This is a genomic window from Elusimicrobium sp. An273 (assembly GCF_002159705.1).
GTDB classification, from domain to species: Bacteria; Elusimicrobiota; Elusimicrobia; order Elusimicrobiales; family Elusimicrobiaceae; genus Avelusimicrobium; species Avelusimicrobium gallicola.
This window is the reverse complement of the sequence record NZ_NFJD01000001.1, coordinates 1-57,065: the sequence shown is the minus strand read 5'-3', so window position 1 is coordinate 57,065 and position 57,065 is coordinate 1. Positions and strand designations below refer to the sequence as shown.

General features: G+C 52.4%; 55 protein-coding genes, 2 tRNA genes and 1 pseudogene (1 of these 58 running past the window's edge). 40 read left to right on the top strand and 18 right to left on the bottom strand.

Annotated elements, in window-relative coordinates; translation table 11 throughout:
• From B5F75_RS00295 to B5F75_RS00235, 13 genes and pseudogenes are all read right to left on the bottom strand, one after another.
• A protein-coding gene (locus B5F75_RS00295; protein ID WP_087286219.1) for a hypothetical protein crosses the window boundary here: on the bottom strand, positions 1-992 show its 5' portion. The gene continues 271 nt to the left of window position 1, outside the view; the window shows 992 of its 1,263 coding nt (coding positions 1-992); its start codon is at positions 990-992; the stop codon falls past the left edge of the window.
• A 278-nt stretch (positions 993-1,270) separates the two neighbouring features.
• A pseudogene (gene rplS, locus B5F75_RS00290) lies at positions 1,271-1,606 on the bottom strand (50S ribosomal protein L19); the annotation flags it as partial.
• Positions 1,607-1,611: 5 nt separating this feature from the next.
• Positions 1,612-2,328 carry a tRNA (guanosine(37)-N1)-methyltransferase TrmD gene (gene trmD / locus B5F75_RS00285; protein WP_087286211.1) on the bottom strand — a complete coding sequence of 239 codons (717 nt, stop codon included), beginning with the start codon at positions 2,326-2,328 and terminating at the stop codon, positions 1,612-1,614.
• Entirely contained in the window at positions 2,328-2,558 is a 231-nt protein-coding gene (locus B5F75_RS00280) for a KH domain-containing protein (RefSeq protein WP_087286208.1), read from the bottom strand. Before B5F75_RS00280 ends, trmD begins: the two co-directional genes overlap by 1 nt.
• 15 nt (positions 2,559-2,573) lie before the next feature.
• Positions 2,574-2,822 carry a 30S ribosomal protein S16 gene (gene rpsP, locus B5F75_RS00275; RefSeq protein ID WP_087286205.1) on the bottom strand — a complete coding sequence of 83 codons (249 nt, stop codon included), beginning with the start codon at positions 2,820-2,822 and terminating at the stop codon, positions 2,574-2,576.
• A 48-nt stretch (positions 2,823-2,870) separates the two neighbouring features.
• Complete coding sequence (gene rpe, locus B5F75_RS00270) at positions 2,871-3,566, bottom strand: ribulose-phosphate 3-epimerase (RefSeq protein ID WP_204201183.1); 696 nt, start codon at positions 3,564-3,566, stop codon at positions 2,871-2,873.
• On the bottom strand, positions 3,563-4,564 hold the full coding sequence (locus B5F75_RS00265) for a PASTA domain-containing protein (protein ID WP_087286203.1): 1,002 nt from the start codon (positions 4,562-4,564) through the stop codon (positions 3,563-3,565). The genes rpe and B5F75_RS00265 overlap by 4 nt, the downstream gene beginning before the upstream one ends.
• Entirely contained in the window at positions 4,564-5,520 is a 957-nt protein-coding gene (gene fmt / locus B5F75_RS00260) for a methionyl-tRNA formyltransferase (protein ID WP_087286201.1), read from the bottom strand. The genes B5F75_RS00265 and fmt overlap by 1 nt, the downstream gene beginning before the upstream one ends.
• A 240-nt stretch (positions 5,521-5,760) precedes the next feature.
• Positions 5,761-6,174 (bottom strand): ester cyclase, encoded by a 414-nt coding sequence (locus tag B5F75_RS00255; RefSeq protein WP_087286198.1) that lies wholly within the window; start codon positions 6,172-6,174, stop codon positions 5,761-5,763.
• 104 nt (positions 6,175-6,278) lie between these two features.
• The gene (locus B5F75_RS00250; RefSeq protein WP_087286197.1) at positions 6,279-6,776 is read right to left on the bottom strand and encodes a MarR family winged helix-turn-helix transcriptional regulator; all 498 of its coding nucleotides are present in this window, start codon (positions 6,774-6,776) and stop codon (positions 6,279-6,281) included.
• 106 nt (positions 6,777-6,882) lie between these two features.
• A tRNA-Ser gene (locus B5F75_RS00245) sits at positions 6,883-6,967 on the bottom strand.
• Positions 6,968-7,065: 98 nt separating this feature from the next.
• The gene (locus B5F75_RS00240) at positions 7,066-7,920 is read right to left on the bottom strand and encodes an alpha/beta hydrolase (protein ID WP_087286195.1); all 855 of its coding nucleotides are present in this window, start codon (positions 7,918-7,920) and stop codon (positions 7,066-7,068) included.
• A gap of 44 nt (positions 7,921-7,964) precedes the next feature.
• Positions 7,965-8,786, bottom strand: a complete 822-nt coding sequence (locus B5F75_RS00235; RefSeq protein ID WP_158093725.1) for an alpha/beta hydrolase — start codon at positions 8,784-8,786, stop codon at positions 7,965-7,967.
• A gap of 52 nt (positions 8,787-8,838) precedes the next feature.
• Between B5F75_RS00235 and B5F75_RS00230 the strand changes: the two genes are divergently transcribed.
• The 10 genes from B5F75_RS00230 (at position 8,839) to B5F75_RS00185 (ending at position 20,219) form a co-directional block, all read left to right on the top strand.
• The gene (locus B5F75_RS00230; protein WP_087286191.1) at positions 8,839-9,696 is read left to right on the top strand and encodes a DUF2157 domain-containing protein; all 858 of its coding nucleotides are present in this window, start codon (positions 8,839-8,841) and stop codon (positions 9,694-9,696) included.
• The gene (locus B5F75_RS00225; RefSeq protein ID WP_158093724.1) at positions 9,689-10,600 is read left to right on the top strand and encodes a DUF4401 domain-containing protein; all 912 of its coding nucleotides are present in this window, start codon (positions 9,689-9,691) and stop codon (positions 10,598-10,600) included. The genes B5F75_RS00230 and B5F75_RS00225 overlap by 8 nt, the downstream gene beginning before the upstream one ends.
• Positions 10,590-11,027 carry a GDYXXLXY domain-containing protein gene (locus B5F75_RS00220; RefSeq protein WP_087286187.1) on the top strand — a complete coding sequence of 146 codons (438 nt, stop codon included), beginning with the start codon at positions 10,590-10,592 and terminating at the stop codon, positions 11,025-11,027. The genes B5F75_RS00225 and B5F75_RS00220 overlap by 11 nt, the downstream gene beginning before the upstream one ends.
• Positions 11,028-11,035: 8 nt before the next feature.
• Positions 11,036-11,863, top strand: coding sequence for an Mrp/NBP35 family ATP-binding protein (locus B5F75_RS00215; protein WP_087286186.1), 828 nt, complete (start codon positions 11,036-11,038; stop codon positions 11,861-11,863).
• A gap of 113 nt (positions 11,864-11,976) precedes the next feature.
• Entirely contained in the window at positions 11,977-14,820 is a 2,844-nt protein-coding gene (locus B5F75_RS00210; RefSeq protein WP_087286184.1) for a hypothetical protein, read from the top strand.
• Between the two features lie 98 nt (positions 14,821-14,918).
• Positions 14,919-16,130: a pyridoxal phosphate-dependent aminotransferase gene (locus B5F75_RS00205; protein WP_087286182.1), complete on the top strand. Its 1,212-nt coding sequence runs from the start codon at positions 14,919-14,921 to the stop codon at positions 16,128-16,130.
• A 1-nt stretch (position 16,131) separates the two neighbouring features.
• Complete coding sequence (gene pckA / locus B5F75_RS00200; RefSeq protein WP_087286180.1) at positions 16,132-17,748, top strand: phosphoenolpyruvate carboxykinase (ATP); 1,617 nt, start codon at positions 16,132-16,134, stop codon at positions 17,746-17,748.
• Positions 17,749-17,862: 114 nt separating this feature from the next.
• Positions 17,863-18,120 carry an SWIB/MDM2 domain-containing protein gene (locus B5F75_RS00195; RefSeq protein ID WP_087286178.1) on the top strand — a complete coding sequence of 86 codons (258 nt, stop codon included), beginning with the start codon at positions 17,863-17,865 and terminating at the stop codon, positions 18,118-18,120.
• Positions 18,121-18,212: 92 nt separating this feature from the next.
• On the top strand, positions 18,213-18,818 hold the full coding sequence (locus B5F75_RS00190; RefSeq protein ID WP_158093723.1) for a carbonic anhydrase: 606 nt from the start codon (positions 18,213-18,215) through the stop codon (positions 18,816-18,818).
• Positions 18,819-20,219, top strand: coding sequence for a PTS transporter subunit EIIC (locus B5F75_RS00185; RefSeq protein WP_204201181.1), 1,401 nt, complete (start codon positions 18,819-18,821; stop codon positions 20,217-20,219).
• A 43-nt stretch (positions 20,220-20,262) separates the two neighbouring features.
• On the opposite strand, the gene B5F75_RS00180 is transcribed toward B5F75_RS00185, so the two are convergent.
• On the bottom strand, positions 20,263-21,069 hold the full coding sequence (locus tag B5F75_RS00180; RefSeq protein WP_087286174.1) for a radical SAM protein: 807 nt from the start codon (positions 21,067-21,069) through the stop codon (positions 20,263-20,265).
• 65 nt (positions 21,070-21,134) lie between these two features.
• Between B5F75_RS00180 and B5F75_RS00175 the strand changes: the two genes are divergently transcribed.
• The 3 genes from B5F75_RS00175 (at position 21,135) to B5F75_RS00160 (ending at position 23,312) form a co-directional block, all read left to right on the top strand.
• A complete protein-coding gene (locus tag B5F75_RS00175; protein WP_087286172.1) occupies positions 21,135-21,560 on the top strand; it encodes an SEL1-like repeat protein in 426 nt (141 codons plus the stop codon).
• Positions 21,561-21,702: 142 nt separating this feature from the next.
• Entirely contained in the window at positions 21,703-22,494 is a 792-nt protein-coding gene (locus B5F75_RS00165) for a cupin domain-containing protein (RefSeq protein ID WP_143351211.1), read from the top strand.
• A gap of 68 nt (positions 22,495-22,562) precedes the next feature.
• On the top strand, positions 22,563-23,312 hold the full coding sequence (locus B5F75_RS00160) for a hypothetical protein (RefSeq protein ID WP_143351210.1): 750 nt from the start codon (positions 22,563-22,565) through the stop codon (positions 23,310-23,312).
• 40 nt (positions 23,313-23,352) lie between these two features.
• On the opposite strand, the gene B5F75_RS00155 is transcribed toward B5F75_RS00160, so the two are convergent.
• The 3 genes from B5F75_RS00155 to B5F75_RS00145 all read right to left on the bottom strand — a co-directional run bounded on the left by B5F75_RS00155 (position 23,353) and on the right by B5F75_RS00145 (position 26,090).
• A tRNA-Arg gene (locus B5F75_RS00155) sits at positions 23,353-23,427 on the bottom strand.
• 49 nt (positions 23,428-23,476) lie between these two features.
• Positions 23,477-24,793, bottom strand: a complete 1,317-nt coding sequence (locus B5F75_RS00150; protein WP_087286164.1) for a Na+/H+ antiporter NhaC family protein — start codon at positions 24,791-24,793, stop codon at positions 23,477-23,479.
• A 112-nt stretch (positions 24,794-24,905) separates the two neighbouring features.
• Entirely contained in the window at positions 24,906-26,090 is a 1,185-nt protein-coding gene (locus B5F75_RS00145; protein WP_204201179.1) for an iron-containing alcohol dehydrogenase, read from the bottom strand.
• Positions 26,091-26,214: 124 nt separating this feature from the next.
• On the opposite strand from B5F75_RS00145, the gene B5F75_RS00140 reads away from it, so the two are divergent.
• Positions 26,215-27,453, top strand: coding sequence for a CinA family nicotinamide mononucleotide deamidase-related protein (locus tag B5F75_RS00140; protein ID WP_087286161.1), 1,239 nt, complete (start codon positions 26,215-26,217; stop codon positions 27,451-27,453).
• A 28-nt stretch (positions 27,454-27,481) separates the two neighbouring features.
• Here the strand turns inward: B5F75_RS00140 and B5F75_RS00135 are convergent, their stop codons facing one another.
• On the bottom strand, positions 27,482-27,808 hold the full coding sequence (locus B5F75_RS00135; protein WP_087286159.1) for a thioredoxin family protein: 327 nt from the start codon (positions 27,806-27,808) through the stop codon (positions 27,482-27,484).
• Between the two features lie 234 nt (positions 27,809-28,042).
• Between B5F75_RS00135 and rfbF the strand changes: the two genes are divergently transcribed.
• From rfbF to B5F75_RS00005, 26 genes are all read left to right on the top strand, one after another.
• The gene (gene rfbF, locus B5F75_RS00130) at positions 28,043-28,822 is read left to right on the top strand and encodes a glucose-1-phosphate cytidylyltransferase (protein WP_087286157.1); all 780 of its coding nucleotides are present in this window, start codon (positions 28,043-28,045) and stop codon (positions 28,820-28,822) included.
• Positions 28,823-29,722, top strand: a complete 900-nt coding sequence (locus B5F75_RS00125; protein ID WP_087286155.1) for an NAD-dependent epimerase/dehydratase family protein — start codon at positions 28,823-28,825, stop codon at positions 29,720-29,722.
• Positions 29,719-30,801, top strand: a complete 1,083-nt coding sequence (rfbG, locus tag B5F75_RS00120; protein ID WP_087286153.1) for a CDP-glucose 4,6-dehydratase — start codon at positions 29,719-29,721, stop codon at positions 30,799-30,801. The genes B5F75_RS00125 and rfbG overlap by 4 nt, the downstream gene beginning before the upstream one ends.
• Before the next feature lie 3 nt (positions 30,802-30,804).
• Positions 30,805-32,094 (top strand): protoporphyrinogen/coproporphyrinogen oxidase, encoded by a 1,290-nt coding sequence (locus B5F75_RS00115; RefSeq protein WP_087286151.1) that lies wholly within the window; start codon positions 30,805-30,807, stop codon positions 32,092-32,094.
• Positions 32,081-33,997: a DUF4422 domain-containing protein gene (locus B5F75_RS00110; protein ID WP_087286148.1), complete on the top strand. Its 1,917-nt coding sequence runs from the start codon at positions 32,081-32,083 to the stop codon at positions 33,995-33,997. Before B5F75_RS00115 ends, B5F75_RS00110 begins: the two co-directional genes overlap by 14 nt.
• A gap of 63 nt (positions 33,998-34,060) precedes the next feature.
• Positions 34,061-35,089, top strand: coding sequence for a glycosyltransferase family 8 protein (locus tag B5F75_RS00105; protein WP_087286146.1), 1,029 nt, complete (start codon positions 34,061-34,063; stop codon positions 35,087-35,089).
• Between the two features lie 133 nt (positions 35,090-35,222).
• A complete protein-coding gene (locus B5F75_RS00100; RefSeq protein ID WP_087286144.1) occupies positions 35,223-35,855 on the top strand; it encodes a TetR/AcrR family transcriptional regulator in 633 nt (210 codons plus the stop codon).
• On the top strand, positions 35,852-37,183 hold the full coding sequence (locus B5F75_RS00095) for a TolC family protein (RefSeq protein WP_087286142.1): 1,332 nt from the start codon (positions 35,852-35,854) through the stop codon (positions 37,181-37,183). The genes B5F75_RS00100 and B5F75_RS00095 overlap by 4 nt, the downstream gene beginning before the upstream one ends.
• Before the next feature lie 7 nt (positions 37,184-37,190).
• Positions 37,191-37,922, top strand: a complete 732-nt coding sequence (locus tag B5F75_RS00090) for an HlyD family secretion protein (RefSeq protein ID WP_087286140.1) — start codon at positions 37,191-37,193, stop codon at positions 37,920-37,922.
• 1 nt (position 37,923) lies between these two features.
• Positions 37,924-38,649, top strand: a complete 726-nt coding sequence (locus B5F75_RS00085; RefSeq protein ID WP_087286138.1) for an ABC transporter ATP-binding protein — start codon at positions 37,924-37,926, stop codon at positions 38,647-38,649.
• The gene (locus B5F75_RS00080) at positions 38,636-39,562 is read left to right on the top strand and encodes an ABC transporter ATP-binding protein (protein WP_087286136.1); all 927 of its coding nucleotides are present in this window, start codon (positions 38,636-38,638) and stop codon (positions 39,560-39,562) included. Before B5F75_RS00085 ends, B5F75_RS00080 begins: the two co-directional genes overlap by 14 nt.
• A complete protein-coding gene (locus B5F75_RS00075; protein ID WP_087286134.1) occupies positions 39,559-40,701 on the top strand; it encodes an ABC transporter permease in 1,143 nt (380 codons plus the stop codon). The genes B5F75_RS00080 and B5F75_RS00075 overlap by 4 nt, the downstream gene beginning before the upstream one ends.
• Positions 40,698-41,813, top strand: coding sequence for an ABC transporter permease (locus B5F75_RS00070; protein WP_087286132.1), 1,116 nt, complete (start codon positions 40,698-40,700; stop codon positions 41,811-41,813). Before B5F75_RS00075 ends, B5F75_RS00070 begins: the two co-directional genes overlap by 4 nt.
• Positions 41,814-41,897: 84 nt before the next feature.
• Positions 41,898-42,533: a site-2 protease family protein gene (locus B5F75_RS00065; protein ID WP_087286130.1), complete on the top strand. Its 636-nt coding sequence runs from the start codon at positions 41,898-41,900 to the stop codon at positions 42,531-42,533.
• A 13-nt stretch (positions 42,534-42,546) separates the two neighbouring features.
• On the top strand, positions 42,547-43,602 hold the full coding sequence (trpS, locus tag B5F75_RS00060; protein WP_087286128.1) for a tryptophan--tRNA ligase: 1,056 nt from the start codon (positions 42,547-42,549) through the stop codon (positions 43,600-43,602).
• A gap of 2 nt (positions 43,603-43,604) precedes the next feature.
• Entirely contained in the window at positions 43,605-44,366 is a 762-nt protein-coding gene (locus B5F75_RS00055; RefSeq protein ID WP_087286126.1) for a segregation and condensation protein A, read from the top strand.
• Positions 44,367-44,386: 20 nt separating this feature from the next.
• Positions 44,387-45,523 (top strand): SMC-Scp complex subunit ScpB, encoded by a 1,137-nt coding sequence (scpB, locus tag B5F75_RS00050; protein ID WP_087286124.1) that lies wholly within the window; start codon positions 44,387-44,389, stop codon positions 45,521-45,523.
• On the top strand, positions 45,520-46,968 hold the full coding sequence (glgA, locus tag B5F75_RS00045) for a glycogen synthase GlgA (RefSeq protein ID WP_087286121.1): 1,449 nt from the start codon (positions 45,520-45,522) through the stop codon (positions 46,966-46,968). Before scpB ends, glgA begins: the two co-directional genes overlap by 4 nt.
• An 8-nt stretch (positions 46,969-46,976) precedes the next feature.
• The gene (locus B5F75_RS00040; protein ID WP_087286117.1) at positions 46,977-48,356 is read left to right on the top strand and encodes an alkaline phosphatase; all 1,380 of its coding nucleotides are present in this window, start codon (positions 46,977-46,979) and stop codon (positions 48,354-48,356) included.
• Positions 48,353-49,159, top strand: a complete 807-nt coding sequence (locus B5F75_RS00035) for a cell division FtsX domain-containing protein (RefSeq protein ID WP_087286115.1) — start codon at positions 48,353-48,355, stop codon at positions 49,157-49,159. Before B5F75_RS00040 ends, B5F75_RS00035 begins: the two co-directional genes overlap by 4 nt.
• On the top strand, positions 49,144-50,310 hold the full coding sequence (locus B5F75_RS00030) for a murein hydrolase activator EnvC family protein (protein ID WP_087286114.1): 1,167 nt from the start codon (positions 49,144-49,146) through the stop codon (positions 50,308-50,310). Before B5F75_RS00035 ends, B5F75_RS00030 begins: the two co-directional genes overlap by 16 nt.
• A gap of 13 nt (positions 50,311-50,323) precedes the next feature.
• Complete coding sequence (locus B5F75_RS00025; protein ID WP_087286112.1) at positions 50,324-51,724, top strand: S41 family peptidase; 1,401 nt, start codon at positions 50,324-50,326, stop codon at positions 51,722-51,724.
• Between the two features lie 2 nt (positions 51,725-51,726).
• Positions 51,727-52,746, top strand: a complete 1,020-nt coding sequence (gene tsaD, locus B5F75_RS00020; RefSeq protein WP_087286109.1) for a tRNA (adenosine(37)-N6)-threonylcarbamoyltransferase complex transferase subunit TsaD — start codon at positions 51,727-51,729, stop codon at positions 52,744-52,746.
• A gap of 13 nt (positions 52,747-52,759) precedes the next feature.
• Positions 52,760-53,965, top strand: a complete 1,206-nt coding sequence (locus tag B5F75_RS00015; RefSeq protein ID WP_087286107.1) for an extracellular solute-binding protein — start codon at positions 52,760-52,762, stop codon at positions 53,963-53,965.
• Between the two features lie 4 nt (positions 53,966-53,969).
• On the top strand, positions 53,970-55,469 hold the full coding sequence (locus B5F75_RS00010; RefSeq protein ID WP_087286105.1) for a GGDEF domain-containing protein: 1,500 nt from the start codon (positions 53,970-53,972) through the stop codon (positions 55,467-55,469).
• Positions 55,470-55,669: 200 nt separating this feature from the next.
• On the top strand, positions 55,670-57,065 hold a 1,396-nt coding region (locus B5F75_RS00005), incomplete at its 3' end, for a flagellar hook assembly protein FlgD (protein ID WP_143351209.1).

Here is a 57,065-nt window from a genome sequence, read left to right as displayed (position 1 = left end):
GTTTTGTCTTCATTGTAAATGGCCATGGATTTCGCTTCCCGGTCTAAAATGACGGTAATTTCCTTTTTGGGATGATTGCCGTTTAACAGGTAGCGGTATAAAAGAGGCAAGTATTCAAAAGGGCCGTTGTAGTAATATACCGGGAACACTTTGTTTTTCCCGACGGGGAAAATCGTTTTGGCGCTGATATGCCGGATGGCGGCGTTATCTTGCCCGGGGTTCATTTTGCGCTCAAACGAAAACACCAAGTTGGCGGCGTTAAAGCTGTCTGGCGTTAATTTGGAAATGTCTTTCGTATAGCGGATGCGCATGCCCTGTTTGGGGATATTCGGGGCAAAGACGCGGCGGAAAGCATCGCGGTTTTCCGCCAAAAAGCGCATTCGTTTGGCAAAACGGGTTTCTAATCCTCTGTCATGCAGGCGTTCTACGCGCTTGAATAATTCCTTTAAGTGCGGCGTAACGACCGAAAAGTATTGCCGGTAATAGGCAAAAGCAAACAGCGAGAAGAAAGAGTGCCCCGGAAATTTGTCTTCCATTTTATGAACGGTGTTGAGGGCCCGCAGGGGATTTTTCTCTTCCTGTACCATTTCCGCAATTTGCGGATAAGGGTCAAAGGGCAGATTTTTGGAAGATTTGCGCTTTTTGTAATTGGCGGGAGGCTCCAAACGGACAAATTGGCTGATTTGCTCTTCTGTAATTTTGGCAGTGTACTCGTCAAAAAAGCGTTGGCGTGATTTTTTGGAGCGGGGATTGGAAACATTTTTGGAAAACCGGCTGGCGGCGGCATAGGTTTCGGCAAATAAATCGTTTTGCAATGCGCGCAAGGCGGCATTGGAGGACGAATTGGCAATTTTTTTGATTTCCGCCGCTTCCTGTGCCCGTAAGGCGCGCAAGGCTTTGCGGGAAAGCTTTTGGGCGTATACCGCCGGCTGCGCCGTTAATAACAGCGCCAAGAAAAACGAAGTGAGCCTGACTAAGGAAAGTGTTTTCATATTCATATCTTAACTTAGAAAGCGTTTCGGGAAAAGGGCCAAAAGGCCTAGGCGCCCCTAGGCCTTGGGAAGTGTCCGCCCCTAAAACTCTTTGGAACTGTATTTTTGTACAAGCTTTGTGAACGTTTAGCGGCGCTTAATAAGCATAAAAACCCCCGCGGGACTAGTAACCGCGGGGGTATTGTTCGGAGTTTGTTATTCCGTTAGGATAACTATTTCGCCTCTTCTTTGGCAGGTTCGGCGGCCGGAGCTTCGGCTTCACCCGTGGAAGGAACCACTTTTTTCAGTTCCTGCAAGCGGGCGGCTTTACCGGAGAGTTTGGTCAAGTAGTTAAGCTTGGCTCTTCTGACCTTGCCGACTTTGAGTACTTCAATGCTGTCCACGCGGGGGGAGTGAATCGGGAAAATGCGTTCCACCCCTACGCCAAACGAAATTTTGCGTACGGTGAACGTTTCGCTGATTCCGCTTCCTCTGCGGGCGATGACTACGCCGTCAAAAGCTTGGAGTCTTTCGTTGTCGCCTTCGACTACTTTGACTTTGACTCTGACGGTGTCGCCGGCTTTGAAAACCGGAATATTGGTTTTGAGATTGTGTTTAATTTCGTTGATATTCATAAAACTTACTTCCTCCGAATCTTTTTCTTTTGGACCTTTTTTGACTTTTGAGAGGCGTTTTCAAGCAAATCGGGTCTTAACTGTTTGGTTAATGCTAAAGCTTGTTCGTGTTTCCACGCTTCTATTTCTTTATGGTTTCCGTTCAAAAGCACCGCCGGCACTTTCCGCCCGCGCCATACTTCCGGCCGCGTATATTGCGGAGCTTCCAGCAAATGCCCTTCAAACGACTCCGAAGACGTTACGCCTTCTTTCTTGAAAGTGCCCGGACGCAAACGGGTAATGGCGTCTATCATTACGCAGGCCGCAAGTTCGCCGCCGGTAAGAATAAAATCGCCCAACGATACTTCCAAATCCACCTCGGGATAAATCCTTGCGTCTATCCCTTCGTAATGCCCGCACACAAAAATCAGGTGGCGCTTTTTGGCCAGTTTTTTAGCCAGTTCCTGGTTAAACACTTGGCCGCGCGGGCTGGTTAATATGACGTACGATCCTTTCTTGCGCAGCTTGGAAATAGCCTGGTAAAGCGGTTCGGCTTTCATCAGCATTCCCGGGCCGCCGCCGTAGGGACGGTCATCAATGGTTTTATGCTTGTCCTCGGCAAATTCGCGAGGGCTGAGCGTTCCCAATTTGATTATCCCCGCTTTTCGCGCCCGCCCCACAATGCTGTGGGAGAGCGTATGGTCTATCATTTCTTCAAAAGCGGTGATAACGTCTATTTTCATTAATCTTCCAACTTTAAGGTAACTTTTTTGTCCTGTTTGGCGGCCGCGGCACTTAACACCGTGCGTACTGCCTTAATAATACAGCCGTCTTTCCCAATCACTTTACCTTTGTCGGCGGCGTCCACCTTGGTGGACAGATAAACTTTATTCTGCTCTACTCTTTCTTCCACTACCACATTTTCGGGAGCGGAGGAAAGCGATTTTAAAAGCAGCGTGGCAAGTTCTTTCATAAACGCCCCGCAGACTTATTTGGCGCTGGCTTTTTTGATCAAGCTGGCGACGGTTTCAGAAGGCTTGGCGCCTACTTTCATCCAATATTCCACTCTGGGCATATTCAATTTTACTTGTTCGGCCACATTCGGGTTGCAGGGGTGATACTGGCCCAACACTTCTTTGGCTTCCTTGCCCACCGCGGCGGATTTTTCAATCGCTACCACTCTGTATTGGGGCTGGGATTTTTTGCCCACTCTTTGTAATCTGATAACTACTGCCATTATGACTCTCCTTGTATGCTTTTACCCTTACCGGTAAAAGACTGATAATTAAATGTCCGGGGCCGCCTGTCTGATTTGCTTGAGGGCCAATACAGGGTCCGCGGCTTTAAAAATTGCACTGCCGGCCACCAGCGCATCGGCCCCGGCCTGTACGGCCAAGGGGGCGGTTTGCGGGTTGATGCCGCCGTCCACTTCCAGCCAAATGTTCCGGCCGGAGCGCACGATTAAATCGCGTACCCGCTTGATTTGGCCTTCGCTTTCCGGCAGAAAAATCTGCCCGCCGAAGCCCGGGTACACGCTCATTACTAAAATTAAATCCAATCCGTCCAACAACGGCTCCAAAACGCCCGGATCCGTATTGGGTTTGATGGAAACGCCTGCTTTGATGCCCAGCTTTTTAATCACTTCCAGCACCGCCGGGATTTCGTCTTTTGCTTCAATGTGCACGGTCAGCAAGTCGGCCCCGGCGTTTGCAAAAGGCTCCACAAAAAGCATCGGTTCTTCCACCATCAAATGTACGTCTAACGGTAAATCGGTTTTCCCTTTCAAAGAACTGACAACGGACGGCCCAAAACTTAAGTTCGGCACAAAATGCCCGTCCATCACGTCTATATGCAGCCAGTCGGCGCCGGCTTTTTGCACCTTCTGGACTTCTTCGCCCAGCCGCCACAAGTCGGCCGACAAGATAGAAGGCGCAACAGATATTTTACCATTTGCGGCAGGCATTTTGGAAGGGGTCATCATTCCACTTCCCGTTCGCGCACTAAAATACCGTCTACAAACACCCGTACGGCGGCGCGGTCTGTATAGGGGATTTCCAAGTCAATCTTGGAGCCGGGCTGCTTGGTTTCGTTCATAATTTCCATTTCGCCCGTGGCGTCTTCCACCACTACGCGCACGCGGCTGGCATTTTTGCCTTGCGGCATTTCGTAGTGCAGATGATAGCTCTTTTCATTATCTGCCGTTTCGCGGCGGCTGACGATTACTTCTAAATTGGTTCCGGGTGCGATTTGGCTGTCCGCCTCCGGGCGCTGCTCCGCAATCGTTCCGTTGGGGAAGACGGAGTTGGCGTCTTCTTTAATGATTAAATTAATGTTCTGCGAGCTGGCCCACAAGGTGGCTTCGGCCAGTTTTTTGCTTTTGAAATTGGGCACCAGCACCACGCTGGCGGGCGGAGCGCCGTTGGAAAGGACGAGGGATACTTTTTCGCCTTTTTGCACCATGCTGTCGGGCTTGGGGTTTTGCGCCACGATGAGGCCTTTTTCATAGGTCAGCGAGTAGGCGTTGTCCACTTTGTCCACCAACAGGCCCGCTTGGCGCACGGCCAGTTGGGCGCTTCTTAAATCGGAGCCCACGGTGTTGGGCACAAAGACCATTTCGTCCCCTTGGCTGATCCACACGCGGATGACGCGCCCTTCCCGCACGGTAGACCCGGCGGACGGAATTTGGCGCAAAATGGAACCGGGCGGTACATCTTGGGCAAACTCCACCCCGGCTTGTTTCATGGCCAAATTGTTGGTGGCCAGCATATTTAACGCTTGGGTAATGGATTTTTTTGTAATGTCCGGCACGGAAACTTCTTTGCGGGTGTGCACCAGCGCGCCGAAGACCCAGTCTATGGATACAAAAATAAGCGCGGCAAAAAACAAAACGATTAAGCCCACCACCACCCACTTGGTGCGGGAAGAGGATTTGGCTTTGTTTAAAAAGTCTTCAAAATTTTGGTCGTTGTTAGCAGGCATTATTCTTTAAACGCTCCGTCGCCCGGTTTTAATCCGCGGCCGTTGGCAAAAGCCTCGGCCGCCATCGGCTTTTTACCGGCGGGGTGTACTTCGTTAAACCATATACTTCCTTCTTTACATTTTACTAAAATTCCGCGGTTTCTTTCAATGCAAAGCACCGTGCCGGGATCGGCCGTTTGCGGGGCAGGCGAAGAGGAAATTTCCGTTTTTACGAGCTGCAGCCATTCCGTCTTGCCGTTGTGGGTAAACGGAACTTTGGGTTTGGGGCCGCAGGCCAGGCCGCGCACGCGGTTGTGCAGGGATTGGGCGGAAAGCTCCGCGGGGCGGAGCAGGGCGTCTTCCTTTTGCAGCATGGGCGCCAAGGTCGGCTCGCCTTGTTGCGGGGTTTGAACCAGATGGCCTTGGGCAATTTGTTCCAGTGCCGTTTGCAGGCCCGAAAGCCCCAGCGGGATTAATTTTTCAAACAGGGTTTGCGCGTTATCCTGCGGCAGGATGGCGATTTCTTTTTGCAGAAAGAGGGGGCCGTCGTCCATGCCGGGGCGGATCCAAAAAATGGAAATGCCCGTTTGGGTATATCCTTGAATCAGCGCCTGCTGCACGGGGGCCGCGCCGCGCAGGTGCGGCAAAAGGGAAAAGTGAACATTTAAAATGCCCAGTTTGGGAAGAGCCAAAAAGTCGGGCCGGAAAATTTTTCCGTATGCTACGGCCAACCCCAAATCAAAAGGGAGGGCGGCAATTTGAGAAAAAGCGTCTTTCAGTTTTTCGGGAGACAGTACCGGCAGGCCCAGTTCCAGGGCGCGTTTCTTGACGGGACAGGGCGAAATTTCCATTCCGCGGCCGCGGGGTTTGTCGGCCTGGGTAACGACGAGCTGAACATCCGTCAGCTGATGAAATAAATCTAAATACGGAACCGAAAGAGCGGGCGTTCCAAAAAAAATGGTTTTCAGTTTGTTCATATACTAATATTAACAAATTTGGTTTTGGCCTAGGGGATAGAGAAACCGGCCCGGGCCCTGCCGGTTCCGAGGATTGCGGCATGTAAGGCAGAAAAAGAAAGCCCCCAACAGTTATTTTAGGATCCTATACATAAGGCCGTTTTTGCAAACAGGCGGTTGGCGGTTTTTAAAAAAGAACCCCATCCACAGAGAACGGGGGCGTTGGGTTGCCGGCATGCAGAGAAATAAAGCAATTTCGTATTAAAAGGCGCCAATGGCTTTCATAATGGCAATCATCCCTTCCGCGGCGACATCATTTATGATTTTTCCGTCTTCATTAAAATAGTAAAAATTCATAAAACGGGCGGAGAAGGTTTTGTGCGTGGGTTTGATTCCCAGAAATTCACCGTCGTGCGTGCCGGTGCACATCCAGCTTACGGCCACGATATTTTTTTCTGCCACCATTTCTTCCGCCTTCCATTGTACGTTGGAAAAACCGGAACGTAAAAAATGAACGACGGACAAATAGCCTTCTCCGCCAATCAGCGGCGTCGGAGAAACCGGCGTAATAAATTGGGCGTTTGCGCTGATTAATTCGTTAGCCAAATTTAAATCGGCCGTATTAATCATTGTTTCAAATTTTTTCATTGCATTTTTATTCTGCTCCGTATTCATATGAAGACTCCTGTTTCGGGGGCACCAAGCCCCCAAGTGTGATACTGCAAAGGCCCCGTAAACGTTTCGCCCTCTATGGGGCGTTCTGGCGGTGCGGATTTACCTCAAAAAGAGCAATGCCGTTTTGTATTCTTATACGCCTGTTTATCGGAACGGCTCCGTTCACGATTTTTTGGAGAATGACCGGAGGTGTTTTTTAACATCTTTTCTAACGTATGATCCAGCCGTTCGATTTGGCCTGCCGTAAAATTTTGATACAGCATTTGGTTTAATTCTTTGGATATTTCGTCAAATACGGCTTTAAATTTTATTCCTTTTTCCGATAAGCTGATATAGGTAATTCGGCTGTCTGCTGGGCTTTTTTCTCTTTTTAGAAAATCCATTTTTTCCAGTTTATTGACTAACACCGTCACCGTTGCTTTGGTTCTGAAAATTTTGGCGGCAATCTCTTGCATCGTAATTTTTTTATATTTGTACAACAGTATTAAAATATCCCCGTGAGAGGGCGCCAGCTGGCCATAATGGCGTTCTCGTAGTTTGGCTGTAATAAATGAATTGCCCGCATTGGAAATTTTTGACAGAAGGGAGAGCGTTCGTTGCATAGGTATATTTTAGTTAGATATCTAACTATTGTCAATGGCTTTATCTTGTGTATTTGTGCCGTTTTATGCATAAAAAGCCCCGCGCGGAGGCGGGGCTTTAAATCTACGGAGAGGGAGGGATTTGAACCCTCGAAACCTTGCGGTTTACAGGTTTTCGAGACCTGCTGTTTCAACCACTCACACACCTCTCCAGCTTGCGCCTTTGCCGAGTGGCTGGCCTGCGGCGCTTATTTATTATACAAAACTTCTTTTTCTCTTGTCTGGCAAACACCGTGCGGCAGGCGCAGGCTTAGCGGGCGTCGGGCGTTTTTGTTTCCAGCTGGTTTAAAAAAGCAAGGGCCTCTTCTTCCATCCATTCGGGGTTGTGGTGCGCGCCCAAAGACGGGAAAAACTTTCGGGTGCCGGCGGGCGCTTTGACCGCCAAGGCGCGGCTCATAGTCCAAGGAATGGTTCTGTCCATTTGCGAGGCCCCGATCAGCAGGGGGGCGCGAACGTTTTCTATCATTTGGGTGTTGTTAAAATCTTTATTCCACAGAATCGGTTTTAAAAAGAGCGGGAGAATCGTGGCGGCCGGGGTTTCGTCATACTTTTGCGCAAGCATATAAAACCCCATCTCCGTGATATTAGTAAAGGGGCTTTGCAAAATCACCCCTAAAAAAGGCAGTTTGTTGTAGTGGGCGGCCACATATAAGGCAGGGGAAGCCCCCAGCGCCACGCCCCACAGCACGATGTCTTTCGGATGCACGTTTTGCTTAAGCGTCAAATAAAACAAGGCGGATTCGGCATCCTCGTACATATGCGTTTCGGTGGCTCTGCCGGCGCTTTTGCCGTAACCGCGGTAGTCAAAAATAAACAGGCCATAGCCTTTTTGCGTATACGGCAGGGCAAAGTCCTGAAAACTATATATATTGTATTTGTTGCCGTGAAAAAACAGCAGCGTCGGCTTGCCCGGATCGGCCTTGTGGTAAAGGGCATATAAGGGGGTTTCGTCTTTTGCGGGGAACGAAACTTCCTCAAACGGCGTCTGCAGGGAATAAATTTGGCGGGAAGGTTCAAAAATAAAATGATCGGTGGCCCGGTCAAAAAATACTGCCCAGGCGGCAATTAACAAAAGTAGCAGAAAGAAAGGAAGAAGTTTACGCATATGCAAGCAGCCTCTGTTTAGTTATAGTAACAAAAAAACGCCGGTTACGAAAGATTTTTAAGAAAAGCATCTGCCGCGTCGGCGGCCCAGTCAAATTCGTCGTGCCCGCCGTGTTCAGACAGGAATCGTTTGGTATGCGGAATATAATCTGCCAGGTGCGCGCTCATTTTCCAGGGAATAGTGGCGTCTGCACGGCTCATGCACACAAGAGCAGGCAGTTTGATTTGCCCGGCCGGAAGCGTGTTCTCAAAACGGTTGAACCAAAGAAACGGCGTAACGAACACTTTGGTGGCGCGGTAGAAGAAAGAAGCCGGCTCGTAAACGTGTTTCCACAGGCAGACGGCCATATCCGGCGTACTTAAAAAAGGGCTTTGCAAAATGAGTGCCTTAAAAGGCAATTTCCCCAGCGTTTGGGCCGCAAACAGGGCCGGCGCATTCCCCAGCGAATGGCCGTAGAGCACAATTTCCTGCGGACGGATATGCAGGGTATTCATCAGATAGCGCGCGGCGGCCAAGGCGTCTTCAAACATATGTTTTTGGGAAGGGCGCCCCTTGGACAGGCCAAACCCGCGGTAGTCAAACATAAAAATGCCGTAGCCTTTGGAAGCATATACCTGGGCGAATTTTTCAAAATGCGAAACGTTGCCGCCCCGTCCGTGGAAAAAAAGCAACGTGGGGCGGCCCGCTTGTGCGGGCAGATACACGCCGGTAACAGGGGTGCCGTCCGGCGCGTCAAACGCGGCATTTTGAAAAGGAAGCGTCAGCGGCCAGCGCTTTTTTTGCGGGCGGAACACGATATGGGCCCCCAACCGGGAAAGGCCATACCACACCCCTGCCAATACGGCGAAAAGAAGTACCCAAATCATACCTATATTATAGCTTTTCCACGCCCCGGAAGGCATTTGGTATAATGAACATATGACTAAAAAACAAGGGGCTTTGAACGCCCTTTCAACCGATTTGGTTGCTGTAGTTCCCGCCTGGGTGGGCCCGCTGTGCGGGCTGACGGGGGCGGCGCTTTTTTTGGCGGGCACGGTATGCTTTGTGGCGTACAACTGGGCCGCGTGGGGAGTGCTTTCTAAATTCGCGCTGCCGCTTGTCGGGCTGCTGGTCTGTGCGGCGGGGGCGTATTTCGCCGGGTTGCAACATAACGCCGGCAAAGTGCTCAGCTTTGCGTGCGGCCTGTTTGTGGGGCTGTTTTGGGTTGTGTACGGACAGGTGTATCAGACGGGGGCCTTTGTATATGAGTTTTGCCTGGCCTGGGCCGTCAGTCTGTTGCCGCTTGCTGTGCTGGCGGGGAACCGCTGGCTGTGGCTGTTGTGGGCGGCGGCGTGTAACGGGTATATCCTCTCGCGCTGGAGCTTGTGGATGACGTCCGAGTATATGTGGATCTTAATTTTATTTAATACGCTTTGCTTTGCCGCCAGCGAGTGGGCCGCGCGGCGCCGCGGAGAAAGCGGTTGGTTTTCACTCTTCTTTTTGGCGGCGGCGCTGTGGTTTAGCCTGCTTGACGGCCTGGGGAGCGGGTGGATGTTGCACTTTTGGAGCAGTCTGGGGCTGATGGCGCTTTTGGGTTTGTATGCGTGGCGTTTTGGCCGCGGGGCGGCGCAGCTTGGGTTTTGCGCGCTGGCGTTGGACGTGTTGCTGGCGGAGGAGGTCATTTCTTCGTTAAATCTGGGGGACGGTATTTTGACGGTGCTGGTGGTAATGGCGCTGTTTATCGGCAGCGGATGGGCGGTATATGCCCTCACCCGCGGGGAGGTGCGCTGTGACTAATACGGAAACGAAACTTCCTTTTATGGTGTCGGCCTTGGTGGCCGTCGGGGCGTGGCTGTCCTGCTTGATTGGGATTTTGCTGATGGGTTGGCCCTCCTTTTTGCGTGCGGGGGTGTGGATTCTCCTGCTGGCGGTGGTGTGGACGTATGCGGCCGGGCGCACGCGCGGCGTGGCCGGGGCGTTTTGGACGCAGGCGGCGCTGGCGTTTTCGCTTTGCGGGAAAGGAATGGTTATTTTTGGGCTGGTCATGCTGTGGCACTTAAGCGCCGGGCAGGCGTTCTGGCTGGTGTTGGGAATCACACTGGCGGGGTACCCGGTTTTTACGCAAAAAATAGATCGCGCCGTGATGAGCTTTGCCAGTGCGATGGCTCTTTTAATATGGGTGTTCCAAGCGCGCACCGTAACGTGGCCGTGGCTGGAAAGCTTTAGCGTGCTGCTTTTTGTGGGGGCGTATTTATTGTTTTTCGTTCCCGGTGAAAAAGTGCGCCCGGTGGCGTGGGGGTTGCTGCCGGCGTGTCTGGCGGCGTTTGGACTTGCGTGGATGGGCGGAAATGTGGCGACGCTTCCGTTTAATACGCTTTTTTTGGCCCTGTGTTTGTGCGGCGTGTATGCGTGGCGCGCGGGGAAGGATTTTAATGTCTGGCTGGCGGTGCTGATGGTGGTGCTTGCTTATTTGACAAACGTCGGTACGGTAATGGGCGGGGCGCTGTTGGCATTGGCGTTTAGCCGGAACCGGCTGAGCTTAAAAATAGCCGGGGTGGCGGTGTTTGCGCTGTCGCTCGTGTGGTTGTACTATCATATGCACACGACGCTGTTGGTAAAGAGTTTCTACCTGTGGGTGGCGGGAATTATCCTGCTTTCGGTGTACGCCTGGCAGAGAAGAAGGGGGGCTTATGCGCGGTAAAATCTTTTTGGCGGCGGCAGGGGTGCTGGCCGTTTTGCTGGGCGGCTACGCGTGGCGTACGCAGACCGCGCGGCAACAGGCGCCCGCCGTGTATTTTAAAATGGCGCCCGTGGATCCGCGGGCGATGTTAAGCGGGGATTATATGGAGCTTTTTTACGATTTGGAAAGATCCCCGGAGAATTGGAAAAACGGTCAAGCCGTTGTGTTCTACGCGGCGGAAAACGGCGTAGTGCAAACTGCCCCGACGGAGCGGGAAGTAAAGGTTTTCCCTTTTGAAAAACGCCTGCGCCTGCCGCACCAATTTTATTTTCAGGAAGGCACCGGCACAAAATACGAAGGGGCGGCCTATGCCAAAATGCGCCAGCTGCCGGGCGGACGGTTTTTAATAGAAGCGTTGACGGACGAAAAATTTAACGAAATTCACTAGAGGTTATTATGAGCGAAACTTGCAACCACGATTGCAGCTCCTGCAGTGCCAACTGCTCCAGCCGCAACCCGGGCGAAATGCCCAAAGACAAACCCCACTTGAGAAGCCGCATCAAACACGTCATCGGCGTGGTAAGCGGCAAAGGCGGGGTGGGAAAATCTTTTGTAACCAGCCTGCTGGCGGTGGAAATGACGCGCCGCGGCTATTCGTGCGGCATTTTGGACGCCGACATTACCGGCCCGTCCATCCCCAAAATGTTCGGCATGCACGAGCGCGCCACCGGCGACCAAGACGGTATTTACCCCGTCAAAAGCCAGCAGGGCATACAGGTAATGTCTTTAAACCTGCTGTTGGAAAAAGAGACCGATCCCGTCATTTGGCGCGGCGCCTTGATTACCGGGACGGTGCGCCAATTTTGGACGGACGTGGTGTGGGAGGACGTGGACTATTTGTTTATTGATATGCCGCCCGGCACCGGGGACGTAACGCTGACGGTATTCCAATCGCTGCCGGTGGACGGAATTGTGATTGTGTCCTCCCCACAGGAGCTGGTGCAGATGATTGTGGGCAAAGCGGTGAAAATGGCTCAAATGATGAAGGTGCCGGTGTTGGGCCTGGTGGAAAACATGAGCTACTTAAAATGCCCGGACTGCGGAAAAGAAATTGAGGTGTTTGGCAAAAGCCGTGCGGAAGAAATGGGAAAAGAATTTAACATTTCTCCCGTTATGCGCTTGCCGCTTAATCCGGCGGTGGCGCAGGCGGCGGACGAAGGACGCATCGAATTTGTGCGCGAGGACGCCGTTGGCCCGCTGTTAGATAAGCTGGCCGCACTGTAAGACCTATTTTTGACATGGGCCTATTAGCCTTTCGTTCTGGGGCTAATGGCCCTTGTTTGTATGGGCGGGATATAGCATAATAAAAATAAGTTTACCCATAGAGAGGAAGAAGCATGAAACGGATTTTGAGCTTATTAACCGGTGTTTTGATATGCCTGCCCGCCGCCGCGCAGCTGCCGACGAAGGCGGTAACAGGGGCGGTAAAAGCGTTGGAAGGCGGCGCTAAAAAACTGCCCGCTTCCGCCCGCTTGACCGCCAGGGGGCTGCGCCCGTTGCCGGTTGCAAAAGCGGCGGTTCCCCCGGTGGGTGTTTCGGCGGGGCAGCCGCTGGTAGACGTAACGGCTTTAGAACAAAAAGTAGCACAGCAGGTTTCGTTGAAAGTCGGATTGGAGTCGCCTGCCGCGTGGGTGCGCCGCAAAGCCGCGGCAAAACAAGTGCCGGACGGAATTTTGCAGGCCTTGTTTGCGGTGCCTTCCCAGCAGGAACGGACGGCCCTGCTGCAAAATGAATTTTTAACGCTTACCCTGCAGCGCGGGGTTTCGCCTTCTGCCCAGCAGGCCGCGCAGGCGCTGGAAGCGTACCGGCGGGATTTAATTGCCCACCCCAAGGGATTTTCCGGTATTAAAAATTTGACCGCCGCCAATGACGCCGTGCTCGAAAGCGCGGGCGGGTTGCTGGCGGATATGGCCGGAATCGGATTTTATGGAACGGCGCAGGACGCCGCCCTGTTGGTAAACGCGTATCAAACGGCCGCTTCTTCCGAGTTGGAACCCGTCGTCTTTACGGCGGCCGCCCGGGCGTTGCTTCGGCTGCGGGCGTATGGCGAGTTGGAGCAAGTAATGGCTTTGGCTCAGCCGTCTGCCGCGCGGAGCGCGGCGGAGACGTTTATCCGGAAGCATCACCTCCCCGTATCCGTACCGCCAAAACCTGCCGCGGCACAGGCACAGCGCGATTGGAACAAGCTGGCGGAGCCTTTGGGCCGCGCAAGCCGTTTGAATCGGCTGCAGTTGGATTTGTCGGAACGGGCAACCGAAACATGGATGAAAATGACGGTGCGCCTCTTGCCGCAGGAAACGAAGGCGGCTGCCCGGCCGACGGTTTTACAACAGCCCATTTCCCTGCATATAGCGCCTTCTTTGCAGGCGCAGCAACTGCCGGGGGTGTCCTCTCCCGCGCCGCAAGAAAGGGCCTCTTATGGATTTTTCCAGCGCTCTCAGCCTTCGTCCGGCGGGGTTCTCTATTCCGGCCTGCCCGTTATGGATTGGCTGGGCAAGGCTAAAAAGTGGTTTTCTCCCGCCAAACAAACCCCGCAGCAGCCGGCGGCGGCTGCGTCGTCGGATGAATACAATCCGGTCGTGCCTGTGCTGAGGCATACGCCGCGCACGGGGTTGATGAGCAACCAATATCCTTCCGGATTAAAGGACGAAGAAAGCATCATCCGCGATTGGCTGGAATACTTTAAAAACGGCTATTTCCGCCCGCGCAATCAGGTGGAAGCAATTGAAGGAATGTCCGCCGCCAAAGCCAATAACGTGATGGAGTATTTGTATTATATGCCGCTGGAAGAAGCGGAGAAAGTCATTTTAAATCCCATCCGCGAAACGGGCCGCCTGCCGGATTTTATGTATGACGACCGTTTAATCGCCGGCACCAAACGATTGCCGGCCGGGTATTATAAAAATAAGTTTAATGAAAACGTAACGCGGTTTGTGGAATTGGCCGAAGAAGACGGCTCCATCTATACCCATAATGTGGAGTTAAAAGATTTGGCCACCTCTATGGCGGATTACAGCTTTAAACAGGGCTTTCGCTACACCAACGACCCACAGATGACGGCCGGCCTGCGCCATAACTGGAAAGAGCTGGTGGCGGAAATCCGCAAGCCGGGCTTGCGGGCAGACCGGGATTTGATTAACGCCCTGTGGCGAAAACCCGTGAAATTGGACGGCGGGAAAACCGTCAGCTTAAAAGAGTATTTTACCCAAACCCGCCCGACGGCTTTCTTTAAAGAGGGCCGCATGCCGGAGTTCTTTTTAAACAGCAACAAGTGGGTGGCCTGGGAAAACGAACGGCGCAACCTGGCGGCGGCGGAGTATATTGACCAAAGCACGCCGGATCATCTTTCGTGGCTGGAGCGCGTGCAGAATTGGTTTGTGTTAGGCAAAACTTCTTCCTATTTAACGTTGGAGCAGTTTGGCAACATTATGGCTTCCCAATATCGCAAGTCGTTCGGTGCCGCCGTGCGCACCAACGAACAGGAATACACCCATGGCGTCGTGCTGGAAGACGCGACCCCGTCGTCTATGACGGTGAAAATCAATAACTTTGACAAGGTGGGCGGCGTGTGCCAAATGTCCTTTTCCGAAGGCGGCTATATGGGCCGCGTGAAGCCGGGGTATGACGGGACTTCCACGGTCAGCCGGTTTGATTTTATCCGGTTTCCGAAAGTGCCGGTGGTTACGTTTGACTTCGGCACGCTCAAGCCGCATATTGTTACCTTGGAATCCGTTCCGTATCTGCGGGATTTAAAAGAACCGGATTTGGATCAGGTGCGCGCAAGCACCATGGTGGGCGACGGGTTGGATCCCACCCGTGACCTGCTGGGCGTGCGCGAGGCGGAAGCCGCATTGTTCAAAATTCCCCACTTAAAAGCCACCCTCTATCCGCGGGCGCGGCTGGAAGGATACGACCAGGCCAAGCCCAAATACTTGGACGGCGGCGGCCTGGCGGGGTATTTGACGTTGTTTACGCCGGATTTTTATCCGATTAAAAAAATCAAACGCCTGCGCTTTAAAGGGCTGAAACCTTATATTGAAACGCAGTATTTTATCCGCCGGGAAGTAGCGGCGTTGGCGGGGCTGATTCACCGCGACCGCCTGACGTTTACCGAGCAGGTGCAAGACCGGATTGTGCCGGACAAGGCGGCCCCCGCCCGCCCGGACGATTCCCAAAAATAGACGTTCCTTTTCTTTCTCCCCGCCTAATAATCAGGCGGGGATTTTTTATTCTCCCTTTTTTTTAAATTAAATGTTAGAATGTGCGTAGAGGGAAAAATATGTCCATTTCGCTAAGCAAACTTTCCGCCGCAATCGGCGATTCTCCAACGCTTAAAATTAATGCCAAAGCCCGTGCCTTAAAAGCCGCCGGACAGCCCGTCATCCACTTGGGCGGCGGCGAGCCCACCTATCCGGCCCCGCAGGCCGCGGTGGAGGCGATTATCCGCAAAGCGCAAAGCCGCAAAATTAAATATACGCCTTCGTCCGGTACGCCGGAAATGAAAGCCGCCGTGCTGCGCTACACGCAAGCGCATTACGGACGAACCTACGAGCCGGCCAACGTCATTATCAGCGCCGGCGCCAAACAGGCTTTGTTTAACTTTTTGCTGGCTGCGGTGGATCCGGGCGATGAAGTGATTTTCCCGGCGCCATATTGGGTCAGCTATCCCGAAATGGTGCGCCTGGCGGGGGGAAAACCCGTGGTGGTGCGCGGCGAGGGCCGCTCCCTGCAGGTAAGCGCGCAGGCCATTTTGCAGGCCGTTACGCCCAAAACCAAAGCCATTTTGCTTAACAGCCCATGCAACCCCTCCGGTCAAATTTACGGCGAAGACTTCATCCGCCAAATCGTGCAATTTGCCGAACAAAACAATATCTTTTTGGTAATGGATGATATTTACCACCAACTGGTGTTTGACGGCAAAAAAACGCCCAATCCGTGTGCGTTTGCCAAAGAAGGGAAAAATTTAGTGATTATTAACGGCGTGTCCAAGCTCTACGGGCTGACGGGGCTTCGCATCGGCTGGGCCGTAAGCGCCCACGCCCCGCTGATTGCCGCCATGGGCCGCATGCAGGCGCAGAGCACGTCGTGCAATTGCGACCTGTCCGAAACGGCCGCGGCGGCCGCGCTAAACGGCGATCAGCAGGTCGTAGCGGATTTGTGCCGCATTTTGCAGGAAAACCGCGACGTTTTATTAAAAGAAGCGGCCCAAATTCCTCATATTCGGGTGGAAAAGCCCGCGGGGACTTTCTATTCGTTCATCGATTTTAGCCATTACAATGCCGACTCCAGCGCGTTGGCGCAATACTTGCTGGACAAGGTGTTGGTGGCCGTAGTGCCCGGTGTGTCCTTTGGGGCGGAAGGGTACTTGCGCATCAGCTTTTGTGCGGATCAGACCTCTATTGTAGAAGGCATGCGCCGAATCCGCTGGGCGCTTGATAAAAACGCTCCGAAGGAAATTAAAATCGGGGATAAATTACTAACGAGGGATTAACATGAAAACACTCAATGCAAAACCGGATTTTTTTAAGCCGGATTACGGACTGGAAAATGCGGGTATCACCACGGAGAAGACCGTCTATTGGAACTATTCCACTCCAGCCCTGTATCAGCAGTCGCTTTCCCGCGGGGAATCCAATATCGTGTACGGCGGCCCGCTGTGCGTGAGCACCGGCAAACATACCGGCCGCAGCCCCAACGACCGCTATTTCGTGGAAACCAAAGATATTGAAGGCAAACTCTTTTACAACAAAAGCAACAAAGGCATTAAACCCGAATACTTTGACAAAATTTTCGCCAAAGTGCAAGAATACGTAAAAGACAAAGATTTGTTCGTGCGCGATGCGTATGTGGGATCCAGCGAAGCTTCCCGCCTCAAAGTGCGCGCCATTACCGAATGCGCCTGGACGAACCTGTTTGTAAAAAATATGTTCATTGAACCCAAACAGGAAGAACTCAAATCGTTCGTGCCGCAGTTCACGCTGATCTGCCTGCCCAAAATGAAAGTAGACCCCGCTACGGACGGCACGCTGAGCGAAACCGCCATTTTGATTAACTTTGAGAAAAAGATGATTCTGGTCATCGGTTCCGAATACGGCGGCGAAAACAAAAAAGCGCTTTTTACGGTTATGAACTTCCTCTTGCCGCAGAAAGGCATTATGACCATGCACTGCTCCGCCAACGTGGGCGACAAGCAGGACAGCGCCATTTTCTTCGGTTTGTCCGGCACGGGCAAAACCACGTTGTCTGCCGATATTACCCGCGGCCTCATCGGCGACGATGAACACGGCTGGGATGATGACGGCGTGTTTAACTTTGAAGGCGGCTGCTATGCCAAGGTAATTAAATTGAGCCAGGAAGCCGAACCGCAAATTTACTCCACCACCCACCGCTTCGGCACCGTGTTGGAAAACGTGGTCTTTGACCCGGAAACCGGCAAACTGAATTTGGACGACGACACCCTGACGGAAAACACCCGCGCGTGCTATCCGCTTAATTTTATTGAAAACGCCGTGGAATCCAAACGCGCCACGCACCCGAAAAACATCATTTTCTTAACCTGCGATGCTTTCGGCGTGATGCCGCCCATTTCCAAACTCACGCCCGACCAGGCTTTGTACCACTTCATTAGCGGCTACACCGCCAAAGTGGCCGGCACGGAAAAAGGCGTAAAAGAACCCACCAGCACCTTCTCTACCTGCTTTGGCGGGCCGTTTATGCCGCTGCATCCTTCCGTGTATGCGGAGCTGTTGAAAAAGAAAATTAAAGCCCATAACGTGGACTGCTGGCTGGTCAACACCGGCTGGATCGGCGGGCCGTATGGCGTGGGGCACCGCATCAGCATCAAATACACCCGTGCGCTCTTGAATGCGGCGCTGGACGGGAAACTGGCCAAGGTAGATTTTATTACCGACCCGGTTTTCGGCTTCCAGATTCCGCAGTCCTGCGAGGGCGTACCGTCTGAAATTTTGAACCCGATGAACTCTTGGGCCAATAAAGAAGAATATATGGTAAAATATGAGTCCTTGGCAAAGGCGTTCATTGAAAACTTCAAAAAGTATGAAGACGGTTGTTCCAAGGAAGTCTTGGCCGCCGCGCCGAAAGTAAAATAGGCGCCCGCACCGGACAAAATTTAAACGGAGCCCTTTGGGTCTACTAAAAGGGCTCCAAATATAATAGAATGAATAAAACGATATTTTCGTATTCGTAACAGGAGAATTAGTAATATGGCAAAAGCAAATGCAAAATTTATGGCCCCTTTAACCCCCAGCGCTGAACTCGCCGCCGTAGTGGGTTCCGCCGCCCTTCCCCGCACGGAAGTGGTCAAAAAGATGTGGGACTACATCAAAAAGAACGGCTTGCAGGATTCCACCAACAAACGCATGATCAATGCGGATGAAAAACTGGCCGCCATTTTTGAAGGCAAAAAACAAATCAGCATGTTTGATATGAGCAAATACCTCTCCAAACATCTGTCCAAATAACGGTTATTAAAACCTTTCAAGCCTCGCCGCGTGCGGGGCTTTTCTTTTGGGAAAAAATGCCCGATAAGAATAGAAACTGCTACAATAATTATATGGAGCCGAATTATCCCAATGAAGGCATGCGCCAGCTGTTGGACGGATACCGCCACTTTTTTAAGGGCAATTCGCCGCGTAAGGGCTTTTGCGCCCTGCATGCCGAGCAAATTGCCCATACCCAAAACCCGCATTCCATGGTGATCAGTTGTTTTGACAGCCGCGTCTGCCCGGAAGCGATTTTCGCTACCAACGACGGGCACATCTGCGTGCACCGCAATATGCTAAACCAAGTGGATACGCGGGACGTGTCCATGATGGCTTCGCTGCAGTTTGCCGTAGAGAGCTTACGCGTGCAAAATATAGTCGTGCTGGGCCACAGCAACTGCAACGCCGTGGCCAAACTGAAGATGTTGGATAAACTGCCTGCGGCCATTTCGGCTTGGCTGGGCGGAGGGAAATACCGCGGAGACAGCTACGAACAAGCCATTAAAAACAATGTGCTGGATCAATTGGCCCGCCTGCGGGAAATCGCGTTTGTACAGCAGGCGCTGGCACAAGGCAAATTGAATTTGGAAGGGATGGTATTTCATATTGATACCGGTCGGCTGGAACGGTTTGACGCCCGGCAGAACGGGTGGAATTTTGTGGAGACGGAGGAATAAATGCCTGCGGATTTAAAAACCATGTATGAAGGCATTTTGGCAGCCTGCGGCGGAGCGGACAATATCGTTACGCTGGGGTGCTGTATGACGCGCCTGCGCTTTACGGTAAAAGACGAAGCGTTGGTCTCCCCGGAGGCGTTGCGCCGGGTGAAAGATGTGGCGGGATATTTTTATTCCGGTTCGCAGCACCAGCTGATTGTGGGGCCGTCTACCGCCAACAAGCTGGCGGCGTATTTTCGGGAGCGGCACGCGTTTGCGCCCTTGCAGCTTTCCGGCGATTATGCCCTTTCCGGCGTGATTAATGCCGAAATCGGCGATACCAAGGGAAACAAAGCCGCCGTACGCAAGAGATATTCCAGCGTGCTGAGCCATGTGTGCGCCGTGATCGGCAATATCTTTATGCCGCTGATTCCCGCTTATATCGGCTGCGGGCTGTTGCTGGGGATTACCAATATCTTATCCAAAACCGTGCTCACGGGCGATTCCAATTTGGTAGCGCTGTTAAGCGTGTTTGGAAACGGCATTTTCTTTTATTTGAATGCCGTCGTGGGCTACAATGCCAATAAAGAATTTGGCGGTACGCCTGCCCTGGGCGTGGCCTTTGCGGGGATTTTAAATATGCCCGCCTTGGCGGAAGTGTCTTTGTTTGGGGCTTCGTTAATGCCCGGCAAGGGCGGCGTCATTGCCGTATTGCTGGTGTGCTGGGCCGGCAGCTGGCTGGAAAAACGCCTGCGGGCTTGGTTTAAGGGAAGCACGGAAATGTTCCTCACTCCTACGTTAACCATTTTTATTGTGGGGGTGGTTTCTTTGGTGCTTATCCAGCCGGCGGCGGGGTGGCTGTCCGAGCAATTGGCCCTGCAAACCCAAAACGCCTTAAAACACGGAGGATTGATAACGGGGGCGTTGTTGGGCGGCTCGTTCCTGCCGCTAGTGATGCTGGGCATTCACCAAAGTTTGGTGCCGATTCACCAGCAATTGGTCGATTCGTTGGGCGCCAACCCGTTATTCCCGATTTTGTGTATGGCCGGCGCCGGGCAGGTGGGAGCCAGTTTGGCCGTTTTGTGGAAAACCAAAAACAGCAAGCTAAAAACGATTGTTAAAAATGCCCTGCCGGTAGGCCTGCTGGGCATTGGCGAACCGCTTATTTATGGGGTTACGCTGCCGCTTTTTAAACCGTTTATCGGCGCCTGTTTGGGCGCGGCGGTGGGCGGAGCGGTCGTGGCGGTGTTCCATGTTACTTCCGCGATTCCGTTTGGCGTTTCCGGCGTAGTGCTGTTTTTGGTGCTTTCCAATTTACGCAGCGTGCTGTTTTATGCGCTTGGCTTTTTGGCCGCCATGGCGGCGGGTTTCTTGTTTACGTGGAAACTGGGTTTTGATGACCCGCCGGAAGAAGAGGCTTAAAAAATTTAAAATCCCCGCTTGCAAGCGGGGATTTTTTTGCCGTTTAATGGGAATGGCCAAAGTAAACCTCGCCTTGGATGCCGTGTTGAAGGCAATAAGCGGTAATTTCTTCCCGCAGTTTTTGCCAGTAATCGGTGCTTTCCTGCAGGTAGATTTCGCTGTAGAGCGGAAGCGCCTGCGGGTAGTGGCGTGCGACAAAGTTCATCACTTTGCGTTGGTAGGCAGGACGCATATTTAAACTGTCAAAAGTGTAACGCTCGGCATAAGGGCGGGTTTGCTCTATGATTTTTCTCCAATCGCTTATACCGGGGAACAATGGGGCCGCCATAACCGCGGTGTGAATGCCGTTTTGATGTAACGTCTGAAGGGCGTCGAGGCGGTCTTGCAGGCTGGAGGCGCCCGGCTCGGCCAGTTGGCGGAAAGATTCGTCGGCCGAGGCGATAGAAAAGGCCACCTCGCAGGAAGGCATTTGCTTGAGTAAATCCATATCCCGCAGCACTAAAGCCGATTTGGTAAGGATGTGTACCTGCGCTTGGCAGACAATCAGCTGCTTGAGCAAACGGCGGGTCAGTTCATATTGTTTTTCATAGGGATTGTACGGATCGGTTACGGAGCTGAGCATGACCCGCGTGCGGAAGAGTTGGGCGGGGCGGAGCGGAACAGGGCACTCTTTTACATCTAAAAAATCGCCCCATTCTTCGGCGTGGCCCGTAAATTTGCGCATATATTCGGCGTAGCAATATACGCATTTGTGCGGGCAGCCTACATAGGGATTGATGACGTAATCAAATCCGGGAATTTTGGATTTTGAAAGCAAGGTTTTGACGGGTGTCTTAGCAATGGTAATCATAAGCGGCGTCTCCCTGGCGAAAACTATTTATATAGTGTACAATATCTACAAAAAGGAGCAAAATAATGCCAGTGCATTGGGGCACCTGTTGGGAACGCATCAAACATTTTTTTGATTTTGCCGCCCGCCGCCGGGAACGCTACCTAAAATGGGATCAAGAAGCCCAGAACGGAGACGAAGAGGCGCGGTACAGACTGCTTATGCTGTACCGGGAAGAGGGAGAAGAGTATTATCCGCTGGCCTTTAAATGGACGGTAATTGTGGCCAACGCCGGCGAAGACTGCGGCGTGATGCTGCAGGCGGCGGAAATGTATTTGGCCGGCCACGGCGCTCCGCAAAATGAAGAAAAAGCGCTCCTTTGGTTTGAGCGGGCCTTGTCTTTGCACATTATGCAGGGCAGAAACTCGCCGCTTTCGCTTGATGCCGCCAATTTTATCCAAGAAAAAATCCAAGAACTCCGTGCCAAATTAGGAAAGGAACACAACGAATAGGGTTTGCTCCGCCGTTTGGCCGCAGGGGACGGCTGCAACTAATCCAATTATAAACGGGCAGGCGGATGAGCGTTGGTATACAATAAAGAAAAGCGCGCCGCACGGAAAAGAAAAACCGGCGGCAGCGCGGGGGAAAATCATCATGGAAACAACGCAGGCAAAACGTTCCGTTTGGTGGGAACTCTCATCCACGGGGCCGTGCATGGTGCTGCGGCGCCTGATTGACCGGCACAACCAAGCTTCTTTTGATCCGTTTTATTGGCTGGCGGTATGTTATTGCAGCCCGGAATTTGAACGGGCCGATATCATTGCTCCGCCTTCTCACCCCAACCGGGAAACGCTGAATTATTTGGTAACCGGCCTGGTGGATCCGCCCGATTTGGAAGACGAGCATTTGGCCCGCCCGGAAGGGGCTTCCCGCTGGGTGAACGTGGTGGGGGGCCTTCAGCAGGCCGATCCGAGCCAAAGCGTATATGTGCTGAATATGGAGTTATGGATGCACACGCTGCCGGGGGCCGCGGGCGGCGGAAAGCGCTGGGAGTTTGAAAGCGAACACGTGCCGCTGGTGCGTACGGAAGACGCACAAGTGCGGGTATTGTGCGGGGCGTTTAAACACCGCCAGGGAAGCATTGCCCAGCATCCGCTGGGAACCACCATTTTGGATGTTACGCTAAACCCGGGGGGCGCTTTTACATATAAAGCGCCGGCGGAAAATACGACGGTTTTGTATATCTTTGGCGGGAAAGTGTATTTTGGAGAGGGGGCCCAAGTGTGTTTCGGGAAAGATTCTTTCCTGCGGATGTGCGGCGGGGAGATTATGGCCTCTTCCCTGGCCAGCGGGGGGCGGTTTTTGCTGTTTTCGGCCAAGCCCATTGCCCATAAAAAACCGGCCGTGTGCCCGGAGAACGAAGAAGTCTGTCCCATTCAAAAATAAGGAGCCGCTGGACTTGAATTTCAACGGAATGCCAGCTAAAGTACAAGAAAGGGGTTAGGAGAGAACATATGCGAAAATGGATGGTTTTAAGTTTGCTCTTGGGATTGGTTTGCCCGTTACATGCGCAAATCCAGCGGACGTATCATTACGGCGTGGTGCCGACGGAAAACATTACCACGTTTGAGGTAAATCCCTCCACCACCGTGCTGGACGACAGCGCAGGAATTTCCTCCACCCAGCTTACGCTAAAGACCTATCACGTAATTAACGAACGTTTTAACTGGGGGGTGGAAGTGCCGGTGGTGCGCTACGAATCGCCGGATAAATCCGTCAACGGGCTGGGAGACGTCCTGGCCAATATCACCTGGACGCTGCCCGCTGAAAACCTGTTCGGCTTTGGTGCCAAAATGGAATTTTTCCTGCCCACTGCCACCGACAAGCTGTTGGGTTCCGGGCAGCTGCAGGCCAGTCCGTCCGCGTTTATTTTGCTGGCTTTTCCGGCGGGTTTTTATGGGGCGGTAGGATATAAGCATTATGTGTCTGTCGTGGGGGATCATGCCCGCGCGGATATTAATACGGGCCGCTTGCGCGCCAACATCGGCTACACGTCCCCCAACCAGTGGTGGGTGCTGACCAACTTGTATTACTATATGGATTTTGAACACAGCGGCATGGCGGAATTTATCCCGGAATTGGAAGTAGGCACGCTGGTAAACGACGGGACGGCCTTTTATGCAAACGCAAGCACACATGCTGCGGGAAACTGGAAAACGAAAGATTGGAGTTTTGGCGTAGGATTTAAACTGCTGTATCTGTAAAAATGTAAAAATCCCCGGTTTAAAACCGGGGATTTTTAAATGGTGCGCTCGGCGGGAGTCGAACCCACATTTCCAGCTTCGGAGGCTGACGCTCTATCCATTGAACTACGAGCGCGCAAATCTGTTTTCTTTATTTTATCAAAATTAAGCGCCGCACGGAAGGACTATGCTTCCGTTTTTGCCGCCTGTTGCGGTGCATGCGTGCGCGGAAACCCCAGCCAAATGGCTAGCAGCGCCCCTATGCCTAATAAATACGGATAATATAGGTAGCGCATAATGCTCACCGGAGAAACGCCGGACAGGCTGGCCGCCATCAGCAGTTGGGCCCCGTACGGAATAACGCCCTGTACAAAGCAGGAAAAAATATCCAATAAGCTTGCCGAGCGGTTGGGGGCAATGCCAAAGCGCTGGGCAATTTCTTTGGCAATCGGCCCGGCCATAATCAGGGCAATGGTATTGTTGGCGGTGCATAAGTTGGCAAAACTGATGACGCCCGCAATGCTCAGCTCCGCCCCGCGGCGGGAAGAAATTTTAGCCGTCATTTTTTGGATAATCCACGCGAGCCCGCCGTTGTAGCGGATCATTTCCAGCATGCCGCCCGCCAATAGCGTTACAATAATCAGCTCGCCCATTGCGTTGATGCCGGCCCCCATGGAGGTCGTCCACCCCCAAATGTCAAAAGCGCCCGTCATTAGGCCAATCAGCCCGCACAAAACGGTGCCGCCCAACAGCACCAGCATTACGTTTACGCCCATCACCGCCGCTGCCAATACGATTACATACGGCAGCACTTTTACCCACGAAATGGGGCCGCTGGCAAACGAGCTTTGCGCGCCGCTTCCCAAGAAAATATAGAGAATGGTCGTAAGAATGGCAAAAGGCATAACGATGTGAAAATTGGTTTTGAATTTATCCGCCATTTTGCAGCCTTGGGTGCGGGTGGCCACGATTGTGGTGTCGGAAATAAAAGAAAGATTGTCCCCAAACATGGCGCCGCTTACCACCACGGCGCTCATCAGCGCGGGCGAAATTCCCGTCTGCGCAGAAAGCCCCGCCGCCACCGGCGTCAGCGCCACAATCGTGCCTACCGAAGTGCCCACCGAGACGGAGATGACGCACGCCGCCAAAAAGACGCCCGCCGCCAGCACATTGCCCGGCAGAATAGCCAAGGTTAAATTGACCGTTGCATCCACCGCGCCCATGGCTTTGGCGGTTTGGGCAAAGGCTCCCGCCAGGATGAAAATCAGCACCATTAGCATAATGTTGGAATTGGCGGCCCCTTTGCAAAAAAGTTCAATGCGGTTATGCAGCGAGCCGCCTTTGCTCATGGCCACGGCCACCACGGAGGAGAGCACAAAGGCCACGGTAATGGGCATTTTGTAAAAGTCGCCCGCCGCAAGAGAAACGGCCAAATAAGAAAGTAAAAAAACGCCCAGTGGAATGAGGGCAAGAGGATTGGGGGTAAATTTTTCCGGTTTCATAAAATTCCTGCGCCGGGCAAAAAGAAACCGCCGGAGCGAGGCGCGTCTGGCGGACGGCGGAAATAAGATGATAATATTATATAAATTTTAAGCGGTTTCCGCTTTCGCCGGGTTATTGGTTGGCGGTGGTATAGATGCGCAGCATGTCTTCTTTAGCCAGCGGCTTAAATTTGCTGACGGTGCGCGTTCCGCCGCGGCTGCAGCGGTCGGCCAATTCATACAGTTCGGCAAAGCTTAATTGCCTGCCTAACAGTTCGCGCAAATTGGTGGGCATGCCCAAAGAGGTAAAGAAACGGACGGTGGCTTCAATGCCTTCGCGGGCGGCGGTATCAATGTCGGTTACGGTTTCCAGCCGCCATACGTTGCAGGCGTAGCGGGCAAAGCGGGCGGGGTCTTCTTTATACACATACATCGCCCACGCCTGCCACACGGCCGATAAACTTTCCCCATGCGCTACGCCGAAACGGCCGCTAAGTTCGTGCCCCAATTGATGCACCGCAAATTCTTTTTCGGCCCCCAGCCCCGTTAAATTGTTGTGGGACAGGCTGCCCGCCCACATAAGTTCGCTCTGGGAAACATAATCATGCGGGTTTTGAACGGCTTTGGGCCCGTAGTAGATGACGGTGCGCATTAACGCTTCGGCCAGGGCGTCGGTCAATTCGTTGCCCTGCATGGGGGTAAAATAACGATCCAGCGTATGCATTAAAATATCCGTTACGCCGCAGGCAATTTGTTTGGGCGAGAGGGTGAACGTCAGTTCCGGGTTCATCAGCGCAAAACACGGGCGGTTAAAGGGCGTATTGAGGCCGCGTTTGTCTTTATGGGCGTCATCGGTCAGCACGGCCGAGTCGCTGGTTTCGCTGCCGGAGGCGGAGATCGTTACAATGCATCCTACGGGAAGGGCTTTGGTGACGGTTTCTTTGCCCAGCCAATACGTCCAAATATCGGTTTGCGGGTTGGCCGCGCCGATGGCAATGGCTTTGGCCGTATCCATTACGCTGCCGCCGCCGATGGCCAAGATAAAATCCGCTTGAAAGGGGATGGCTTCCAGCACGCCTTTGCGCGCAAAAGAGAGCGTGGGGTTGGGCTGAACGCCGCCTAATTTTTTAACCGTCAGCCCGGCCATCATCAGGGATTTTTCCACCCGTTCCAACAGCCCGCTTTTTACGGCGCTCTGCCCGCCGTACACAATCAGCACGCGCGACCCGCCGTGCTTGACGACGGCCTCGCCTGCTTTTTCTTCGGCGTGGGAACCAAAAATAATTTCAGTAGGGCAGCAAAAGGTAAAATCTCTCATGCGCATCTTCCTTATCTATACAAAACTTATTATATAACACTTTTCCGTTTGTGTGTATGGGAAAAGTGCTAAAATATGCGTGTGGATCGGCTCCCGCATACGGCTGGAGCGGCAGGGACAACCTATGAAAAGCGTAATTATTACAATCGGCGATGAAATTTTGTTGGGACAAATTTTAGACACCAACTCCCGCTTTATGGCGCGGGAACTGGCCAAATTGGGAGCGGAAACGGTGCAAATGCGCTCGGTGGCGGATGAAAAAGAAGCCATTTGGAAAGCGTTGGATGACGCGTTTTGCGTGGCGGATGCCGTGTTTGTGACCGGCGGGCTGGGCCCCACGAAAGACGATTTAACCAAAAACGTATTGGCCCAATACTTCGGGACGGAATTGGTTTTTAACCCGCAGGCGTATGCGTGGCTGGAAGAAATGTTTTCCGCCAATCCCCAGCGTTTAAATGCCTATAATAAATCGCAGGCCATGCTGCCCCGCGCGTGCACGCCGCTTCATAACGTAAAAGGAACGGCCAGCGGCATGTGGTTTGAAAAAGAAGGAAAAGTGCTGGTGTCGCTGCCGGGGGTGCCGTTTGAAACGGAATACCTGTTCCCGGCGGAAGTGCTGCCGCGGCTGAAGGAAAAATTTCACGATTTGCTTTTGCAGTACCGCATGGTAACCGTATACAATATCCCCGAGGCGGAACTGGCCATGAGGCTGGCCTCTTACGAGCAAAAATTGCCGAAGGGGCTGTCGCTTGCGTATTTGCCGTCGGCGGGGTTTGTGCGTTTGCGTTTGACGGCCAAAGGAGCGGCAGTGGAGCGGCTGGACACGTTTTGGACGGCTTTATTGCAGGAGTTAAAAGGGCTTTCTTTTGAAGAGCCACGCAGCGAAACTTCGCAGGAAGAATTTGCCCGGCGGCTGCGCCAAAGCGGGGTAACGGTGGCGTGCGCGGAAAGCTGTACGGGGGGAAATATCGCCCATCTGATCACGGCGGTGCCGGGGGCGTCGGCCTATTTCTTAGGCGGCGTGGTGGCCTATTCCAACGAAGTTAAGAAGCAGGTGTTGGGCGTATCGGAAGAAGATTTGAAAAAGTACGGCGCCGTCAGCGAGCCGGTAGTCCTGCAAATGGCCCAAGGGGTGCGCCGCATTACCGGGGCGCAGTGGGCGGTTTCTACTACCGGGGTGGCCGGGCCGGACGGCGGTACGCCCGAAAAACCCGTTGGAACCATTTGGATGGCGGTAGCCGGGCCCAACGGCGCCCGAGCGCAAAAGTTTGTCTTTTCCCACACGCGGGAGCGCAATATCGGCCGCGGCTCCATTCAGGCCCTGCAGTTTTTGTTAAACGAAATAGAGGCGGCCAACCGGTAAGGAAAAACCAAAAACGGCCCGCGGCGGGCTACTTTAGCAGTGCGTCCAGCTGGCGGCGTAGTTCTTCTTCCGAAAATTCGCCGGCCATCCGTTTGACGATTTGCCCGTTTTTTACAAACACAAAAGCCGGCACCCCCTGTACGCCAAACCGGCGGGCGGTGCGGGGGGAGGTTTCTACGTCCACCGCCAAAACGGCGGCCCGGTTGGCATAGGCTTTGGCCAACGTGTTAACGAGGCCCGCCATCTGTTTGCAATGCTGGCACCACGAAGCAAAAAATTCTATCATCTCCGCTTTTTCGTATTTTTTGAAGGCCGTTTCAAACGACGCATCGGTTACGGTCAATTTGCTGTCCATACTTATCCTCCTGTTAGCAGTGTAGCTTTCTTGAGGCTGTTTTGGCTAATCCTTTTTAGACTAGTCGGAAGGGTTGACGGGGGTATTCTCGTTTGATAGACTGTAAAAAGGGATTTTAGCAGTATTTTGACTCTAAAACCAACTGTTTGGTTTGCATGCTTTTTACCGTCAATTGTGCAAAAAAGCCGCGAAAGCCTTTTTTGCATAATTTTATTTTTTAGGACAGGAGCAACTATGAAAGTATTATTGTTGGCGGGGGGACTGGGCACCCGCTTGGGAGAAGAAACCTCCATTCGCCCCAAACCCATGGTGGAAATCGGCGGATACCCGATTATTTGGCACATTATGAAGCTTTACACCCATTATGGATTTACGGATTTTATCATTCTGTGCGGATATAAGAGCGAAGTTATCAAAGAGTATTTCCTCAATTACTACACCAATAACTCCGACGTAACCATTGATTTTTCCAATAACCAAATTGACATCCACCGCAACCGCTGTGAACCCTGGAAAGTAACCATGCTCTATACCGGGCGCAACGCGCTGACCGGCTCGCGCATTAAGCAGGCCCGCCATTACGTAGGCCAGGAACCTTTTATGCTTACGTACGGGGACGGTGTGTCGGACGTAAACATTAAAAAACTGCTGGAAGAGCACAACCGCTCGGGCAAATTGGTTACCCTGACGGCCGTGCAGCCTACCGGCCGTTTTGGCGCCATCAACATCCAGGCGGACAATTCTATTTCCCGCTTTCAGGAAAAACCCGTGGGGGACGGCGCGTGGGTAAACGGCGGATTTTTTGTCTGCCAGCCGGAAGCGTTTGACTATATCGCCGACGGAGAAAACGTTACGTGGGAAAAAGAACCGCTGTGCTCTTTAGCGCAGGCCGGGCAGTTGGGCGCTTACAAGCACAACGGCTTTTGGCACCCGATGGATACCTTGCGCGACAAAATGGAATTAAATGAATTATGGGCCGCCGGCAAAGCGCCGTGGAAAGTGTGGGAGGATTAGATGAAGAAAGTTTTGATTACGGGCGCCAGCGGCTTTATCGGGCGCCAGGTTACCAAGCAAATGATTGCCCGCGGGTACACGGTATATGCCCCTTCTTTGGCGCCCACTTTGCCGGCGCAGGAAGGGCTGATTCAGCACGAACTGGATTTTTTTAAACCCGGCGCCCTGAGCGATTACTTAAAAGAACACCAATTTGAAAATTTAATTCATCTGGCGTGGTACGTAGGGCCCAAATGCCATATGCACCCCGGGAATGTGCAGTGGCTGTGCCTGTCGCTGGAAATGCTGAAAACGTTTATTGAAAACGGCGGCAAAAAATTTTTGGGTGCGGGCAGCGTGTCGGAATATGATTTTTCGTACGGCCTGTTGCGGGAAGACAAAACCCCGCTCAATAACCCTTCGCTGTACGGGCAGAGCAAAGCGGCTTTGTACAAAGTAGGCAGTTCCCTGTGCCGCCAGGCGGGGATTGATTTTAAATGGGCGCGCATTTTTAATTTGTACGGCCCGTATGAACGGGCGGCGCGGCTGATGCCGTCTGTCATCTGTTCCATGCTAAAAGGCGAGGACGTAAAAGTAAGCCCGTGCACCAAATTTTTGGATTACCTGCACGTGGAAGATACGGCCCGCGGCATTGCCATGCTGTTTGATTCTCCGGTTACGGGGGCGGTAAATATCGCTTCCGGCCAGCCGGTGCAGCTGCGGGTAATGGTGGAAGAAATGGCCCGCTTAACCGGATTTAAAGGAAAAATCCTCTGGGGCGCTTTGGAAGAAAATTTTGCCGATCCCGTTCTGGCCGGTGCCAACGAACGGCTGACGAAAGAAGTGGGGTGGAAACCCAACTATACGCTTACGTCCGGGCTGGAACAAACAATCAACTGGTGGAAGGAGCATTTGAAATGAATCAATTTAATGGAGTGTATAAAGGAAAAACGGTGCTGGTAACCGGGCATACCGGATTTAAAGGTTCGTGGCTGGCCATTTGGCTGACGGCGCTGGGAGCCAAGGTTGTAGGCTATGCGTTAGACCCTTATTCCGACCGCAGCAATTATTGCGCTTCGCACCTTAAAGAACGTTTGTTTGCCGACGAACGCGGCGACGTGCGCGATTCGGCCCGGCTGGAAGAAGTCATTGCCAAATACAAGCCTTCCATGATTTTTCACTTGGCGGCGCAGGCGTTGGTGCGCACGTCGTACGAATACCCCAAAATGACGTATGAAACCAATTTAATGGGGTCGTTAAACATTTTGGAAGCCGTGCGGAAATTTGATTTTATCAAGCAGGTAATTATGATTACCTCCGATAAATGCTACGAGAATGTAGAACAGATTTGGGGATACCGCGAAACCGACCGTATGGGCGGGTACGACCCGTACTCCTCTTCCAAGGGCTGTGCGGAACTGATGATTTCTTCGTGGCGCAACTCCTTTTTTAACCCTAAAGATTACGCCAAACACGGCAAGGCCGTGGCCAGCGTGCGGGCCGGAAACGTGATTGGCGGCGGAGACTGGAGCGACAACCGCTTAATCCCCGACTGCATCCGCGCCATTGAAGCCGGAAAAGATATTGAAATCCGCAGCCCGCAGGCCACCCGCCCGTGGGAACACGTAATGGAGCCGCTTTCGGGCTATTTAAAAGTGGGCGAAAAATTGGTGGAAGATCCGGTAACCTACAGCACCAGCTTCAACTTTGGCCCCAAAATAGAGGCCAACCGCACCGTTTGGGAAGTGGTGCAAAAATGCGTTGCTTACTACGGAAAAGGAAAGGTGGTGGATGTTTCCGCCCCCGGCGCCGTGCACGAAAACACTTTGCTGAGCTTGGATGTTACCAAAGCGTACCGGATGCTGGATCAGTGGCATGCCAAACTGTCGTTTGACGAAGCGATTGAGTTTACCGTAGATTGGTATAAAGAAGCGCTGAACGGAAAGGATATGTGGGACTATTGCGTTAAGCAAATCCAAGCCCACGACGAAAAAGCCTAACGCATGAAAGAAACGGTTATTTTGGGCGGCGGTATTGCCGGGCTGGCGGCCGCCTACAGGCTGCGCCAAGCCGGCCGGTCGGCCCGCATCTTTGAAAAAGATGCGGAGTGGGGCGGCTTGTGCGGCAATTTTACGATTGACGGTTTTCGGTTTGACCGTTTTGTGCATTTTACCTTTGCGCCCGATCCGAACGTCCAAAAATTGTTTTCGGCGGCGGGGCCGCTTTTAAACCATCCGCCGGTTTCTTCCAATTATTATCACGGGTATTGGCTGTATCATCCGGCGCAGAATAACTTATATCCGCTGCCGACGGATGAAAAAGTCAAAATTATTAAGGGCTTTGTACACCGCCGGCAAATCCCCGTGGAACAAATTTCCGATTATGACACTTGGCTCCGGGTGCAGTACGGCGATTATTTTGCCGAGCATTTCCCGTTTGCTTATACCCGCAAATACTGGGGCGCCCAGCCCAAAGAATTGGAAACCAAATGGGTGGGAAACCGCATGCACTCGCCCACCTTGGAAGAAGTGCTGAAGGGTGCGTTTGAAAAACCGACGGAAAATTTTTACTATACTTCCGTAATGCGCTACCCGCAAAAAGGCGGGTTTAAAAGCATTTTGCATGCGCTGGCCCAAGGGGCGGACATTGCGCTAAATAAAAAGGCCGTCTTTATTGACCCCCGTGTCAAACGGGTGAAATTTGCAGACGGAACCGCAACGGCCTACGGCGAGTTGCTTTCTTCTTTGCCGTTGCCGGAAATCATCCGCTTATTGCCGGATGTGCCGGAACCGGTGCAGCAGGCCGCCAAACGCCTGCGCCATACGTGCGGGTATCAAATTTCATTGGGTTTTAACAAACCGGATATCGCCAAATACCTCTGGTTTTATATTTATGATGAAGACATCCCTCCCGCCCGGGTCTATTCCCCCAATTTAAAATCGCCCGACAATGTGCCCGGCGGCTGTTCTTCCCTGCAGGCGGAAGTATTTTACGGCAATACCGCCCCGGTGCCTCCCGCCGAACAAGTGCTGGATACGACGCTGGAAAAATTGCGGCAAATGGGGCTTTTTAACTCGGCGGATATTGCGGTAAAGGACATCCGTTTTGAACCGTACGCCAACATTATGTTTGACCACGCCATTTACCAAAACCGGCAAACGGTTTTGGATTATTTAACGTCTTTGGGCATTTACAGTATGGGCCGCTTTGGCAAATGGGCCTACTTCTGGACACATCAAGCGTTTGAAGACGGCAAAAACACTGCGGAGCAAGTGATGCATGAACACAAATAATCCCACCATTAAACTGCTGATCAGTTATCACGACAAGCACCGCCTTTTGAAATCGGATATTTTAACGCCGATTCAAACGGGGTGCGCGTTGGCGGCGGAGCGTTTTGAAGGAATGCTGCAAGATGATGATGGGGAAAATATATCCACCGGAAATCCTCAATATAATGAGTTGACCGCCCAGTATTGGGCGTGGAAAAATTATGCCAAGCTGGGCAACCCCGATTATATCGGGTTTATGCATTACCGTCGTCATTTTTGTTTTGATGAGTCTTTAATTGGACAACAAAGCACTTGGCTTTCTGCTTCCTGCGTCTATAAAATGCCATCTGCGACAGATGACTATTTAAACCGCAATTTTCATCCTCAAAAAATATCAAATAGCTTAAAAGGATATGATTGTTTGGTTTTAAAAGCATATGACGTTACAAACTTAGGATCTTCTTCTAACAGACATCATTATGCTACTGGCATTCCGGAGCAAAATGTAGCTACATTTGATTTATTGCTGGAGACGGTGCTCAAGTTTTTCCCCAATTATGAAGAAGAAGTAAATTCGCTAAAAAACGGTTCTGAACAATACCTTTGCAATATGTTTATTATGAAGAAAGATTTATTCTTTCAGTATTGCCAATTTTTGTTTACCGTTCTTGCGGAAATGGCAAAGCAAGTGGATTCTTCTCATTTTACCAGTCAGCAAAACCGTTTTTTGGGATATATGGGGGAATACTTGCTTTCTTTGTTCATCAAACATGCTTACAGAACACATTCTTTTCGGATTAAAGAAATAAATGGCTTTTTTATAGAGGATACCGGCTGTTCATATGATATAAAACCCGTCTATAAAACACCTTTTTCAGCTATTGTGATGGCCTGTTCGCGGGAGTATATTCCCTACTTATCTGTTTGCCTGCAATCGCTGGTGGAGCATGCTCATATATCATCTAATTATGATATTGTGGTTATGGAACGGGATATTCCGGCGGAAGAAAAAGGAAGATTAAAAAGACAAATTGAAAGAAAAAATGTTTCTTTGCGGTTTTTAACGGTTCCCGATCTGCTTGCAGATAAACAAAAAATAAAAATCAAACAATTGCCAGAAAGTTATTACCGCCTGTTTGCTCCTTTGTTATTACAAGGTTACGAGCGAATTATTTATACGGATTGTGATGTGATTTTTAATGATGATATCGCTAAGTTAGATCAGATTTCTTGTCCAACTGCCATAGCCGCGTGTAGGGATGTAATGATGAATGCCCGTTTGGGACTTACGTGGGCAGATTGGAAACGGTATTGTAGGGAAGACTTAGATCTAAAAAATGTTTATGATTACTGCAATGCCGGTGTAATAGTAGTTAATGTAACGCAATATATCAAAGAAAATATCGCATTTAAAGTCTTAAAACTCTTGACGAGCAAAGCGTTTCGTGGCTCGGTACAGGATGCTCTGAATTCTATTGTAAAAAATGAAATTACTTATTTGGATCCGGCTTGGAATTGGCCTACATTGCAAATGCATATGAAACGAATGCAATTTTTGTCGGCTATGGATTGTCACACTTTAAACCTCTATACACACGTGCGCCAACTTCCTCGGATTATACATTATGCTTCGTTTCGAAAACCGTGGTACTACTTACAAGAAGATATGGCAGAAATTTGGTGGGGTTATGCGCGCAAGACGCCGTACTATGAAGAAATTTGCTTGCGCTTAAACCAGCATGAAACATCAAAAATTTTTTCGTGCCGATACAAAAATAGACACCAAAACTATGCGTTGCTTTATTTGTCTTATTTGTATTATAAATTGATGACGCATATTACATCTGGCAAAAAACAGGCTCGTTACAAAACAGCTTGGGTAGAAGCCAAAAATGAAGTGGAATTATGGAGGGAGCATAGTTAACATCCTTGCCTGTCCAACCAACTGAAAGAGACACTTGTTTGTAAAGAAATGTGAGGAACTTTTATGGAATTTGAACCTATTACGCCGGCTTTTGCCAGTACGCCCTATGTAATCGGGATGAGCAGCAGCAACCGATATGCCCCCTATTTGGCGGTATATTTGCAATCTATTATTGACCACGCCAAAGAAGAAAACCGGTACGATATCGTCATTTTTGAAACGGATATGACTGCCGATAATAAAGCGCGGATACAGGCATTGGCGCAGCTGCCGAATTTTTCTATCCGGTTTTATAATCTGAAGACGGCTTTTGAAAACAATCTGTATATCTCGCTGCATTACTTTGCCAAACAATGCTATTACCGGCTGGCCTTGGGGGAAGTATTTAAACAATATGAAAAAGCGGTGTTTACGGATATTGACTTGGTGATGGTTGCAGATATTTTTGATTTGTTTAAAATTGATTTGCAAGGGCAGCCCATTGCCGCGTGCGAAGAAATTTTGTGGACGCCTAGCCGTAGGAATCAGCAGGTATCCCGCACACAAAGTATTGATTCTTATTTAAAAGAAATCGGGTGTACGGGCCTGTATTACAACACGGGCGTAGTGGTGGCGGATGTGGCCAAGTTTAACGAAACGGCTTCTTTCCGGCAGCTGCTGCAAACGGCGCAGGAAAATAAATTTATGAACCTGGAACAGGATGTCCTAAATAAAGTGTTTAATAACCGCTTTTATACGCTGCCGCCTTGCTATAATTTTGAGGTTATCAACAGCGTTTTTGAAGGCAAAACGGAGGATTTTAGAGTCTATGCCGCCCAAGTGGAACAGGCGCGGGCCTATCATTTCTTGGCGGCGGATAAAGTGTGGTTCTTCCCTAACGTCCCCAAAGGCTACCTGTGGTGGCAAGTGGCGCGCAAAACGTCCTATTACGAAGAGATATTGGCCGCGTATGTCAATTTTTACTGTTGGCATTTTGTGCCCTATTATTTAAAGTATAAGAAGTATCATTTCTTTGCCAAATTTGTTTTTGGAAAAATGAAACAAAGATACTTGCGCAAAGCGGCCGAATATTGGAATTGGCTTCAGTATTAACTTTTTGTAACCGCCGTACAAACCGCCCGTTTTGCGGGCGGTTTTTTCTTTGGGGGAGTAGTACGAAAAAACGCTTGACAAAATAATTATACGCTCGTATAATTATACATATGTGTAATTAAAGAGGTGTCATATGGGCAGAACTTCTTCCGGCACAGATGAAAAACTGATTCAAACGGGGATCCGGCTGGCGCGCGTGCGCGGGCTGGGCGGGTTTACCGTGCGGGAATTGTGCGCGGAAAGCCAAGTAAATTTGGGGATGTTTCACTATTGTTTTATCAATAAGGATAATTTTGATAGGGCGCTGCTCAGTACGCTATACGAAAATTTGATGAAAAATATCCGCTTGGAAGTGTCGGACGATAAATCCGCCCGCGCCAATGTGCTCAACATTTTGTTGGCCATTCAGCGTTTCGTGCGGGAAAACCGACGTCTGCTCTCGTCGTTGGCGGGAGATGTGTTTAGCGGGAACGCCAAAATTATTGATTTTATCGGCCGCAATTTTACGCACCACATTTCCGTACTCTTGGCGCAGCTGGAACGGGCGGAGAAGGAGGGGCAACTGGTACTGAAAGACGCGGCCAACGCGGCTTTGGTATTGGCGATGCCGGTGGTGTTTCCGCAGTTGGTGGCGGGGCTCGATGAGAGGGTGCCTTTGCCGTGGAAAGGAAGAGTGCGCCCGTCGGTAACGGCCCTGTTTTCCGACAAAGGCGCCGCGGAGCGGATTCAAGTGCTGGTCGGGGCCGTATTTAAGGGGGAAAAATGAAAAAGATTTTAGGATTTTTGTGCGTTCTGGGGCTGACGGGCGCCGCGTGGGCGGCGCCGGTGCAGCCGCTTTCGCTGGCCGCGTGTGAGGAAGCGGCCCTGGCTTTTTCGCCCGCGGTAAAAGCGGCGCAGGCTCAAGCGCAGGCCGCCCGCGCTTCGTATGAAAGCGTGCGGGGCAACTTGTATCCGGCGCTTTACCTAGACGCCGCCGGGAGCTGGACGTCCGAAGTGCCGCAAATGCAGGTGGGGCCGCAGACGTTTGAATTCGGAAGCGAGTGGGGCTATTCGGCCGGCCCGACGCTGGAATACGTACTGTTTGACAAAGGGGCCCGTTCGGCGGCCTCCCGCCGGGCGCTGTCGCTGTATGAAAGCAAATTAATGGAATATGCCCTGGCGCGCAAACAGGCATTGCTTCAAGTGCGGCAGGCGTATTTTGCCGTGCAGCGCGATCTGGAAAATATCTATCTGCTTTCCGAACAATTAAAAGTATCGCGCAAACAGCGTGCGGACGTGCACGCCGCTTACAAAGCGGGCGCCAAAAGCCGCCGCGACGAACTGCTTGCCGAAAAGCAAGCCCTTCGCACCGCTTTGGACGCCAGCACCGCGCGGACGGAACTGGCGCGCGATTTGCGGGATTTGTTTAAACTGACGGGCACGGATTTCGGCATCAATCCGCAGTACCCGCTGGACTGGCGCGTGCGGGAAAAAATGGAAGGGGAAACTTCCGCCGTCATCCGCGCCGATGCGCCCGCCCAGACCGCCAAACAGTTTGCGCCGTTTCAGACGCTTACGTTTGACGCGGCTACGCCCCGCTTGGCGGCGTACGACGGCGTGATCCAATCGTACGAATATGCCGCCCGCGGTTATGCCGCCGCCGTTTGGCCGCGGCTTTCGCTTAGCGCCGGCGCCTATGCCCAGTATCCCAACGGGCCCATTCAAGAAGACGTTTTTTTAGGCAAAGCCGGCCTCTCCCTGCGTTTGCCGCTGTTTGAAGGAGGCAAAAACAAACAGCAGGCGCAGGCCCAGCGCTTGGCGGCGCAGGCCACTTCCGTCCAAAAGGAAGAAACCGCCCAAGCCTTGGAAGCGCTGTTTGCTTCGGCGCAGGATTCGCTGGGAGCGCTGGATATAGAAATGCGTTTGGCCGCACAATTGGCGGACAAAGCCGCCCAAGCCGCTTCGCTTACGTACCAGGCGTACCAAGCGGGCGCGGTTACCTTTTTGGAAGTGGATGACGCCAACCTCTCGGCCCTGCAAAGCCGGCTGATGGTAAGCGAATTGCTGATCCGCCGTTTAAACGGATTGGCCGTTTTGGACAGTTTGGGGAAATAGGAGCCTTATGAAAAAAATTATTGTTTTCGTAGTGATTTTATTGGTGGCGGCGGTGGCGGCGGGACTGTTGTTTTTCCGTCATACGCCGTTTGCGTACAGCGGGGTAGTGGAAGCGATAGAGGTGGATGTGCCCAGCCGCTTGTCCGACACGATCAGCCAAATAAACGTGCAGGAAGGGAGCGCCGTCCAGAAGGACGAAGTCTTGGCCCGGCTGGACTGCCGCGACACGCGCCTGAAAGCCGCCATTGCCCAAAAAGAGTTTACCCGTGCGGAAACCTTGTTAAAAACCACCGCGGGTTCGCGCGAAAATTACGACTTGAAAAAACATCAATACGACCAGGCCGCCTTGTACGAAAGCTGGTGCGAGATCAAAAGCCCCATTGCGGGCAAGGTGCTCTATAAGTATTACGAACCGGGCGAATTTATTGCGGCCGGGCGCAAATTGGTGACGGTGGCCGACCTGTCGGAAGTGGACGTGTGGGTGTATGTGGAGCACGATTTGCTGGCGCGGCTGGCGGTGGGGCAGGCGGTAGAGGGATTTTTGCCGGAGTCGGATCAGCATTTTGAAGGACGCATTTTAAGCATTAACGACGAGGCCGAATTTACCCCGAAAAACGTGCAGACCCGCCGCGAACGCGAACGGTTGGTGTACGGTGTAAAAACGCGTTTTAAAAACGATGCGGCGCGTACGCTCAAATCCGGAATGACGTTGGAAGTTTCTTTCGGGGAGGAAAAATAAAATGCCCGCCCTGCGCGCCGCGGTGGAACAGGTAAGCAAAAAAATGGGCCGCACGCAGGCGCTTAAGCGGGTGGACGCTTCTTTTGCGGCCGGGCAGGTGCACGGCATTATCGGCCCCAACGGCGCGGGCAAAACCACGCTGATGCGTCTGTTGGCGGGGCTGCTGCACCCCGATACGGGCAGCGTTTCTTATTTTCAAGGCGATCAGCTTATTTCCGCCGAAGCGGCCAAGCGCGTAACGGGGTATTTCCCGCAGGAACCCAGCCTGTACCCGGATTTGACGTGTGAGGAACACTTGGAATTTTTCCGTGATTTGTATGACCTGCCGCAGGCGGACTTTATCCGGCGGAGCGAAGAATTGCTGCAGGCGACGGGGATGACGCCTTTTAAAGACCGCCCGGCGGGGAAGCTGTCCGGCGGGATGTATAAGAAATTGGGGCTGATGTGCGTGCTGCTAAACCGCCCTCAACTGCTCCTGTTAGACGAGCCTACCGTGGGGGTAGACCCCGTCAGCCGGCAGGAACTGTGGGATTTGGTGTACGGCTTTGCCGGGGAAAATATGACGGTCATTTTAAGCACTTCTTATATGGACGAGGCCGACCGCTGCGCGTGCGTGCACGTGCTAAGCGGAGGGGAAATGCTGGCCTCCGGCGCGCCGCAGGAAGTAACGGCGCAGTTTGGCGTGCATGATTTTGCGGAGATATTTTTAAACCATGAACAAAAATGATCCGGTCATCCGCGTGAAAAATTTGGTGGTGGCGTTTGGCTCATTCCACGCGGTGGACGGCGTGAGCTTTGACGTGCAGCGCGGGGAAATTTTCGGCTTTTTAGGCGCCAACGGCGCCGGCAAAACCACCACCATCCGCACCATTTGCGGCATTTTAAATCCTTCTTCGGGCACGGTGGAAGTGGACGGGAAAGATGTTTCCTCCTCCACGGCCGTGCTCAAGCCGCGCATTGGGTATATGTCGCAAAAATTTACGCTGTATCCCGACTTGACCGTGCGGGAAAATCTGCACTTTGCGGGCAGCCTCTATGCCATGAGCCCGCAGGCCATTGCCCAGCGTTCCCATAAGCTGATGGAATTTATCGGACTGAGTGAGGATTTGCCGGATCCCGTCAGCCATTTGTCGGGCGGGGTGAAACAAATGGTGGCGCTGGCGTCTTCTTTGCTGCACGATCCGGAGCTGGTGTTTCTGGACGAGCCCACCGCCGGCACTTCGCCCAAAACGCGGGCCTCTTTCTGGGCGCTGATCCGCCGCTTGGCCCAGTTGGGCAAAACTATTTTTGTAACCACCCACTATATGGACGAAGCCGAATACTGCGGGCGGATTGCGCTAATGGAGCGGGGCAAAATCGTGGCGATGGGCACGCCCGGGGAACTAAAAAAAGAATTTTTCCCGGTTAAACCGCTGGAACTGTCGTTTACAAAACCCGTGGAACAGCCTTTGCGCGCGGCGCTGGAAAAAGCAGGGATTGCTTCGGCCGTATTCGGCTCGCGCCTGCGGGTGCGTGCGCCCGACCGGGCCGCCTTTGAACAAGCCGCCGCTCCGTTTCGGGACGGCTTTTTCGCCCGGGAAACGGAACCCACCCTGGAAGACGTCTTTCTGCAGGCGGTGAGCGGGAGGAAAGCCGTATGACCTTTTCTTGGCGCCGCGCCCGCAGCGTGGCTTTAAAAGAATATAAACATATTTTGCGCGACCCGTTTACCCTGCTGGTTACGTTGGTGCTGCCGCTGGTGTTTGTGGGCTTTTTCGGTTTTGTGATTGATCTGGATTACAAGCATATGCGCGTGTATGTGCGCGACAACGACCAAACCAGCGTCTCCCGCCGTTTTTTGCAGGAGGCGGCGTCCTCGGGTTATTTTGATTTGCACCCCGTGCACGGCCAGTTCCAGCTGGATCAGGCACTGGAGCGCAACGACAGCCCGGCCTTGTTGGTCATCCGCCCGGGGTTTGGACGGCATATCCGCGCGGGGGACGCGGAAAACCCCGGTGAGGTGCAGCTTTTGGCCGACGGGACGGACAATGTGCAGGCCAGCATCATGGGCAGCTATATGCAGGGCGTGGTGCAAAAGGCCAACGCCGTTTTCGCCCGGGACAACCCCGCCTTGGCGGACGCCGCCGGCGCGGGCGATCAAATCCGAAGCCGTTTCTTGTTTAACCCGGAACTCAACAGCCGCTGGTTTATCGTGCCCGCTTTAAGCACCATTATTATCGGTTTTTTGGCCATTGTGCTTACGGCGCTGACGGTGGCCAAAGAGTGGGAAAACGGATCGATGGAGCTGCTTCTTTCCACGCCGGTGCGCCCGTCCGAAATTGTGCTGGGAAAACTGGTGCCGTATTTCCTGCTGACATTTTTTGACGTATTGGTCGTTTTTGTGCTGGCGATATACGTGTTTAAAATTCCGTTTCTGGGCAGTTTTTTATTCTATATGGCGTCGTGCTGGGTGTACATTACGGGGGCGCTTGCGCTGGGGTTGGTCATTTCCGTCGTTACGCGCCAGCAGCAGGCGGCCATTCAGTTTGCTTTTGCGGTGGGGTTGTTGCCGTCGTTTATCTTTTCGGGGTTTATTTTCCCCATTGAAAATATGCCGGCATTCTTTCAGTATTTTACCGCTTTGTTTCCCCAGCGGTGGTTTTTGCTCATCAGCCGTACGGTGTTTTTAAGCGACGCCGCCCCCGCCACCTTAGCCACCGCGCTGGCGGCGATTGGGGTGTTTGCCGGAGCGATGATTTTGCTGGCGGTGCATAAATTTAAAACGGATGTGGAACCATGAAATTGCGCGCGCGAACCTTAAAAGGATTTTTTGTAAAAGAAATCATCCAAATCATACGGGATCCCAAAATGATTATGGCGATTTTCTTTATTCCCGTGGTGCAAACCATTATGTTTGGCCTGGCGCTGACCAGCGAAGTAAAAAACATCAAATTTGTCGTGGCTTCCAAGCCCGGCAAAATAGCGCAGGATTTGGAAACCCGCGCGCTGGCGTCGGGCTGGTTTACCAAGGTGCCGGACGTAAACGGCGCCCAGGTGGAAGACCCGGAAGCGCTGGTGGCCTCCCATAAAGCCGAGGCGGTGCTTGTAGCGCCGCCGGAAGGGTTTGAAAAAGCCCTGGAGCGCGGTTCCGAGCCGATCCAGCTGTTGCTTAACGCCACCAACGCCCAGCGCGCCCAGCAGGTAAACGGATACGTCCAACAGCTGGTGGCGGAAGTGGCGCGCGCGAACGGGTACAATCTCTCCGGCGGGCTGATTAAGCTGGATATGCGGGTGTTGTTTAACCACTATATGGACACGACTTCTTTTATGATTCCGGCCCTGCTGGTAATGTCCACATTTATTGTGCTGCTGGTGGTGGGGGGAATGGCGATTGCCAAAGAAAAGGAAACGGGCACGATGGAAAAACTGATAGTTTCTCCCTGCAGCGTGGAAGAAATTATGGTGGGCAAGACGCTGCCGTATTTTGTCATCGGGCTGTGCATTGTGGGGCTGATTTTGTTTATTGGCGTAGCGGGGTTTGGCATTCCGTTTCGGGGCAGTTTGTGGCAGGTGGCGGTCAATGCGGTGCTGTTTGCCGTATCGGCGCTGGCGTGCGCCCTGCTTATCAGCACCGTGGTGCATACCCAGCAGCAGGCCATGATGGCCAGCGCGCTTTTTTTAATGCCGGCTATTTTGCTTTCGGGCGTTTTCTTTCCGGTGGCCAACATCCCGCCGCTGTTTCGGTGGATGTGCTATCTAAACCCCATGATGTATTCGGTGGTCAACTTCCGCTCCATTATTTTAAAAGGCGGCGACGCCTGGTTTTTCTGGCAAAACTGCCTGTGGCTGGCGGTTATTTCCGCCGTTCTTTGCGCGGCCGCGTATAAAAACTTCAAATCCAAGCTAAACTAAACTGCCCGTATTGGGAACTTCCTTATAAAATCCGCCCCCCTGCGCCTGTGCAGGAACCGGGATAAATTAGTAAAATAGAAGGGTATGGAAGTGATTGTATTTTTACCCATTTTATTTTTCTCCATTGTCCTGCACGAATTTGCGCACGGGCTGGCGGCTTACCGCCTGGGGGACGACACCGCCTACCTGAGCGGACGCCTTACTCTCAACCCGCTGCATCATATTGACCCGATCGGCACGCTGGCCGTGCCGGCGTTGTGCTGGCTGATAGGGATGCCGCTTTTCGGCTGGGCCAAGCCCGTGCCGATTAACCCGATGCGGATGCCTTCCCCGCGGCGGGATATGGGCAAAGTGGCGTTTGCGGGGCCGGCGGTCAATTTGCTGTTGGCGGTGGTGTGCGTGCTGGTGATGAAGATCCTGCTAGTCGGGCAGGCTTTCTTTTCCGCGCGCGCGTTGGAGCAGCTCTTTTTATTTTTGCAGTATGGCATGTTTATTAACGTGTTTTTGGCAGTATTTAATTTAATTCCCATTCCGCCCTTGGACGGCGGCCGCATCGTAACGGCGCTTCTGCCCCTGCAGGCCGCGCTGAAGTACGACGGCTTTTTCGGCCGTTACGGCATGTATGTGGTGCTGGCGCTTATTTTGACGGGAGCGGTGAAATATATTTTACTTCCGCCAACCATGTTGGTGGTGGGAGCGTTTTCGAAGTTCTTAATGTAGTACAGAGGTATTTATGCAAAAAGACAAAATCGTACTTTCCGGTATGCGCCCGACGGGCAAACTCCATTTAGGCAACTTTCACGGAGCGCTCAAAAACTGGGTGGCGCTGCAGGACAAGTACAACTGTTATTTTTTCGTGGCGGATTTGCATTCGCTCACCACGGCGTATGAACACACCGAAAACCTGGCCGAAAACAGCCGCAATATGCTGATTGACTGGCTGACGGCGGGGCTGGATCCCGAAAAAAGCACCATTTTTATCCAATCCGACGTACCCGAAGTAAGCGAGCTCAACACCCTGCTGGGGATGATTACCCCGCTGGGCTGGCTGCTTAGAAACCCGACGTATAAAGAGCAAATTCAGGAGCTGTTAAAACAAAAATACGCCGGGCAGTTGGACGAAAAATCGCTGGGCGAAAAAATCAACTCCATCGCCGGCGACGAGGAAATTTCTTCCTTCGGCTTTTTGGGGTACCCGGTGCTGATGGCAACCGATATTCTCATTCAGCAGGCCGCTTACGTGCCGGTGGGCAAAGACCAAACCGCCCACTTGGAAATCGCGCGCGATTTGGCCCGCCGCTTTGCCGAAATCTATGGGGAGGCCGTATTTACCGAACCCGCCCCGCTGTACACCGAAGTGGCGCGCGTGCCGGGGCTGGACGGGCGGAAAATGTCCAAATCCTACCACAACGCCATTAATTTGGGCGAAGATTTGGACTCCGTACGCAAAAAAGTGATGACGATGTTCACCGACCCCAATAAGAAAAAAGCCACCGACCCCGCCAACCCCGAGGGCTGTGTGGTGTATGCGTTCCACCGGATTTACAACCCCAACGCCGCCAAACGCTGCGAAGAATGCAAAGCGGGCGCGCTGGGCTGTGTGGCGTGCAAGAAAGAGCTTTTTGCCTTGATGGAGCCGGAGATGAAGGCCTTCTCCGAACGGCGCAAACTGTTTGAAAACGACGAAGCCCTGCTGCAGAAAATCGTCGCCATCGGCAAAGACCGCGCCCGCGCCAATGCCGCCAAGACGTTGGCTACCGTAAAAAAGGTCATGAGGATTACAAGATAAGTATGCTGGCTCCCGCACCGATAAATGTTCATATCAACGTGTTTGAAGGCCCGATGGACCTGCTTTTGCACTTGATTAAAAAAGACAATTTGGACATTTGCGACATTAACATTGCGGAAATTACCAAGCAGTACTTAGATTATTTAAACGTCATGAAGGAGCTGAACCTGGAAGTGGCGGGCGAGTTTTTGGTGATGGCCAGCACGCTGATGCAGATCAAAGCCAAAACGTTGCTCCCCTCCCAGGCGCCCACCACCGAGGACGAAGGGCCCAACCCCGTCAAAGAGCTGGTGGCCAAGCTGGTGGAATATCAAAAATACAAAGAAGCCAGCAAATTTTTAGAACAAAAGTTTGAAGAAAACAAAGACAATTTTTATCGTTCCGCCCCTATTTTTGACGACGGAGAAAAAGTAATCAACCTGCAAATGTTTGATTTGCTTTCCGCCGTAAAACGCGCGTTTGAGCGGCTGGACGAACGCAAACGCATTGAACTGCTGAAGGTGGAAGAGTTCCCCATTGAAATGAAAATGGAGAAAGTGGTCAACCTGCTCAAACACCGCGAGTGGGTACTGCTGGACGATATTTTCGTCGGGGAAACCAAAAAACGCGGCATCATTACGTGTTTTATGGCGGTGCTGGAACTGATGAAAATTAAAAAGCTGATTGCCCGGCAGGATGAAAAGCTGGGCCAAATCCGGATTTATTTAAACCCGGAAAACAAAGACAAAGATTTTAAAACCTTAATGCACGGCGAAGAAAAATAACCGCCCCGGAGGATTTGACTATGCAAACCGAAGAACAACTGCCAGAAACCGAACAGGCCGCACCTGTTGCCCCGCAGGAAGTTTCTTCCGCTGCGCAAACACCCGCGCAGGCGGCGCCGGCAGACGCGTTGCAACCCTCTTTCGCCCCAGCGCAGCCCGCAGACGGCGAAACGGCGGGTGCGGAATCGGCGGCGCCGGGTCAGGCCGATGTGGCGGCGAACGCTTCCGCCCAACCGGCTGAGGCGGCTTCTTCCGAGGAGCCGTTTGAACTGGTGCCCACCAGCGAATTTAAACAGATTGTAGAAACGCTTTTGTTTATTACCGACCGCCCGCTTAAACCCAGCCGAATTGCAGACGTAATTGACGGCGTGGACGCGCGGCGCGTGCGGGAAATGATTTTGGAAATTAAAGACGATTACATCCGCCGCAACAGCGCCGTGCAGGTGGTGGAGCTGGGGGGCGGGTTTCAAATGTCCACCAAGCCCGAATACGGCCGCTGGGTGCGCCGCTTGTACAATGAAAAAATGACCACCCGCCTTTCCAACGCCGCGCTGGAAACGCTGGCGATTGTGGCTTACAAACAGCCCATTACGCGGGCGGAAATGGAAGCCATCCGCGGGGTGGACGTGGCCGGGCCGCTGGAGCGGCTGCTGGAGCGGTCGCTGGTGCGCGTGGTAGGCAAAAAAGACACGGTCGGCCGGCCGATGGTTTACGGCACGACGGATGAATTTTTAAGAATGTTCGGGCTGAACAAAATTTCCGATCTGCCCGATTTGCAGGTGTTTGCGGCAAAGTCGCTGCGCGAAAAACAGGAAGACCTGCCGTTTGGCGAGCCGCTGCCGCCGCTTGCCGAACCGGCGATTATTCCGGTGGAAGAGCTGGAAGGGGAAGAACGCCTGGAAGCGTTGGACTCGTCGGCCGATCCTTTCTTTACGCGCAACAGCTACAACAAAGGCGACTTTTTCGGACAGCAATCGCCCGAGGCGGATGCGTTCGCGGCGCCGGATGTCAATCCCGCCGGGCAAGAGCCTGCCGCCAAGCCGTCTTCTTCGGAGCCGGAAACTTCGCCCGCTTCGCCGGACGGCGCTTCCCGGCCGGAAGCGCAAACCGCCGCTTCGGAGCAAACCCAAGAGATGTCCCAGGAGGAAACCAAATGAATATCGTTTTAGCCGCCAGCGAGGCGTTCCCGTTTTGCAAAACCGGCGGATTGGCAGACGTGGTAGGCGCTTTGTGCCAGCAGTTTGCCATGCGCAAAGGCAACAAAGTGCTGTTGTTCCTGCCGCATTACCGCAGCATTGTGCGGGTGTCTTCCTTAAAAGTGGTGCCGGGCGTGTATTTGATTCCGATCGGAGACCGCATTGAACAAGTTTCGCTTTCCTATATCAACTGGGGCAATGTGCTTGTGTTTTTTGTGGGCAGCCGCAAATACTTTGACCGCCCCGAACTCTACCGCACCAAAACGGGCGAATTTGCCGATAACGACGAACGGTTTATCCTCTTCAGCCGGGCCGTGTTGGAAGGGTGCAAATTTATCGGTTTCCGCCCCGACATTATCCACTGCCACGACTGGCAGACGGGCCTGATTCCCGCGTATTTGAAGACCGTTTATAAATTGGACGCCTTCTACACCCGCACCCGCAGCTTGTACACCATTCACAACATTGCCTATCAAGGGCATTTTCCTTATTCCACATTTAAAAAAGCGGGGTTCCACCCGGTGGATTATACCCCCGAAAAATTTGAATACTACGGCGGCATCAGCTTTCTAAAAAGCGGCATCGTGTTTGCCGATAACATCAATACCGTCAGCCCCAACTACGCGCGCGAAGTGCAGAGCGACCCGGCCATGGGTTTTGGCCTGGAAGGCTTGCTGCGCTACCGCAGCAAAAATTTCTGCGGCATTGTAAACGGCATTGACACCGAAGTATGGGATCCGGAAATTGACCCGGTGCTCCCCATCGGCTACGACGCGGCGGAAGCCGTAAAGGGCAAATTGGCCGCCAAACTGGCGCTGCAGCAGCAGTGCAAACTGTCGCAGGATCCCGACAAGCCGCTTATCGGCATTGTGTCGCGCTTGGATTACCAAAAAGGGCTGGATACCGTGGTGGATTTAATCGGCCGCTTGAAAGACCGCGTGCAATTTGTGGTGCTGGGCATGGGAGACCCGATGTTGGAAAAGGCCTACCAGAGCTTGGCGCGCAACAATCCGGCGTCGGTCAGCTACAACGGCCGGTTGGACGAAGATTTGGCGCACCGCATTTATGCGGGGGCGGATATTTTTCTGATGCCTTCGCGCTTTGAGCCGTGCGGCCTCTCGCAGCTGATCGCCATGAAATACGGCACGCTGCCGGTGGTGTCTAAAGTAGGGGGGTTGGTGGATACGGTCAAAGGATACCAGCCCGGCAAGGAAGACACCGCAACCGGATTTTTTATTGAAGAATTTACCGAACACGGCATTTTGCAGGCGGTGGAAGGCGCCTTGGCGGTGTTTAACGACCGCAAACGCTGGAACCGCTTGGTGCGCAATGCCATGCGGCAGGATTTGTCGTGGGATAAATCGGCCCAACAATATCTGGAACTTTACAGAAAGACGGTTATTTAGGAGATCATATGAAAAACTTTCGCCGTTTGGCGGCTGTTCTGGCCGCGTGTTTCTTTTTAACGGGCGCGCTTGCCGCCGGAGAAGTCAAAAACGTCATTTGGATTATCGGGGACGGCATGGGCCCCGAAGCCATGGGGCTTTTTATGCAGGGGGTGCGCTACGCCGGGCTGGAGGAATATGCCGGGCGCGTATCCAACTTGGAAAAAATGATGAACAGCGGCGAATGGGGGTTGTTCTTTAACAATACGCACGATACGGTGGTAACCGATTCCGCCGCTTCGGCTACGCAAATGGCCACGGGCCGGTTTTCCCGCCCGGAGTTTATCGGCATTGATTACAACAGCCAGCCGGCCGAAACTTTTTTGGAACTGGCGCGCAAACAAGGCAAGTCCATTGGCATCATTACCGACACCTACGTGGCGGACGCCACCCCGGCCGGATTTACCGCGCACGCGCAAAACCGCAACCAAAAAATGAAAATCGCCCGGCAGCTGATTGCTTTTGCGCCGGAGGTGGTAATGGGCGGCGGCCTTAAGTATTTTACGACGGGCGAAAACAAAAAACTGCTTCGCCAAGCCAAGAAAAAAGGCTACCGCGTGGCCAAAAATAAAAAAGAGCTGGCGGCCGTCAAATCCGGCAACGTGCTGGGTCTGTTTGCGGAGGAATCGCTGCCGATGTCTTTGGAAATGGATGAATATCCCGCCATTCCCTCGCTTACCGAACAAACCCAAAAAGCCGTTGAACTGTTAAGCAAAAACGAAAACGGTTTTGTGCTGGTGGTGGAGGCCGGAAAGATTGACTGGGCCGGCCACGCCAACGACGCGGGCGCGTGGTTCCACGAAATGAAAGCGCTGGACGAGCTGTTGGGCTATGTCAACGCGTATGCCGACAAAAACGGCGAAACGCTGGTCTATTTAAACGCCGATCACGACACCGGCCTGGGCACCTTTACTTACCGCCACCTGGGCAAAGACAAAGCCATGAAGAAAACCGCCCAGGGTGAAGTGCTCTACGGCGGGGATGTGGATTACGCCTCGTTTGAAACGTTCCGCCAGTTTGACAAGCAAAAAAAGAGCCTGTACAACTTGGAAATGGAACTTAAAAAGATGCCGGCCGAAAAACTGACGCCCCAATACCTGCAAAAACGCCTTTCCGAAGCGATGGGCTTTGAGGTGGATATGACCCAATTTGAAAATTTATCCGACGTAAGCGGCCTGTTTAAACAGCTCAACGAGTCGCGCGGCATTGTGTGGGCGAGCGTAAACCATTCGTCTCTTCCCATTTTAAGCGTGGCCTACGGCCCGGACGCGGATGAATTTACCGGCGTATACCATAATACGGATATTTTGCCCCGTATGAAAAATGTGTTGGGCTGGAGCGAAAAATGACGGATAAAGATTTAAACGAAATGTTTGAAGGCAAGAAACAAGCCGCTCCCGCCGCGCCCAAACATGTCTTCCGGCTGCACCGGCGGCTGTTTTTGCTGGTGTTTGCCGTGGCGGTGCTGCTGCAGAGCGTGGTGTTTGTGGATATGCGGCTGGGCAGCTATTACCGGGAATTAAACGACAGTTTTAAAGTGATTTTAACCGTCAGCGCTCAGACGCCCAACGAAGAGCTGGAACAGATGGGCGAATCGCTGAATCAAAAAACGGATATTTTGTCCGTGCGGCTGTTCTCGCCCGAAGACGCCTTGGCGGCCGTGGAACGCCAAAACCCGCAGCTGACCGACGCGCTTCTTTTAATGGGCAAAAATAAAATGCCCGCGTACTTTGAACTGCGGTTAAACTACAAAGCCATCAACAACATCCGCCCGTTTATAGATAATTTGGCGGCGGAATATCCGGGGCTGGAGCCGCATTATAATGCCGACCACGCCCGCCTGCTGTTCTATACCGGGCTGTGCGCCAAACTGCTGAATTTGGCCGTCATCTTTGCGGTATTGTTGTTTTTGGCGTTTATGTTTTTGGTGGAGGCGTACCCGTCTAATCAGGTGCGCGCGCATTATTTTGGGGGAGCGGTGTCCGGCGTGTTGGCGGGGCTGGCGTCGTGCGCGTTTTTTGCGGTGCTGGTGTATCCCACCGGATTCTTGGCCGCCGCGGCCGCCCAGTTTACGACGCCGGGCCGGCAGCTGTTGATGTTGGCCTTCTGCGGACTGTTCGGGTGGACATTGTCAAAATGGCAAAAATTTTAAGCGTTTTTCTGGCCTTGGTGTTTTGTACTTCGCCGCTTTTCTGCGACGAAGCGGCCGACCGTAAACGCGAAATAGAAAAATTAAAAAACGAAGCCGCTCAAAAAGAGCGCGAACTGAAACGCTACCGCGAACAGGAAAAAAAGATTTCAAAAGAAATTTCCGCCCTGGAAGACAAAAAAGCCCGCGCCGAGCGGCTGAAAAATCAGGTGGAGTCGGACATTTCATATGTGGAGCAGAACCTGCTTTCCATAGAAGATAAACGCGCCGCGCTGGAGCGCAGCATGCCCATGTGGCAGGGCGTGGTGGAAGAAGAACTGCGCAACTATTATTTTACTCCTTCCTGCCCGTATTGCCCAGGCGGATACAGCCTGGAGCAGGAAATTTTTGTAGACCGTATGCTTACCCACAAGGCCGCTTTTGCCGCGGAACTGAAAAAAGAAAATACGGAAGCCAAAAAGAAAATTCATACCTTTGAAGAACGCAATAAAAAATTGCTGGCGCAAAGCAGCCAAATCAAGAAAGAACAGGCCGTCATTTCCCAGTCCTTTAATAAAAAGAAAAAAGATTTAGATGTTACCAAGCGCAAAGTGGCGGCGGTGCGCAAAGAAATTAACGAACTTAATAAATCCGCCGAAGAGTTAAACCGGCTGTTGGCTTCGTTTGAGCGCAAACGCAAAGCGGCCGACGCCAAAAAAGCGGCGGCTTCCAAGACTTCGTCCAAAAAAACGACCGGGCCGAAGATTGACGTGCCGCGCAACTCGCTGCCGTGGCCGGCGGTGGGCAAAGTACTGAGCAAATTTGGCAAAGAATACCGTTCCGACTTAAATACGTGGATTTTCCGCGACGGCATTAAAATCGCCGCCAAGGCCGGCTCGCCGGTGCGCACGGTGGCGGAAGGAAGCATTATTTATGCCGGGCCGTTCCGCTCGTACGGCAACGTGGTTATTGCCGACCACGGGAAAGGATTCTTTACCATTTACGGATTTTTGCAGCAAATCAGCGTAAGCGTGGGGGACAAACTCCCGCAGCAGGGCGTGATTGGAACCGCCGGAAAAGACACGCAGGCCTCTTCCGGCACGGGCCAGAGCGCGGTATATTTTGAAATCCGCCAAGGCACCACGGCCGTAGATCCGCTGAATTGGCTGAAATAGAAAAGAGGATATTATGAAATCAAAAAAACTGAACCGTTACGCCGTGTTTGCGGCCGTGGTATTTTTTGTGGGGACGCTGTTTCCGTATGCGTATGCGGCGGCGGACAACAGCCTAAAACAGCTGCGCACGCTAGTGGATGTGGTGGAATTTGTAAAAGAAAACTATGTGGAAACCACCGATACGGATAAATTGGTGGCGGGCGCAATTAAAGGCGTGGTAAACGAGCTGGACGATTTTTCGCAATATCTGGATCCGAAAGACTATAAAGATCTTAAAAACGATACCCGCGGCGAGTTTGGCGGGTTGGGCATGCGCCTGCAAATGGTGGACGATTTTGTAACCGTCATGTCGCCCATGCCGGGAACGCCTGCGTTTAAGGCGGGGGTCATGCCCGGCGACCGCATTTTGTTTGTGGATGACAAAGACCTCGCCGACATGAAACTGGAAGACGCGGTGGAACTGATGCGCGGCCCGGTGGGAAGCAAGGTGAAAATCACCATCAGCCGCAAAGATGAAAAAGGCAACTATAAAACCCTGCCGGATTTTAATTTTAAACGCGAAAAAATCGTGCCGGAAGTGGTCTATTACCGCATGCTGGACGGAAAAGTGGGCTACCTGTATATGGTGGATTTTTCCGGCCACAGCACCGAAGAAGTAAAAAAAGCGCTGGCGGATTTGCAAAAGCAGGGCATGCAGTCGCTGGTGTTGGACTTGCGCTTTAACCCCGGCGGCCTGCTGACGGGGGCGGTGGATATTGCCAAGCTTTTCCTCCAGCCGGATGAAATGATTGTCTACACGCAGGGCCGCAAGCCGGAGTATTACCAGGAATTTAAAACCTCCGCCAAGCCCGATTATCCCGACGTGCCGCTTGCGGTGCTGGTCAACCAAGGTTCGGCCAGCGCCAGCGAAATTGTAGCCGGCGCCTTGCAGGACAACAAGCGCGCCTTCGTGGTGGGCCAGCGCACCTTTGGCAAGGCCAGCGTGCAGCAGGTGCTGCCGCTTTCGGGCGGGGCGGGGCTGCGCTTGACGATTGCCCGTTATTATACGCCTTCCGGCCGGCTGATCCAGCGCGACTACCGCGATAAATCCAAGGCCGAAGAAGGCGGCATTTTCCCGGATGTGGAAGTAATTGTGCCGGCGGAAGAGGAAGTGAAGGTGTTTATGCAGTACAACAACATCGTCCACACGCCGGGCAAAAAAGATCCGGAGGTCAAGTTTACGGAAAAAGACCCGGTGCTGGATAAAGCCGTGGAAGTGCTGACGGGGAAACTCTCGCTGGAAGACGCCAAGGCCCAGTCCCAAAAAGCGGCCGAGGCGCGCAAAGCCGAAAAAGAGGCCAAACAAAATAAAACGAAAGACGCGGCCGCCGAAACTTCCGACGCTCCCGCCAAAACGCAAGGAGCGGAAAAATAAGTATGAAAAAAGATTTTATGATTTTGGGCATAGAGTCCACCTGCGATGAAACTTCCGCCGCGCTTTTAAAAGGCGGAAAGGAAATTGTGACCAACGTCATTTACTCGCAAATAGATGAACATAAAAAATACCACGGCGTCGTGCCCGAGCTGGCCAGCCGCGCCCATGCGGCCAAAATTGCCACGGTCATTCACGAAGCGTTGGGAGATAACCCCATTGACTGCGTCGCTTTTGCCAGCGGGCCGGGCCTGCCGGGCGGGCTGATGGTGGGGCGCGTGGCGGCGGAAACCCTTGCAAATTTTAAAAAAGTTCCTATACTAGGAATAAACCACCTGGAGGGACACATCTTTGCCTGCGATTTTGAAGGAACGGAGGTAAAGAACCGGTTGGAGTTCCCCCTGGTGGCTTTGGTCGTTTCGGGGGGACATACGGAGCTGTGGTATGTCAAAGGATACGGCGAATATAAGGTTTTGGGCAAAACGCGCGATGACGCCGCCGGCGAAGCGTTTGATAAAGTAGCCAAACTGCTGGGGCTTGCCTATCCGGGCGGGCCGCAAATTTCCAAACAGGCGCTTTCGGGCCGCCGGGATGCCATCCACTTTCCGCGCCCGCTGATGCCGGGTACGTGGGAATTTTCGTTTAGCGGCATAAAAACCGCCGTCAGCTACTATTTGCGCGACCACCAGAATTTTAATATCCCCGACGTCTGCGCCAGTTTTGAAGAAGCCATGGTGGAAACCTTGGTAACCAAAACGCTGCTGGCGGCCAAGAAGTACAAAGTGCGCCATATCGCCATCGGCGGCGGCGTGGCGGCCAACACCTTGCTGCGCGAACGCATGCAGCAACAAGCGGCGCAAGCCGGCATTACCGCCCATTTTGTGGAGCGGAAACTGTCTTCGGACAATGCCGCCATGATTGCGCTGGCCGCTTATAAAAAGTTGGAACATGCCGAAAAAACCGGCAAACCCGTTAAAAAGAATATAGATATTAATCCCAATATGAAAGTGCGCAGCTGGGATTAGACGAGGAGTTTAAATGATTTTGTGGGCTATGCCCGATTCGGGCGATAAAACCAAAGAAGTTTACGCCTCTTTTATTGAGCTCTTTAAGAAAGAAAACCCTTCCATTGACGTTACCGTCCGCGTGTTTACCCGCAACGTCCTGTGGCGGCGGATGTTTACGATTAAACACCCCACCCACGAAGAAGAAGTGCCGGATTTGGTGCAAATTCCGCACTACTGGACGGCCCTTTTGGTGCGGGAAGGCGTGGCGGAAAATCTTTCCGAGTTGGATCCGGGCCTTTCGCTGGCCAATTGCTTGGTTCCCTTAAAACCGCATTGCTACCAGCCCGGCACCAAAGACATTTATTCCTATCCGTGGTGGTTTGATTTAAGCGCGCTTCACTACCGCGCCGACCACCTGAAATTGGTTACCTCCCGGCCCGAGCATGACTTGGCCACCTGGGAAGGCCTGCTAAACATTTGCCAAGCGTTGCGCGAGCAATTTAAAGATACCCCCGGCTACTATCCCATGCAAAACAGCGACTGGAGAGGATCCCTCTCGGTGCGCAATGCCCTGCCGTGTATTTGGGGCCGCGGGGGGGATTTGCTCTCGCCCGATTTAAGCAGCACTTTGGTGGGCACCAAAGCGTTTAAAGAAGGCATCCGCGATTACGTCAATTTAGCCTTAAAAAATTATATGCCCATCCTGCGCGAGCGCGGCTCGCTGGGGACGATTGTTTCCGGCAAAGCCAGCATGATGATTTCCCGCAAGCAGGGCGTCAGCACGTTTAACGCCCGCAAAGGCATCCGCGTGCGCACGCTTCCGGTGCCTACCACGGGCACTACCTATTATTCGTACCTGGCGGGGATGAATTTGTTTGTTAATAAACTCTCCCAAGAAAAGAAAAACGCGCTTAAGTTTATTAAGTTCTGCGCCCGGCCGGAAAATCAGCTCCGCTACGCCGCCATGATCGACGCCTTCCCGGCGTTTGAAGACGCGTTTGAGCAATTTATTTTTTCTTCTTCCCAGCGTCTGCAAACCTACAGCAACATCCTGGCCTCGGCCCGCACCCTGCCCAATATCACGGTAACGGGTACGATTATGGAAATTTTAAAACGCATCCTGGCCGTATGCGCAACGCAGATTGTGGAAGAACGCTTTACGCAGGCGTCGCTGGATCGGGAACTGGATCTGGCCGCCAAAGAAATAGAATACCTGCTTTCCATTTATCAGGGGTAGCCCTATGTTTGATAAAAAATCGTATACACTTTATAAATTTCACAAACAGTTGAACCAATCCTTTCAAAACAAACGCGAACTGTTGGAATGTGCCTTGCCGGCTTTGCGCAATTTGTTTAAACTGGACAGAGTATACTTTTTTGACTGGCAGCAGGAGCGGGCGCTTTTGTCGCTTAAAATGATGTGTAAAAAAGAGTACTGCATGGATATGCAGGAAGATATTTCCGTTTTAAACGAGCCGGTTTTTCTAAAGCAGCTGCTGCAAAACGGAATTGCGGAATCGACCGACCTAAGTTACCCGGCCATTTATGTATTAGTCAAGTGGGAGCGGCCCAGCGTGGAGCTCAAATCGGGCGAAGTCCATAATTTCATGCAGGAAAAAGTAGGCGTGCTGCGCTTGGAACGCTTCCGCAAAAACCGGGTGTTTTCGGAACAGGAAAAAGAACTGATTAAAGCCTTGGGGGAAGAAATCTCCCACAACCTGCGCAATACGGAAATAGACCAGGCCAAAAACCAACGGCTAAATATCTCCACGGCGCTGAACGATCTGTCCACCATTTTTGCCTCCTCTCTGCGGTTAAACGACGGCTTGGAGCTGATTTTAAAAGGCGTTCAAAAATACTTCCGTTTTGACCGCGTCCGCCTGTATTTAACGGATTCGGAAGGAAGCAAAATTAAGTCCGTCCTGGGGGTGGATATTTCCGGCAAAGTAACCCAGCAAGATGGCAAAACCCTGCCTGCCGGCGAAGAAAACCTGCTAAAAGAAGTGTTTGATTCCATGGCCACCTACCGCGCCAACCGAAGCGTCATTTACATTCCGCTTAAAGTGCAGCGCAATAAAGTGGGCTTTTTGGCGTTTGACAACATTTTGTCGCGCCGGCGCATCGGGTATATGGATTTTATTTCCCTGCAGCAGTTCGCTTCGCAAATGGCGCTTTCTATTGACAATGCCCGCTTGTTTGAACGCGTGCAGGAGCTTTCCAACTACGACGAACTGACCAAACTGCCCGTGCGGCGCTATTTCAACGAAAAATTTGCCGAAGAAATTTACCGCTCCAAACGTTTTGATTTAACGATGTCCCTCATTATTATGGATATAGACTGGTTTAAACAAATCAACGACGGCTACGGCCACCAAATTGGGGACTGGGCCTTAAAAGAAGTCAGCCGCGTGATCCGCACCAGTCTGCGCCAGACCGACGTGCCCTGCCGCTTTGGCGGGGACGAAATGGTAATTATGTTGCCGCGCACCAACGGCGAGGAAGCCAAAATTATCGCCAAACGCCTCAAAGACCGTATCGGCGCCATTACCCTGCCGGAGCGGTATACCGAAGGCAAAGAAGTACACCTGAGCATCAGCCAAGGGATTTCTTCTTTTCCTTTTGACGGCCAAACGCCGGACGTACTGCTGGAAAAAGCCGATAAAGCGTTGTACGTGGTGAAACAAAACGGACGCGGCAGTTTTGCCGTGTACCGCGAGGTGGCCGACCAAGTCGTTTCTTGATTTTCCAACGAACACAAGATTGTCTGCCTGTTTTAACGGGGAGATGGTTGACATTTGCCCCAAAAGTTGCGAGAATTTAAGAGTATATTGTGTCGGCGTCTGTTTAGAAAAAAACAGCCGCCTGTTTGTGTATGTTAAAAAATAAAACGATTTGAAAATAAATTTTATGGGGGCGTGCCTTCCATAGGGAAATTCATATTATGAAAAACATGAAACATTTTATTTTGGCTTTATTGGGTAAAGCGGCGGTTTGTGCGGCGTTGGCGACAGTGTCGGCCGCTCCTCTGTTTGCGCAAACGGCGGAAGTCCGTTCCGCGGGCGTGTATTATAAGAATAATGCGTTGGGAACGGATCAGGTTTACTGCAATTGGGGAAATAGCGTCGTCTCCGGCAATAACGACGTCAGTTTTACCACTAAAGTCAGCCCTTCCAGCAACGCCAATAAAAACGATCCGTGGGTCAGCTCGGCGTTAATCGAGTACGATCAGCCCTATCCCTCTCCTAATGTAAATAACAATTATCCGAACCATTGTTTGGCTTTGTGTATGGATGTGTACTGCACCAACAAACCCATGGCGCAGAGTACGTATTCCATCGCGTTTCCGCTGCAGCAAGTTAAATTTGACATTGTAAAATACTATAACGGCAAAAACGTAGAAAACCCGGAAGAAACGCCGGCCGTGCGCACGATTGATTTATACCCGGATACCGAAAGCGATTCCGCCATTTGCGGTTCGTATCATTGCCCGGGCGGCCCGACGGAAGGTTTAACTTGCCCTTCACCCAAATATGAATTGGTAAACGGCACTTGTTATAATTTTGGAACGACGCAGTCAGTCTCCATTTCCAATTGTCAATTGGGAAGCAAAGATAATAATGGCAATTACGCCAACTGCCCGAATGATACGTGCCCCTATGTGATTTTTAACAATGACGGTACCCGCTCCAACCAACCGATTACCTTTTGTGCGGCGTGGGACGGGTCGTATGAAATTGCGGGCGAATTCGGCAAATCCAACGGGGACTTTGCCTTCCGCTCCACCGTTTCTACGGATTTCCCCGGCGACAATATCATCACGGACAAGATTGAATTCAGCTCTACGATTGCCTACCCGGGCATGAACCAAATTCCGATGCAGGTGGACGTGACGAACGTGCACACGGTGCGCAGCACGCCTACGGTGGTGGGGAACATCACGGCGGTATCTGCCCAGCCGTACACGTTTGCGTATCGGCTGAGTAAAGATGCGGACGTGCGTGTAGCCATTTTTGATGCGTCCAACGGGGATGATATTGCGTATGGCCAAACCTCGAATAACAACAACCTGGCGCCGACGCAGTTAGTCCGCACGTTAGTGGACTGGCAGCCGCGCATCGGGGAAGGCATGAAAGGGGTGGACAAAGACACCCAGATTACGGAATTTGACTCGTGGGACGGCCGCGACGATAACGGGTTGTTGCTGCCCGCGGGCAATTACATTGTAGCGATCCAAGCCAAAGCGCAGGATGAATGGCCCGGGGTAGACTTTTCGCGCGCGGTTACGCGCCAGATGTCGTTGGATCCGTTGAAACTGACGGATATCGTGGCGACGGGGC

Bases quoted from the DNA above. Each gene is read 5' to 3' on its own strand.
- trmD (WP_087286211.1), bottom strand. From the start codon at position 2,328: ATGAAAATAGACGTTATCACCGCTTTTGAAGAAATGATAGACCATACG.
- B5F75_RS00280 (WP_087286208.1), bottom strand. From the start codon at position 2,558: ATGAAAGAACTTGCCACGCTGCTTTTAAAATCGCTTTCCTCCGCTCCC.
- rpsP (WP_087286205.1), bottom strand. From the start codon at position 2,822: ATGGCAGTAGTTATCAGATTACAAAGAGTGGGCAAAAAATCCCAGCCC.
- rpe (WP_204201183.1), bottom strand. From the start codon at position 3,566: ATGATGACCCCTTCCAAAATGCCTGCCGCAAATGGTAAAATATCTGTT.
- B5F75_RS00265 (WP_087286203.1), bottom strand. From the start codon at position 4,564: ATGCCTGCTAACAACGACCAAAATTTTGAAGACTTTTTAAACAAAGCC.
- fmt (WP_087286201.1), bottom strand. From the start codon at position 5,520: ATGAACAAACTGAAAACCATTTTTTTTGGAACGCCCGCTCTTTCGGTT.
- B5F75_RS00255 (WP_087286198.1), bottom strand. From the start codon at position 6,174: ATGAATACGGAGCAGAATAAAAATGCAATGAAAAAATTTGAAACAATG.
- B5F75_RS00250 (WP_087286197.1), bottom strand. From the start codon at position 6,776: ATGCAACGAACGCTCTCCCTTCTGTCAAAAATTTCCAATGCGGGCAAT.
- B5F75_RS00240 (WP_087286195.1), bottom strand. From the start codon at position 7,920: ATGCGTAAACTTCTTCCTTTCTTTCTGCTACTTTTGTTAATTGCCGCC.
- B5F75_RS00235 (WP_158093725.1), bottom strand. From the start codon at position 8,786: ATGATTTGGGTACTTCTTTTCGCCGTATTGGCAGGGGTGTGGTATGGC.
- B5F75_RS00230 (WP_087286191.1), top strand. From the start codon at position 8,839: ATGACTAAAAAACAAGGGGCTTTGAACGCCCTTTCAACCGATTTGGTT.
- B5F75_RS00220 (WP_087286187.1), top strand. From the start codon at position 10,590: ATGCGCGGTAAAATCTTTTTGGCGGCGGCAGGGGTGCTGGCCGTTTTG.
- B5F75_RS00215 (WP_087286186.1), top strand. From the start codon at position 11,036: ATGAGCGAAACTTGCAACCACGATTGCAGCTCCTGCAGTGCCAACTGC.
- B5F75_RS00210 (WP_087286184.1), top strand. From the start codon at position 11,977: ATGAAACGGATTTTGAGCTTATTAACCGGTGTTTTGATATGCCTGCCC.
- B5F75_RS00205 (WP_087286182.1), top strand. From the start codon at position 14,919: ATGTCCATTTCGCTAAGCAAACTTTCCGCCGCAATCGGCGATTCTCCA.
- pckA (WP_087286180.1), top strand. From the start codon at position 16,132: ATGAAAACACTCAATGCAAAACCGGATTTTTTTAAGCCGGATTACGGA.
- B5F75_RS00195 (WP_087286178.1), top strand. From the start codon at position 17,863: ATGGCAAAAGCAAATGCAAAATTTATGGCCCCTTTAACCCCCAGCGCT.
- B5F75_RS00190 (WP_158093723.1), top strand. From the start codon at position 18,213: ATGGAGCCGAATTATCCCAATGAAGGCATGCGCCAGCTGTTGGACGGA.
- B5F75_RS00185 (WP_204201181.1), top strand. From the start codon at position 18,819: ATGCCTGCGGATTTAAAAACCATGTATGAAGGCATTTTGGCAGCCTGC.
- B5F75_RS00180 (WP_087286174.1), bottom strand. From the start codon at position 21,069: ATGATTACCATTGCTAAGACACCCGTCAAAACCTTGCTTTCAAAATCC.
- B5F75_RS00175 (WP_087286172.1), top strand. From the start codon at position 21,135: ATGCCAGTGCATTGGGGCACCTGTTGGGAACGCATCAAACATTTTTTT.
- B5F75_RS00165 (WP_143351211.1), top strand. From the start codon at position 21,703: ATGGAAACAACGCAGGCAAAACGTTCCGTTTGGTGGGAACTCTCATCC.
- B5F75_RS00160 (WP_143351210.1), top strand. From the start codon at position 22,563: ATGCGAAAATGGATGGTTTTAAGTTTGCTCTTGGGATTGGTTTGCCCG.
- B5F75_RS00150 (WP_087286164.1), bottom strand. From the start codon at position 24,793: ATGAAACCGGAAAAATTTACCCCCAATCCTCTTGCCCTCATTCCACTG.
- B5F75_RS00145 (WP_204201179.1), bottom strand. From the start codon at position 26,090: ATGAGAGATTTTACCTTTTGCTGCCCTACTGAAATTATTTTTGGTTCC.
- B5F75_RS00140 (WP_087286161.1), top strand. From the start codon at position 26,215: ATGAAAAGCGTAATTATTACAATCGGCGATGAAATTTTGTTGGGACAA.
- B5F75_RS00135 (WP_087286159.1), bottom strand. From the start codon at position 27,808: ATGGACAGCAAATTGACCGTAACCGATGCGTCGTTTGAAACGGCCTTC.
- rfbF (WP_087286157.1), top strand. From the start codon at position 28,043: ATGAAAGTATTATTGTTGGCGGGGGGACTGGGCACCCGCTTGGGAGAA.
- B5F75_RS00125 (WP_087286155.1), top strand. From the start codon at position 28,823: ATGAAGAAAGTTTTGATTACGGGCGCCAGCGGCTTTATCGGGCGCCAG.
- rfbG (WP_087286153.1), top strand. From the start codon at position 29,719: ATGAATCAATTTAATGGAGTGTATAAAGGAAAAACGGTGCTGGTAACC.
- B5F75_RS00115 (WP_087286151.1), top strand. From the start codon at position 30,805: ATGAAAGAAACGGTTATTTTGGGCGGCGGTATTGCCGGGCTGGCGGCC.
- B5F75_RS00110 (WP_087286148.1), top strand. From the start codon at position 32,081: ATGAACACAAATAATCCCACCATTAAACTGCTGATCAGTTATCACGAC.
- B5F75_RS00105 (WP_087286146.1), top strand. From the start codon at position 34,061: ATGGAATTTGAACCTATTACGCCGGCTTTTGCCAGTACGCCCTATGTA.
- B5F75_RS00100 (WP_087286144.1), top strand. From the start codon at position 35,223: ATGGGCAGAACTTCTTCCGGCACAGATGAAAAACTGATTCAAACGGGG.
- B5F75_RS00095 (WP_087286142.1), top strand. From the start codon at position 35,852: ATGAAAAAGATTTTAGGATTTTTGTGCGTTCTGGGGCTGACGGGCGCC.
- B5F75_RS00090 (WP_087286140.1), top strand. From the start codon at position 37,191: ATGAAAAAAATTATTGTTTTCGTAGTGATTTTATTGGTGGCGGCGGTG.
- B5F75_RS00085 (WP_087286138.1), top strand. From the start codon at position 37,924: ATGCCCGCCCTGCGCGCCGCGGTGGAACAGGTAAGCAAAAAAATGGGC.
- B5F75_RS00080 (WP_087286136.1), top strand. From the start codon at position 38,636: ATGAACAAAAATGATCCGGTCATCCGCGTGAAAAATTTGGTGGTGGCG.
- B5F75_RS00075 (WP_087286134.1), top strand. From the start codon at position 39,559: ATGACCTTTTCTTGGCGCCGCGCCCGCAGCGTGGCTTTAAAAGAATAT.
- B5F75_RS00070 (WP_087286132.1), top strand. From the start codon at position 40,698: ATGAAATTGCGCGCGCGAACCTTAAAAGGATTTTTTGTAAAAGAAATC.
- B5F75_RS00065 (WP_087286130.1), top strand. From the start codon at position 41,898: ATGGAAGTGATTGTATTTTTACCCATTTTATTTTTCTCCATTGTCCTG.
- trpS (WP_087286128.1), top strand. From the start codon at position 42,547: ATGCAAAAAGACAAAATCGTACTTTCCGGTATGCGCCCGACGGGCAAA.
- B5F75_RS00055 (WP_087286126.1), top strand. From the start codon at position 43,605: ATGCTGGCTCCCGCACCGATAAATGTTCATATCAACGTGTTTGAAGGC.
- scpB (WP_087286124.1), top strand. From the start codon at position 44,387: ATGCAAACCGAAGAACAACTGCCAGAAACCGAACAGGCCGCACCTGTT.
- glgA (WP_087286121.1), top strand. From the start codon at position 45,520: ATGAATATCGTTTTAGCCGCCAGCGAGGCGTTCCCGTTTTGCAAAACC.
- B5F75_RS00040 (WP_087286117.1), top strand. From the start codon at position 46,977: ATGAAAAACTTTCGCCGTTTGGCGGCTGTTCTGGCCGCGTGTTTCTTT.
- B5F75_RS00035 (WP_087286115.1), top strand. From the start codon at position 48,353: ATGACGGATAAAGATTTAAACGAAATGTTTGAAGGCAAGAAACAAGCC.
- B5F75_RS00030 (WP_087286114.1), top strand. From the start codon at position 49,144: ATGGCAAAAATTTTAAGCGTTTTTCTGGCCTTGGTGTTTTGTACTTCG.
- B5F75_RS00025 (WP_087286112.1), top strand. From the start codon at position 50,324: ATGAAATCAAAAAAACTGAACCGTTACGCCGTGTTTGCGGCCGTGGTA.
- tsaD (WP_087286109.1), top strand. From the start codon at position 51,727: ATGAAAAAAGATTTTATGATTTTGGGCATAGAGTCCACCTGCGATGAA.
- B5F75_RS00015 (WP_087286107.1), top strand. From the start codon at position 52,760: ATGATTTTGTGGGCTATGCCCGATTCGGGCGATAAAACCAAAGAAGTT.
- B5F75_RS00010 (WP_087286105.1), top strand. From the start codon at position 53,970: ATGTTTGATAAAAAATCGTATACACTTTATAAATTTCACAAACAGTTG.